Source organism: Streptomyces sp. NPDC059248 (assembly GCF_042753905.1).
Classification (GTDB): domain Bacteria; phylum Actinomycetota; class Actinomycetes; order Streptomycetales; family Streptomycetaceae; genus Streptomyces.
Window position 1 is genome coordinate 1 of record NZ_JBHYZV010000013.1, and the last position, 57671, is coordinate 57671.

The 57671-nt window shown below is 73.3% G+C and carries 47 protein-coding genes (1 of these 47 running past the window's edge); 22 read left to right on the forward strand and 25 right to left on the reverse strand.

What is annotated here, in order from left to right:
• Positions 1–42 precede the first annotated feature (42 nt).
• Positions 43–1251, reverse strand: coding sequence for an Ig-like domain-containing protein (locus ACFXG1_RS07760; RefSeq protein WP_384741581.1), 1209 nt, complete (start codon positions 1249–1251; stop codon positions 43–45).
• Between the two features lie 506 nt (positions 1252–1757).
• Here ACFXG1_RS07760 and murJ point away from each other — a divergent pair.
• Complete coding sequence (murJ, locus tag ACFXG1_RS07765; RefSeq protein ID WP_384741583.1) at positions 1758–3605, forward strand: murein biosynthesis integral membrane protein MurJ; 1848 nt, start codon at positions 1758–1760, stop codon at positions 3603–3605.
• Positions 3606–3708: 103 nt separating this feature from the next.
• Here murJ and ACFXG1_RS07770 read toward each other — a convergent pair whose 3' ends face one another.
• Entirely contained in the window at positions 3709–4926 is a 1218-nt protein-coding gene (locus ACFXG1_RS07770) for a S8 family peptidase (protein ID WP_384718850.1), read from the reverse strand.
• 187 nt (positions 4927–5113) lie between these two features.
• A complete protein-coding gene (locus ACFXG1_RS07775; RefSeq protein WP_384741585.1) occupies positions 5114–6712 on the reverse strand; it encodes an SDR family oxidoreductase in 1599 nt (532 codons plus the stop codon).
• 184 nt (positions 6713–6896) lie between these two features.
• Here ACFXG1_RS07775 and ACFXG1_RS07780 point away from each other — a divergent pair, with 184 nt between their 5' ends.
• From ACFXG1_RS07780 to ACFXG1_RS07790, 3 genes are all read left to right on the forward strand, one after another.
• Positions 6897–8084 (forward strand): helix-turn-helix domain-containing protein, encoded by a 1188-nt coding sequence (locus ACFXG1_RS07780; RefSeq protein ID WP_384718846.1) that lies wholly within the window; start codon positions 6897–6899, stop codon positions 8082–8084.
• Complete coding sequence (locus ACFXG1_RS07785) at positions 8081–8719, forward strand: transcriptional regulator (protein WP_384741588.1); 639 nt, start codon at positions 8081–8083, stop codon at positions 8717–8719. The genes ACFXG1_RS07780 and ACFXG1_RS07785 overlap by 4 nt, the downstream gene beginning before the upstream one ends.
• Before the next feature lie 64 nt (positions 8720–8783).
• Entirely contained in the window at positions 8784–10508 is a 1725-nt protein-coding gene (locus tag ACFXG1_RS07790) for a PEP/pyruvate-binding domain-containing protein (protein ID WP_384741590.1), read from the forward strand.
• 102 nt (positions 10509–10610) lie between these two features.
• On the opposite strand, the gene ACFXG1_RS07795 is transcribed toward ACFXG1_RS07790, so the two are convergent.
• Positions 10611–11783: a S8 family peptidase gene (locus tag ACFXG1_RS07795; protein WP_384716769.1), complete on the reverse strand. Its 1173-nt coding sequence runs from the start codon at positions 11781–11783 to the stop codon at positions 10611–10613.
• Between the two features lie 830 nt (positions 11784–12613).
• On the opposite strand from ACFXG1_RS07795, the gene ACFXG1_RS07800 reads away from it, so the two are divergent.
• The 4 genes from ACFXG1_RS07800 (at position 12614) to ACFXG1_RS07815 (ending at position 17073) form a co-directional block, all read left to right on the forward strand.
• Entirely contained in the window at positions 12614–12907 is a 294-nt protein-coding gene (locus tag ACFXG1_RS07800) for a hypothetical protein (RefSeq protein WP_384716772.1), read from the forward strand.
• Positions 12908–13069: 162 nt separating this feature from the next.
• Positions 13070–14137: a CdaR family transcriptional regulator gene (locus ACFXG1_RS07805; protein WP_384716775.1), complete on the forward strand. Its 1068-nt coding sequence runs from the start codon at positions 13070–13072 to the stop codon at positions 14135–14137.
• Between the two features lie 205 nt (positions 14138–14342).
• Complete coding sequence (locus tag ACFXG1_RS07810) at positions 14343–15461, forward strand: glycerate kinase (protein ID WP_384741593.1); 1119 nt, start codon at positions 14343–14345, stop codon at positions 15459–15461.
• Positions 15462–15645: 184 nt separating this feature from the next.
• Complete coding sequence (locus tag ACFXG1_RS07815) at positions 15646–17073, forward strand: GntP family permease (protein ID WP_384741595.1); 1428 nt, start codon at positions 15646–15648, stop codon at positions 17071–17073.
• A gap of 122 nt (positions 17074–17195) precedes the next feature.
• On the opposite strand, the gene ACFXG1_RS07820 is transcribed toward ACFXG1_RS07815, so the two are convergent.
• The 3 genes from ACFXG1_RS07820 to ACFXG1_RS07830 form a co-directional block, all read right to left on the reverse strand.
• A complete protein-coding gene (locus tag ACFXG1_RS07820) occupies positions 17196–18926 on the reverse strand; it encodes an FAD-dependent monooxygenase (protein WP_384722211.1) in 1731 nt (576 codons plus the stop codon).
• A gap of 117 nt (positions 18927–19043) precedes the next feature.
• Positions 19044–19352 (reverse strand): hypothetical protein, encoded by a 309-nt coding sequence (locus ACFXG1_RS07825; RefSeq protein WP_384741597.1) that lies wholly within the window; start codon positions 19350–19352, stop codon positions 19044–19046.
• Positions 19353–19878: 526 nt separating this feature from the next.
• A complete protein-coding gene (locus ACFXG1_RS07830; RefSeq protein WP_384741599.1) occupies positions 19879–21291 on the reverse strand; it encodes an aminopeptidase P family protein in 1413 nt (470 codons plus the stop codon).
• Between the two features lie 185 nt (positions 21292–21476).
• On the opposite strand from ACFXG1_RS07830, the gene ACFXG1_RS07835 reads away from it, so the two are divergent.
• The gene (locus ACFXG1_RS07835; protein WP_384741601.1) at positions 21477–22460 is read left to right on the forward strand and encodes a LuxR family transcriptional regulator; all 984 of its coding nucleotides are present in this window, start codon (positions 21477–21479) and stop codon (positions 22458–22460) included.
• 19 nt (positions 22461–22479) lie between these two features.
• On the opposite strand, the gene ACFXG1_RS07840 is transcribed toward ACFXG1_RS07835, so the two are convergent.
• Positions 22480–23412 (reverse strand): serine hydrolase, encoded by a 933-nt coding sequence (locus tag ACFXG1_RS07840; protein WP_384718948.1) that lies wholly within the window; start codon positions 23410–23412, stop codon positions 22480–22482.
• The gene (locus ACFXG1_RS07845; RefSeq protein WP_384718946.1) at positions 23409–24422 is read right to left on the reverse strand and encodes a LysR family transcriptional regulator; all 1014 of its coding nucleotides are present in this window, start codon (positions 24420–24422) and stop codon (positions 23409–23411) included. The genes ACFXG1_RS07840 and ACFXG1_RS07845 overlap by 4 nt, the downstream gene beginning before the upstream one ends.
• Positions 24423–24508: 86 nt before the next feature.
• On the opposite strand from ACFXG1_RS07845, the gene ACFXG1_RS07850 reads away from it, so the two are divergent.
• Together ACFXG1_RS07850 and ACFXG1_RS07855 are read left to right on the forward strand one after the other, a co-directional pair.
• A complete protein-coding gene (locus tag ACFXG1_RS07850) occupies positions 24509–26161 on the forward strand; it encodes a penicillin-binding transpeptidase domain-containing protein (RefSeq protein ID WP_384718944.1) in 1653 nt (550 codons plus the stop codon).
• Between the two features lie 42 nt (positions 26162–26203).
• Positions 26204–26884 (forward strand): hypothetical protein, encoded by a 681-nt coding sequence (locus tag ACFXG1_RS07855; protein WP_384741604.1) that lies wholly within the window; start codon positions 26204–26206, stop codon positions 26882–26884.
• Positions 26885–26887: 3 nt separating this feature from the next.
• Here ACFXG1_RS07855 and ACFXG1_RS07860 read toward each other — a convergent pair whose 3' ends face one another.
• Positions 26888–27469, reverse strand: a complete 582-nt coding sequence (locus ACFXG1_RS07860) for a TetR/AcrR family transcriptional regulator (RefSeq protein ID WP_384741606.1) — start codon at positions 27467–27469, stop codon at positions 26888–26890.
• Between the two features lie 341 nt (positions 27470–27810).
• On the opposite strand from ACFXG1_RS07860, the gene ACFXG1_RS07865 reads away from it, so the two are divergent.
• The 5 genes from ACFXG1_RS07865 (at position 27811) to ACFXG1_RS07885 (ending at position 32099) form a co-directional block, all read left to right on the forward strand.
• Positions 27811–28974, forward strand: a complete 1164-nt coding sequence (locus ACFXG1_RS07865) for an agmatine/peptidylarginine deiminase (protein ID WP_384741608.1) — start codon at positions 27811–27813, stop codon at positions 28972–28974.
• A 109-nt stretch (positions 28975–29083) separates the two neighbouring features.
• On the forward strand, positions 29084–30037 hold the full coding sequence (locus ACFXG1_RS07870) for a helix-turn-helix transcriptional regulator (protein WP_384741610.1): 954 nt from the start codon (positions 29084–29086) through the stop codon (positions 30035–30037).
• On the forward strand, positions 30034–30783 hold the full coding sequence (locus ACFXG1_RS07875; RefSeq protein ID WP_384719627.1) for an SDR family oxidoreductase: 750 nt from the start codon (positions 30034–30036) through the stop codon (positions 30781–30783). Before ACFXG1_RS07870 ends, ACFXG1_RS07875 begins: the two co-directional genes overlap by 4 nt.
• Positions 30776–31360 carry a hypothetical protein gene (locus ACFXG1_RS07880; RefSeq protein ID WP_384741612.1) on the forward strand — a complete coding sequence of 195 codons (585 nt, stop codon included), beginning with the start codon at positions 30776–30778 and terminating at the stop codon, positions 31358–31360. The genes ACFXG1_RS07875 and ACFXG1_RS07880 overlap by 8 nt, the downstream gene beginning before the upstream one ends.
• A 217-nt stretch (positions 31361–31577) precedes the next feature.
• Positions 31578–32099, forward strand: a complete 522-nt coding sequence (locus ACFXG1_RS07885; protein ID WP_384741614.1) for a hypothetical protein — start codon at positions 31578–31580, stop codon at positions 32097–32099.
• 61 nt (positions 32100–32160) lie between these two features.
• Here ACFXG1_RS07885 and ACFXG1_RS07890 read toward each other — a convergent pair whose 3' ends face one another.
• The 10 genes from ACFXG1_RS07890 to ACFXG1_RS07935 form a co-directional block, all read right to left on the reverse strand.
• On the reverse strand, positions 32161–33168 hold the full coding sequence (locus ACFXG1_RS07890; RefSeq protein ID WP_384720404.1) for an aldo/keto reductase: 1008 nt from the start codon (positions 33166–33168) through the stop codon (positions 32161–32163).
• A gap of 255 nt (positions 33169–33423) precedes the next feature.
• A complete protein-coding gene (locus tag ACFXG1_RS07895; protein WP_384741616.1) occupies positions 33424–34629 on the reverse strand; it encodes a glycosyltransferase family 4 protein in 1206 nt (401 codons plus the stop codon).
• Complete coding sequence (locus tag ACFXG1_RS07900) at positions 34626–35750, reverse strand: endonuclease/exonuclease/phosphatase family protein (protein WP_384741618.1); 1125 nt, start codon at positions 35748–35750, stop codon at positions 34626–34628. The genes ACFXG1_RS07895 and ACFXG1_RS07900 overlap by 4 nt, the downstream gene beginning before the upstream one ends.
• A gap of 113 nt (positions 35751–35863) precedes the next feature.
• Complete coding sequence (locus tag ACFXG1_RS07905) at positions 35864–36910, reverse strand: glycosyltransferase family 2 protein (protein ID WP_384718061.1); 1047 nt, start codon at positions 36908–36910, stop codon at positions 35864–35866.
• Positions 36911–37000: 90 nt separating this feature from the next.
• Entirely contained in the window at positions 37001–37981 is a 981-nt protein-coding gene (locus ACFXG1_RS07910) for a UbiA prenyltransferase family protein (protein WP_384718059.1), read from the reverse strand.
• A gap of 29 nt (positions 37982–38010) precedes the next feature.
• Positions 38011–39054, reverse strand: coding sequence for an NAD-dependent epimerase/dehydratase family protein (locus tag ACFXG1_RS07915; RefSeq protein ID WP_384741620.1), 1044 nt, complete (start codon positions 39052–39054; stop codon positions 38011–38013).
• Positions 39045–40496 (reverse strand): aspartate aminotransferase family protein, encoded by a 1452-nt coding sequence (locus ACFXG1_RS07920; protein ID WP_384718054.1) that lies wholly within the window; start codon positions 40494–40496, stop codon positions 39045–39047. The genes ACFXG1_RS07915 and ACFXG1_RS07920 overlap by 10 nt, the downstream gene beginning before the upstream one ends.
• Positions 40493–41686, reverse strand: coding sequence for a lysylphosphatidylglycerol synthase domain-containing protein (locus ACFXG1_RS07925; protein WP_384741622.1), 1194 nt, complete (start codon positions 41684–41686; stop codon positions 40493–40495). The genes ACFXG1_RS07920 and ACFXG1_RS07925 overlap by 4 nt, the downstream gene beginning before the upstream one ends.
• The gene (locus ACFXG1_RS07930) at positions 41679–42740 is read right to left on the reverse strand and encodes a glycosyltransferase family 2 protein (RefSeq protein WP_384741624.1); all 1062 of its coding nucleotides are present in this window, start codon (positions 42738–42740) and stop codon (positions 41679–41681) included. Before ACFXG1_RS07930 ends, ACFXG1_RS07925 begins: the two co-directional genes overlap by 8 nt.
• Positions 42710–43069 carry a hypothetical protein gene (locus ACFXG1_RS07935; protein WP_384720582.1) on the reverse strand — a complete coding sequence of 120 codons (360 nt, stop codon included), beginning with the start codon at positions 43067–43069 and terminating at the stop codon, positions 42710–42712. Before ACFXG1_RS07935 ends, ACFXG1_RS07930 begins: the two co-directional genes overlap by 31 nt.
• Positions 43070–43597: 528 nt before the next feature.
• Between ACFXG1_RS07935 and ACFXG1_RS07940 the strand changes: the two genes are divergently transcribed.
• Positions 43598–44587 carry a LuxR C-terminal-related transcriptional regulator gene (locus ACFXG1_RS07940; protein ID WP_384720579.1) on the forward strand — a complete coding sequence of 330 codons (990 nt, stop codon included), beginning with the start codon at positions 43598–43600 and terminating at the stop codon, positions 44585–44587.
• A 132-nt stretch (positions 44588–44719) separates the two neighbouring features.
• Here the strand turns inward: ACFXG1_RS07940 and ACFXG1_RS07945 are convergent, their stop codons facing one another.
• Positions 44720–45265 (reverse strand): hypothetical protein, encoded by a 546-nt coding sequence (locus ACFXG1_RS07945; RefSeq protein WP_384720575.1) that lies wholly within the window; start codon positions 45263–45265, stop codon positions 44720–44722.
• 397 nt (positions 45266–45662) lie between these two features.
• Here ACFXG1_RS07945 and ACFXG1_RS07950 point away from each other — a divergent pair, with 397 nt between their 5' ends.
• Positions 45663–48443, forward strand: a complete 2781-nt coding sequence (locus ACFXG1_RS07950) for a hypothetical protein (protein WP_384741627.1) — start codon at positions 45663–45665, stop codon at positions 48441–48443.
• A gap of 210 nt (positions 48444–48653) precedes the next feature.
• Here ACFXG1_RS07950 and ACFXG1_RS07955 read toward each other — a convergent pair whose 3' ends face one another.
• Positions 48654–49343 (reverse strand): response regulator, encoded by a 690-nt coding sequence (locus ACFXG1_RS07955; RefSeq protein WP_384741629.1) that lies wholly within the window; start codon positions 49341–49343, stop codon positions 48654–48656.
• The gene (locus ACFXG1_RS07960; protein WP_384741631.1) at positions 49340–50647 is read right to left on the reverse strand and encodes a sensor histidine kinase; all 1308 of its coding nucleotides are present in this window, start codon (positions 50645–50647) and stop codon (positions 49340–49342) included. Before ACFXG1_RS07960 ends, ACFXG1_RS07955 begins: the two co-directional genes overlap by 4 nt.
• A gap of 211 nt (positions 50648–50858) precedes the next feature.
• Here ACFXG1_RS07960 and ACFXG1_RS07965 point away from each other — a divergent pair, with 211 nt between their 5' ends.
• Positions 50859–51566: an ABC transporter ATP-binding protein gene (locus ACFXG1_RS07965; RefSeq protein WP_384741633.1), complete on the forward strand. Its 708-nt coding sequence runs from the start codon at positions 50859–50861 to the stop codon at positions 51564–51566.
• Positions 51563–53980 carry an ABC transporter permease gene (locus ACFXG1_RS07970; protein WP_384741635.1) on the forward strand — a complete coding sequence of 806 codons (2418 nt, stop codon included), beginning with the start codon at positions 51563–51565 and terminating at the stop codon, positions 53978–53980. Before ACFXG1_RS07965 ends, ACFXG1_RS07970 begins: the two co-directional genes overlap by 4 nt.
• Positions 53981–54058: 78 nt before the next feature.
• On the opposite strand, the gene ACFXG1_RS07975 is transcribed toward ACFXG1_RS07970, so the two are convergent.
• Positions 54059–54700: an isochorismatase family protein gene (locus ACFXG1_RS07975; RefSeq protein WP_384719772.1), complete on the reverse strand. Its 642-nt coding sequence runs from the start codon at positions 54698–54700 to the stop codon at positions 54059–54061.
• Between the two features lie 147 nt (positions 54701–54847).
• A complete protein-coding gene (locus tag ACFXG1_RS07980) occupies positions 54848–55300 on the reverse strand; it encodes a MarR family winged helix-turn-helix transcriptional regulator (protein ID WP_384719774.1) in 453 nt (150 codons plus the stop codon).
• Between the two features lie 601 nt (positions 55301–55901).
• Here ACFXG1_RS07980 and ACFXG1_RS07985 point away from each other — a divergent pair.
• Together ACFXG1_RS07985 and ACFXG1_RS07990 are read left to right on the forward strand one after the other, a co-directional pair.
• On the forward strand, positions 55902–57320 hold the full coding sequence (locus ACFXG1_RS07985; protein ID WP_384741637.1) for a beta-propeller fold lactonase family protein: 1419 nt from the start codon (positions 55902–55904) through the stop codon (positions 57318–57320).
• 153 nt (positions 57321–57473) lie between these two features.
• Positions 57474–57671: the 5' portion of a TetR/AcrR family transcriptional regulator gene (locus ACFXG1_RS07990; RefSeq protein ID WP_384741639.1), read on the forward strand. It continues 426 nt past the right edge of the window; only the first 198 of its 624 coding nucleotides appear in the window; it begins with the start codon at positions 57474–57476; its stop codon lies off the right edge, out of view.

Sequence of the window (57671 nt, forward strand, 5' to 3'; positions counted from 1 at the left end):
GGGTTCGTCGGCGCGGCCGGCGTCGTGGTGTGGTGGGGCCGCTCAGCGCAGGGCGCTGCGCTGCTGCCACTCCGCCCACGAGACGTTCCAGTTGCTGAAGCCGTTGCCCTGCGGCGGGACGCCCTTGTGGCCGTTGCCGGTGACGACGAACGGGTCGCCGACGCGGACCTGCTGGTAGAAGGAGGACGCCTCGCCGGTGCTCATACCGATACAGCCGGAGCTCTTGTTGGCGCGGCCGAAGTACGCGGCGTTCCAGGGCGCGGCGTGCGCGTACATCCCGGACCAGGTCAGCCGCATCGAGTAGTCGACCATCTTGTTGTACGCGTCACCGAGACCGACGGTCTCGGAGTTCATGTTGATGGTGCCCTCCTTGGACATCAGCACCGTGGTGCCGCCCCAGGAGCGCTTCTCCCCGCCGGGAGTGCCGGCCGAGACGGGGATCGTCCGGACCTTCTTCCCGTCCCGTTCCAGGGTGAGCTGCCGGTTGTCCAGGTCCACCTTCACGATCTGGGCGGAGCCGATGGTGAAGGAGAGGTCGTAGTCGCGGGTGAAGAACCCGGAGGGGCCGGAGTCGACTCCGTTGAGCCGGGCGTCGAGGGTGACCTTCGTACCGGGCTTCCAGTACTCCTTGGGCCGCCAGTCGACGCGGTCCTTGCCGTGCCAGTCCTTGACCCAGCCCCAGGAGCCCTCGGTGTTGTTGTCGGTGGTGACCTTGAGGGCCTTCTCCACCGCGGCCTTGTTCTTCACCGGGAAGTCGAAGGCGAGGGAGACCGGGTGGCCGACGCCGATCGTCTTGCCGATCGGCGCCAGGGTCACCTTGTTGACCTTGTCCGCCTTCGCGGTGGAGAACGTCCCCTTGCCGGTGCCGGTGGTCCCGCCCTCGGTCTTCGTCGCCGCGGTCACCTGGTAGCTGGTGCCCGGGGCGGCCATCCGCTCCGAGGTCCACACCGCGCCGTCACCGGAGAGCTTGCCCTCGAACTTCGTGCCCTTGCCGTCGGTCACGGTGACGGAGGTGATGCTGCCGCCCTTGGCGGTCACCCGGATCGGCTGACCGGCCTTCACCCCGGATCCGCTGGGCGACACCGACAGGGTCGCCGGCTTGTCCCCGGCCTTCGCCGAACCCGCCTTGCCGTCCGAGCCCGATCCGTCGGAGGAGGAGCAGGCGGTGAGGGCGAGCGGGGCGAGTACCGCGGCCGCCACGGCGAGACGCGTGGTGGGACGGCGCAGGGGAGGCACGGATATCGGGCGCAACGGAGACCTCCGTCAGGAGCGGGGATTCACGTCTCCGGCAGGTGCCGGAGACGGACGAATCCGATGTCGGTGAGTCGGTGTATCCCGCCCACGGCGGGTCGGCAGGCCGACGAGTTCGCGATCCCTGGATCGCGACACCTGTACGCCTGTGCACCGTTTCGGGGGACATCCATGACTCTAATGCCGAAAAACGGCAGGTGAAGGCCCCAACGCCGATGTAACGGTCACTGATGAGAAACGGTCATCGTCCTGTCACATTCCTCTCGCGGTACGGACATCGGGCGCTGCCGGCACCCGTTTTGTGCCCCCGGGCGGGGGCGCTCGGGGGACTCGCGGATCCGGGTGGAGCGCGTCCACCGGCGGGTGCCTCCGGACGCCGGGACATCCGGCGCGCGGGCGTACGGGTTGCGCGGGGTACCCTCCAACACTCGACCCCTCGGACCGCTCCTGGTGCTGTGACCGGGAAGGTTCTCGCCGAGGGGGCAGATCGTGGAGACGCCGGGGGAATGGGAGAGACCGTTGGGCGGGGACGCCGACCGGGCGCTGGGCCGGGTGCTGTGGATATGTCCGGCGCGCCGGTGAACCGGGCGGGCGGGCTCGTGCCCGGCTCGCGCGAGGGCGCACCGGGCGGGGGAACGAGACCGCCCCAAGACCCGGAACGGGCAGTGGACGCGGAACGGCCGGGTCCGCCCAAGGAGTCAGCGTCGGTCGCGCGCAGCGGTGCCGTGATGGCGGCCGGTTCCCTGGTCTCCCGGATCACCGGCTTCGCCCGCTCGGCGATGGTGGCGGCGGCCCTGGGCATCGGGCTGGTCGCCGACGGGTACGCGGTCGCCAACGCCGTCCCGACGATCGTCTACATGCTGCTGGTAGGTGGGGCGCTCAACGCGGTGTTCGTGCCCGAGCTGGTCCGGGCCGCGAAGGAGCACGCGGACGGCGGGGCCGCGTACACCCAGCGGCTGCTGACCGTCTGCGCCGTAGCCCTGCTGCTGATCACGGGAGTCGCGGTCGCCGCCGCGCCGCAGATCGTGGCGGCGTACACCGGTTACTCCGGGGCGCAGGCCGAGATGACGGTCGCGTTCGCCCGGTACTGCCTGCCGCAGATCTTCTTCCTCGGGCTGTTCACGGTACTCGGCCAGGTACTCAACGCCCGGGGCCGGTTCGGCGCGATGATGTGGACGCCCGTCCTCAACAATCTCGTCGTCGTCTCGGTGTTCGGGCTCTATCTGGCGACCAGTGACGGCGGGGCCCTGACCCCGGCCGAGACGGCGCTGCTCGGCTGGGGCACCACGGCGGGGATCGCCGTCCAGGCTCTGGCGCTGGTCCCGTCGCTGCGGCGGGCGGGCTTCTCCTGGCGGCCCCGATTCGACTGGCGGGGCAGCGGGCTGACCCGGCCGCTGCGGGCGGCGGGCTGGCTGGTCCTGCTGGTCCTCTCCAACCAGGCGGCCTACTGGGTCGTCACCCGGCTGGCGACGACGGCCGGACGGCGGGCGGCGGACGCGGGTATCGACGGCGGCGCCGGGTTCAGCGCGTACGCCAACGCGTACACGCTGTGGGCCGTTCCGCACGGCATCATCACGGTGTCGCTGGTGACGGCGCTGCTGCCGCGGATGAGCCGGGCCGCGGCCGACGACGACCCGGCGGCGGTACGGCGCGATGTCTCCTACGCCCTGCGGACCACCGGGTCGTTCATCGTGCCCGCCGCCTGCGCCCTGCTGGCCCTGGCCCAGCCGATCATGACGGTGGTGTACGGCCACGGGCGCACCGACCCGGGCGATGTGGCGCTGATGGCGGGCATCCTGATGGCCTTCGCGCCGGGCCTGATCGCGTTCTCCGGTCAGTACGTGCTCTCCCGCGCCTTCTACGCGCTCTCCGACACCCGGACCCCTTTCCTGCTCAATCTGGTGGTCGTGACGGTCAACGCGGGGCTCGCGGTGGTGGCGTATCTGCTGCTCCCGGCGCGCTGGGCGGTCACCGGGATGGCGGGGGCGTACTCGGTGGCCCTGCTGGCGGGCTGGGTGGTGACGGCGGTGGTGCTCCGCCGTAGACTGGCGGCGACCGCGGGCGGTTCCGGTCCCGGGCGGGCCGGCCGGTGGTGGCGTTCCGCGTCGGCCGGGACGCTCGCGCGGCTGCTGGTGGCCGCCGTGCCGGCGGCGGGACTCGGGCATCTGACCGCCCGCGCGGTCGGCGACCCGGCCGGTGCCGTGGTGGCCGGAGCGGCGGGTGCCGTGGTCGTCCTGGGGGTCTTCGCGGCGCTCGCCCGCCCGCTGCGGCTGACCGAGCTGGACGCCGCGGTGTCCGGTGCCGTACGACGGTTGCGCGGGCGATCCGGCGCGGAACGGAACGGCGCCCGGTGAGCACGACCGGGCGGCGGGCCGCCGCCCTGACGGCTGTCGGGGCGACGGCGAAAGCCCGTGGTACCCGCCGGGGTCGACCCGGCGCGCACCACGGGCGGGCGGTTCAGAGACCGCCGGTGTAGAGCAGCCGGTTCGGTGAGGTCTTGCTCACCGTCAGCGTGTCCTTGGTGGACTGCTCGGACAGCCAGTCGGCGATCTGCTCCGGGGTGGCCGACGGGTTCGCGGCCTTGTAGAGGAGCGCGACCCCGGCGACGTGCGGGCTGGCCATGGATGTGCCGTCGAGTGCCGTGCTGCCGCCGCCGAGCTTCGCCGAGATGATGGCGCGGCCGGGGGCGTAGATCCACAGGCACGGGCCGAAGTTGCTGAAGTCGGTCTCCAGGTCCTCGTGGTCGGTGGCTCCGACGGTCACCACCCGGCTTGCGCCGGCGGGTGAGACCTGGCAGGCGTCGCGTCCGTCGTTCCCGGCGGCGACGACGGGCAGGACGCCCCGGAGGGAGAGGTTGGTCGCCGCGTTGTTGACGGACTGGTTGCGGTCGCCGCCGAGTGACGCGTTGACGACGGCGGGCTGACGGGCGTTCTGGGCGACCCAGTCGAAGCCCGCGATAATGCCCGACCAGGAGCCCCGTGCGTCGCAGCCGAGAACCCTGACGCTGACCAGCCGGGCCTGCCGGGCGACACCGTAATTGGTCCCGCCGACCGTTCCGGCGACATGGGTGCCGTGGCCGTTGCAGTCGGCGCCGTTGCGGCCGTCGCCCATGGCGTCGAAGCCGCGGACGGCGCGCCCGCCGAACTCGGGGTGCGCGAAGTCGATCCCGGTGTCGATGATGTAGGCCGTGGCGCCGACGCCCGTCCCGCTGATGTTGAACTGCTGGTTCAGCGGGAGATAGGGCTGGTCGATCCGGTCGAGGCCCCAGCTGAACGCCTGGAAACGGTTGTCGCGGGGGGCGACGGGTCCGGCGGACGCCGTGCCGTCCTCCTCGACGGCTTCCACGGCGGGCAGCGCCCTTACGGCCTTGAGCTGGGCGGTACTGAGTTTGGCCGCGAAGCCGTTCAACGCCGTCGAGTAGGTGAAAAGGGGTTTGAGACCGGGCACGGCCTCCTTGACGGCGGCCTCCGGGCTCGTCCCCTTCTTGAGGGTGACGATGTACTGGCCGGGGATGGGCGCGGGGGCCTTCCGCAGCGGAGCGGGTTCGGCCCGCAGCGGACCGGACGGACCCGGTTCGGGCGCGGCGGACGCGCTGCCCGCCGCCGACAGGGTCGCGGCGGTCATCAGTGCGATGAACGACGCGGCGCAGGCACGGAGCCTCGTTTGCGTTGACATGGTCCGACCCTGACAAACCAAGATCAACAAGTCTATTACCGTACGTTTCATTCACTGCACTGCGTTACGCCACCGGGGTCCGATAGCCCGATCGGCGGGTACGGCTCCGGCCCGGGCCGCCGGGCCGCAACTCCGGGCCCGCCCGTAACTCCGGGGGTACGGTTCCGGGCCCGGGCCCGATGTGGTGTCAGGACGGCCCGCCGGCGCGGTCGCCGTCCGGGCGGCCAATCCCGGCGGAGCCTTCCGCCGCGCGCGTCCCGTCACCATCGGCGTCACCGTCACTGTCGGCGGCAAGCGCGGCCGCGGTGCGGGTGATGTTGCGGGCCATACCGCCGAACACCACCGCGTGGAACGGCGCGACACTCCACCAGTAGGCGTGCCCCAGCAGACCGTGCGGGTGGAACAGGGCCCGCTGCCGGTAGCGGGTCCGCCCCTCCCCCAACGGTTCGCACCGCATCTCCAGCCACGCCAGACCCGGCAGCCTCATCTCGGCCCGCAGCCGCAGCAGCCTGCCCGGCTCGATCGCCTCCACGCGCCAGAAGTCGAGGGAGTCCCCGGTCCGCAGCCGGGCCGCGTCCCGGCGGCCCCGGCGGAGCCCCACCCCGCCCGCCAGCCGGTCGAGATGGCCGCGGATCGCCCAGGCGAGCGGCAAGGAGTACCAGCCGTTCTCGCCGCCGATGCCCTCGACGACGCGCCACAGCGCGCCGGACGCCACGTCCACGACACGCTCGCGCTCGTCGCTGTAGAGGCTGCCGCCCGCCCAGTCGGGGTCGGTGGGCAGCGGGTCGCTGGGGGCGCCGGGCACCGAGGCGGAGGACCAGCGGGTGGAGACCTGCGCCTCCCGGACCCGGCGCAGCGCCAGTTCCACGGCGGTGTCGAAGCCGAGGGGATGGCCGGGCGAATCGGGTACGTAGCGGGTGATGTCGTGCTCCCGGCAGACGACCTCGTGCCGCAGCGACTCGGTGAGCGGCCGGGCGATGGAGCCGGGGACCGGGGTCACCAGGGAGACCCAGAGGCTGGAGAGCCGGGGGGTGAGCACCGGTACGGGCAGGATCAGCCGTCGCGGCAGCCCGGCGACGGCGGCGTATCGGAGCATCATCTCCCGGTACGTCAGCACGTCGGGTCCGCCGATGTCGAAGGTCCGGCAGACCTCGGCGGGCATGCTCGCGCTGCCGACGAGCAGCCGCAGTACGTCCCGTACGGCGATGGGCTGGATCCGGGTGCCGACCCAGCGGGGGGTGACCATCACGGGCAGCCGCTCGGTGAGATAGCGCAGCATCTCGAAGGAGGCGGAGCCCGAGCCGATGATGACGGCGGCCCGCAGCACGGTGGTGGGCACACCGGACTCCAGCAGGATCCGGCCGACCTCGGCGCGGGAGCGCAGATGCGGCGAGAGTTCCTCCTCCGGGACCCCGGCCGGGGTGAGCCCGCCGAGATAGACGATCCGGCGCACCCCCGCGGCCCGCGCCTGCTCGCCGAAGATCCGGGCGGCGCGGCGGTCGGTCTCCTCGAAGCCCTTGCCGGTGCCCAGGGCATGGACGAGGTAGTACGCCACGTCCACGCCCGTCATCGCGGCGGCGACGGACTCGGGGTCGGTGACGTCGCCCCGGACGATCTCGGCGCGGTCGGCCCAGGTGTGGTCGCGGAGCGCGGCGGGTGAGCGGGCCAGACAGCGGACACGGTGTCCGGTGGCGAGCAGTTCGGGGACGAGGCGGCCGCCGATATAGCCCGTGGCCCCGGTGACCAGGCAGTACGGGCCTTCGGCCGGCTTCGGGTCCGGGCTCATGATGCCTCCGTCGGGTCCGGTTCGTACCTCTGATCCCTATCACGCGCGGTCCTCATCGCATCGGACGAGCGGAGGTCGGCGGATTCGAATGTTCCCAACATCCGGATGTTGGGAGTATCTTGATACTCCGATGGGTAGATCCATCGACGAGGTGACGAAGAGGAACCGAGGAGAGGAGCCGCCGATGGTCCGGTTGACCCGGGCACAGCAGCAGGAGCGCACCCGCGCGGCCGTCCTGGCGGCGGCGCGCGCGGAGTTCGCCGAGCACGGTTACGCGGGGGCGAAGGTCGACCGGGTGGCCGAGCGGGCCGAGCTGACGCGGGGCGCGGTGTATTCGAACTTCCCCGGCAAGCGGGCGCTCTATCTGGCGGTGCTCATAGGACAACTCGACGGCTCGGACACCGGTGCGGAAGCCGACGGCGGTGGCGGTGAAGGTGGCGGTGGTGACGGGCCTCCGGCGGTGTCGCCCGCGGGGGTGGCGGAGGCGCTCGGGGCCTTCGCGAGGGCCCGGCTGGGGCGGCTGCCGCTGTCCGACGGCCGTCCGGACGCGGGTCACGCGCTCCGCGGCTCGATGGCCGGGGTCCTGGACGACGAGCGCTCCCGGGAGGTGTGGGCACGGCTGACACGGATGGAGGCGCTGCTGCTCGGGCTGACACTGGAGTCCCGGGCGCCGTCACCCTCGGGGGGCCCGAAGGAGCGGCAGGTCCGGCGGGCGGAGCTGGCGCTGCGGCTGCTCAACGGCGCCGCGGGGGCGGACGGTCCCGCGGGTGACCACGGCGACCACGGGGATCCGTTCGACACGGCACTCGCCTGCGCCCATCTCGCCGGTCTCGGGCTCCACGACAGCTGGCGGCCCCCGCATCTGCCGCATATCACCCCGGCGCGACCGGTCCGGGAGGTGTGGAGACCTCCGGCCGGAGCCGCGGATCTGCTGACGGGCCGTCCGGTGGATCTCGCCCGGGACGGAGTGGTCGCCGTCCTCGGGACGGAGCGGCTCGGCGCGGCGGAGGAGGCGGTACGGGTCGCGGGGCCCGGGGAGTCGGTCACTCTGGCCGTGGTCACGGACGATCCCGAGGGCATCGGCCGGCTGGTGCGGCTGCGGATCGGTGAACTGGCGCACGGGCTGCGGAGGGTCTTCGCGCCCGGTGATCTGCCGGGAGTGCGGATCGTGCTCGACGAGGGTGCCGGTCTCTCGTCGGCGGCGGGGGTGCCGGAGGCCGACGACGGCACCGAGGCGGCCGTCCGGGTCCGGGGCGCCGAGGTGGTCGCCCGCGCCCGGGGCAGAGGGGCCGCGCTCGCCCTGGCTGCGGTGGGTGGCGCCGAAGGGACGGACGGCGGTCCCGGGGCCGGTTTTCGGGAGGGCGCCCGGTGATCCCGCCGCCCGCGCCGTACCGCACCGACACCGGGCCACGGGTGCTCCACACCCTGCGGTGTGCGGGGTTCACCCCGCTCGCCGGAGTGGCGGTGGCGACCGGTCTTTCCGTGCCGGAGGCCGAGTCGGCGCTGATCGATCTGGCGGTCGCCGGCTGGGTCAGCCGGGCCCCCGGCGAGCTGGGCGGCGGCTGGGGGCTCACGGAGGACGGCCGGGCCGAGGATGCGCGGCTGGTCGCCGGTGAGCTGGCCGCGAGCGGCGCCCGGCCCGCCGTATCGGGGGCGTACGAGGACTTCCTGGTCCTCAATCCGGAGCTGCTCGACCTCTGTACGGCCTGGCAGCTGCGCCCCGGGGACGGTGCCCCGACGGTCAACGACCACAGCGATCCGGTGTACGACGCGCGGGTGCTCGGGCTCTTCGTGGAGCTGCACGAGCGGGCCCTGCCGGTCTGCGACCGGCTGGCGGCGGCGCTGGAGCGGTTCGGGAGATACCGCGTCCGGCTCGGCGACGCGCTGCGCCGGGCCCGGTCCGGCGAGCCGGACCAGCTGACGGACACCACGTCCTCGTACCACACCGTGTGGTTCCAGCTCCACGAGGACCTGCTGACGACGCTGGACCTGTCCCGCCACGGATGAGGGAGCACGACTCCGGCCCCGCGCCCCGGAAACCGGGCGCGGGGCCGGGAGAGACGAGGTAGGCATGGTCTGGATCCATCCGATCGCGGCCGGGGTCGATCGGCCTCCGGAGGTGATCGGCGGCAAGGCCCACGGGCTGATCGCCCTGCGGCGTCTCGGGCTGCCGGTGCCGCCCGGGTTCGTCGTCACGACGGCGGCGTGCCGGGCCTTTCTTCGCGACGGCCGGTTCCCGCCCGGGCTGCGGGCCGAGCTGGACGCGGCCGTCGCCCGGCTGGAGGCGGAGACCGGGCGGGCCCTCGGGGACGCGATACGGCCGCTCGTGGTCTCCGTGCGCTCCGGCGGCGCGGTGTCGATGCCCGGCATGATGACCACGGTCCTCGGCGTCGGCCTCACCGCGCGGGCCACGGCGGGGCTGCTGGCGGAGACGGGCGACGCCCGGTTCGCCGTCGACTCCAGGCTGCGGTTCCTGACCGGTTGGGCCACCGGGGTCGCCGGATTGAGCCGGGAGTCCGTGGACCGGGCCGCGTACGGCGGGCCGGTGGCCGGGGCCGCCGCCACCACCGACCGGGGCGACACGGTCGACGCGGACGACGGGGGCACGGTCGGCACGGTGCCCGGTATCGTCCGGGCGGTCGCCGCCGGGTGGGACGTCGACCGCCTGGTACGGGCCCGCACGGGCGGATCGGTCCCCGACGACGCGGGGGACCAACTCGACCGGGCCGTCGCCTCGGTGTTCTCCTCGTGGCGCACCCCCCGGGCACGGACCTACCGCGCGCTGCACGGCATCCCGGACGACCGGGGCACGGCGGTGGTCGTCCAGGCGATGGTGTTCGGCAACCGCGACGGACGCAGCGGTACGGGGGTGGCGTTCAGCCGCTCCCCCACCACGGGCGCGCCCGTCCCTTACGGCGATCTCCTCATAGGCCACCAGGGCGACGATGTGGTGTCCGGCCGTACTCCGACCCGGCCGCTGGGCGAACTCGCCGACCGGGAGCCGGGGGTGTGGGCGGGGCTGCTGGCCGCCCTGGACCGGCTGGAGGAGCACTATCGCGACGCCTGTTCCGTGGAGTTCACCTACGAGTCGGGGGTGCTGCGGCTGCTCCAGGCACGGCCCGGGGGGTTCGCCGGGCGGGCCGCCGTCGCCGTCGCCGTCGATCTCGCCGAAGCGGGGGTGATCGACCGGGCCGAGGCGGTCCTGCGGATATCCCCCGGCGCGCTGCGGGACGTCCGGACGCCCAGGATCGTCCTGCCCGCACCGGATGAAGTCCTCACCCGTGGTCTTGGCGCTTCGCCCGGGGTCGCGGTGGGACGGCTGGCGACCTCCGCCGAGAGCGCCGTACGGCTGGCGGCACAGGGGCCCGTCGTCCTTGTACGCCCCGAGACATCACCGGCGGATCTGTCCGGCCTCGCCGTCGCCGCGGGGGTCGTCACCGCCCGGGGCGGCACGGCCAGTCACGCGGCGGTGGTGGCCAGGTCCCTGGGGCGGGCCGCGGTCGTGGGTGCCGCACGGCTGACGGTGGACGCGTCGGGCGCGCGGGTGGTGACGGCCGGCCGGGTCCTGTCCGAGGGCACGCTGATCGCGCTGGACGGGACCGGCGGCGAGGTCGTCCTGGGCCGCCCTCGGGTCGAGACGGCCGCCGCGGATCCGCGTCTGGAACGGCTGCTGCGATGGGCCGACGGCTTCGCCGGCGGGGACGGAGAGGGGGACCGTACCGGGGATGGCGCCCGGGGCCGTACCGAAGCCGAACGGCTGTCCGCCGCCCGGGCCGTGCTGCGGGGCACCGGCTGACCGGCCGGGGGCCCGGCGCACGAGGCACCGGGCCCGGGCCCTCGGGGGACCGTCACCGCCGGGGCGGCCGGGTCACGCGAGGCGCGTGGTAGCGGAGGAGCGTCAGAGGGTCGACTTGAACAGCAGCCGGTTGGGGGTGCCGCTGACGTTGCCCCGGATCGCATTGGCGGTGCTGTTGTTGATGATCCAGTTGTTGACCGTGGGGCTGGACGCCTCGCCGTACGCGCCCTTGTAGAGCGCGGCGACACCCGCGACGTGCGGGGCGGCCATCGACGTACCGCTCATGCTGGTGGTGCCGCCGCCCATTCGGGTGGAGACGACGCCGACACCGGGACCGTAGAGGTCCGTGCAGTTGCCGAAGTTGCTGAAGCTCGCCTTGTTGTCGTTGGAGTCGGAGGCGGCGATGGACAGGGCGCCGGGGGCGCTGGCCGGGGAGTAGTTGCAGGCGTTCTGGTTGTTGTTGCCCGCCGCGACGGTGGTGTGGACGCCGGAGTTGGCGAGGGCCGTGGCGGCGTTGTTGAGGGCGGCCGAGTAGCCGCCGCCGAGGGACGCGTTGGCGACGGCGGGCTTGGCGGCGTTCTGCCGGACCCAGTCGAAACCGGCGATGATCGCGGAGAAGGAGCCCGAGCCCTGACAGTTGAGGACCTTCACACCGCGCAGCTGGACGCCCTTGGCGACACCGTAGGTGGCACCGCCGACGGTGCCCGCGACATGGGTGCCGTGGCCGTTGCAGTCCTGGCCGTTGCCGCCGAAGGCGTCGAAGACGTTGCGGGCCCGGTTCCCGAAGTCGGGGTGGGCGGTGTAGATGCCGGAGTCGATGATGTACGCGGTGACCCCGGCGCCGGTGCCGTTGTACGTGTAGGTGGTGTTGCGGCCGCTGCGCTGGTCTATTCGGTCGAGGCCCCAGGGCGCGTTGTTCTGGGTCGCGACGGAGACGACCTTCTGGTCCTCCTCGATGGAGGCGATCCGCGAGTCGGCGCGCAGGGCGGCCAGTTCGCCGGAGCTGAGGGACGCGGAGAAGCCGTTGATGACCTCGTCGTAGACGTAGTCGGTTCTGATGGACTTCGCGTCGGCGACGGCGGCGGCGTCCGCCCCGGCCTTGACGGTGACGATGTACTGGCCCTTGATCTCCGTGGCCGTGGGCGCCTGGGCGACCGAGACCAGAGGCGTGGGGTCCGGTGCGGGTGCGGCGGTGCCGGTGCCCGGCAGCAGGGCGATGGGGAGGGCGAGACCGAGGGTTCCGGCGGCAAGAACGCCGATGTGGGGAGAGCGCATGGAGGGCTGACACCTTTCGTCGTCCGGCCGCGGGGGTATCGAACGGCCGGTGTGTGGGGGAACGCGCCCGGGCCGCGGAGTACGGGATGGGGAATGCGGGGTACATCCCGGGACCGACGACGGACGGGGCGCGGAAGGTGGGGCAGCTCGCCGCACGGGGCGGCGGAGGGTGGTGGTGCGCGTGGGACACACAGCGGGGGGTGGGGAGCGGACGGCGACGAGGACCGTCCGGAAGTCCGGTCCGCCCCCTACCTCGTGAGGGGGCGTCGAACAGCTGTCGGCACGGTGGACCCCAGCGGGATCGCCGCTTTCCGGGACTCCGTGTCCGCTGTGCGTGCGACAACTTACCGGCTCGGCCCTGACTACACCATGGTTGAAATGAGCATGACCGTTGGGCATACTGGCGCCCCGCGCGGGCGCGGAAAGCAGGGCCGGAGAGCTCTGCTCATGGATTCGAATCCGCCATCATTCGGGACCTTTTGACGTTGCGTCAGTTCACGACGTCGACCTTCCGGTAGTCACACGGGGCGCGGTACGGCGCCGGCGCGACGACCGGCATGAGGACCGGCACGACGACAGGCACGACGCCTGCGGCGCCGACCTCCGGACGCAGTACGGGCGAGTAACACCGAGGCGGGCGGGGCTCCCGGGGCGGGCGGGTCAGGGGTGCCGTCCCACTCCCGCACAGACGGAATTTGCTGGTGTAGACCTCTTGTCCGCCCTCGGGGCCGTCGCTACGTTGCTGCTCGCCACCGTCGACCGGGTGGCATCCGTACCGAAGGTCCCGTTCGTCTCCGTCACCCCCCTCTCCTTTCCCAAGGGAGTCATCCGTGTTAAGACGCACCGGAATCGTTCTCGGCACCGCCCTGGCAGCGGCGGCGCTCTCCCTCGGCACCGTCCCTGCCGCCTCGGCCGCCCCCGCCGACGCCGGGACCCCCGCCACCACCGCGCCCACCGGGGCAGGCACGACCGCGGCGGTCCCCTGGCCGTGGCGGATCCACGGCACCTATCCGACCCTGGAGTCGTGCCAGGCCGCGGGCGTGGCCCGCGAGCCCATGTGGGGCAAGGTCTGGTGGTGCAGCCAGAACGGCTCGGGCTACTTCGACCTGTGGGGCCACGCCTGACGAACGGCACCGGAGCCCGCGGACCACCACCCACCCGTGCCGCACTCCCCCGGGCCCCCGCCCCGGGGGAGTCTTCGCCGGCGCCCCCCTGGGGCGGGGTCCCGGTACGGTGCTCGGAGGAACCCCCTCCACCACGGCGTCCGGAAGTTGTATATTCCGGAAATGTTCGTGCACTCCATCGCCCAGTCGATCGTCGACGACGTCGTGACCCGGCTCGGGGTCAGGGTGAACATCATGGACGAGCACGGGGCGATCATCGCCAGCAGCGACCGCTCGCGCGTGGGGACCGTACACGAGGGTGCCGTACGGGTGCTGCGCACCGGCGCGCCCCTGTCGCTGACCCGCGAGGCGGCGCGGAACCTCGGAGGGACCCAGGCGGGCGTCAATCTGCCGCTGCGGGTGGACGGCCGGATCACGGGAGTGGTCGGGGTCCGCGGCGAGCCGGACGAGGTCGGTGAGATCGCCCGGGCGGTCGCCCGGCTCGCCGAGCTGATGATGATGCGGGAGACCTTCGCGGGCGAGGTGGGCTGGCGCCACCAGGTACGGCGGCAGACGGTCGGCGATCTGCTGGCCGGACGGCTGACCGAGGAGGGCTGGCGGCAGGGACAGCAGCTCGGCGGCTGCCGGGTCCAGGCCCCGTTCGCACTCTTCGCCGTCCGCGGCGGCGGCCTGACGGCGCACGGCGAGCCGCGCGAGCCGTACCGGCTGCTGGAGGCCGACGAGCGTTCGGCCCTGATCGTCCCCGACGGGACGGGGACGGTATGGATCGTGAGCGGCGGCAGCGACGCGGTCGCCCTGCGCTACCGGCTGGCCCGGCTCTGCGAGTCGGATCCGGCCGCCGGGGTCCTCGACGCGGGCCGGACCGAGGACTTCGCCACCCTGCTGGAGCGTGCCGAACGCGCCCGCCTCGCCCTGCGGCGACCGCTCACCGGCGAGGTACAGCTGGCCGATCTCGAACTGGTGGTCCTGCTCGGCAGGCTCGACGAGGACGTCAGAACGGCCGCCGCCGGTCGCGTACTCGGCCCCCTCTCCGCCGAGCTCCGCCGCACCCTTCGGGTGTACTTCGACCACAACCGCGGTATCTCCGACTCCGCCGACCGGCTGCGGGTGCACCGCAACACGCTCGCGTACCGCCTGGGCAGGATCGCCGAGCTGACCGGCCGGGATCCCCGGGTCTTCCAGGACGCCGTCGTCCTCCAGGCGGCGCTGTATCTGGACGACCCCGCGTAGCCCGCCCGTCACCGGCGGCGCCGCGCTCCCCACCGGCTTCCGCGAACGTTTATGCACGGTGCATAAAAACACCCGGCGAACGGCGGGGAAAATCCGTTCACCGGGCCAGTACGCGGACGTACCCGCAGTGCCTAGAGTGCCGTCACGGCTCATCGAAGGGCCGGAATCTCCCCATTTTCTGCGGAAGGCTTCTTTTGTGCGTGTGGTGCTCGCTCCCGATTCCTTCAAAGGCAGTCTGACCGCGGCGGAGGTGTGCGCGGCGCTGGAGGCCGGGGTCCTGCGTGCCGTACCCGGTGCCGAAGTCGTACGGATACCCATGGCGGACGGCGGCGAGGGCACCCTGGACTGCGTCGGCGCCGCGACCGGCGGCAAGGAGGTCCTGCTCGACGTCGAGGACCCCCTCGGGGCGCCCACCACGGCCCGCTATCTGCTGGACACCGACCGTGCCGCCGCCGTGGTCGAACTCGCCGCCGCCTCCGGACTGCCCCTGGTCGACCCCGCGCGGCGCGATCCGCTGCGCGCCGACACCACCGGCACCGGGCGGCTGGTCGCCGACGCGATCCGGCGCGGCGCCCGCTCGGTCCTGGTCTGTGTCGGCGGCAGCGCCAGTACCGACGGCGGTACGGGGCTGCTCCGCGCCCTCGGATTCCGCTTCCTCAGCCGCTCGGGCGCCGAACTGCCCCCCGGCGGCGGCGCGCTCGCCGAACTCGACCGGATCGACACCGGTGGCGTCCCGGCGAATGTCCGTCGTACCCGGTTCCGGATCGCCTGCGATGTGACCAACCCGCTGATCGGCCCCCGCGGCGCGGCGGCGGTCTTCGGGCCGCAGAAGGGCGCCGGACCCGCCGAGGTCCGCACCCTCGAACACGGGCTGACCCGGCTGGCGGACGTACTCGCCGAACACACGGGGGTCGCCGTCCACGACGTACCGGGCGCCGGGGCCGCCGGCGGTACCTGCGGCGGCATGCTCGCGCTCCTGGGCGCCGAGGCCCTGCCCGGCTGCGAACTCGTGGCGGACGCCGTCGGGCTGCCCGCCGCACTCGACGGGGCCGATCTGGTCCTCACCGGCGAGGGCCGAATCGACGACCAGAGCGCCGGGGGCAAGGTCGTCTCCCTCGTCGCCCGGCTCGCCGCCGGTCGCGGTATCCCCGCCGTGGCCCTGGCCGGCCAGGTCGTACCGCCCCTGACCGATCTGCACGCCCTCGGTCTGACCGCGGCGTTCAGTATCGCCGACGGCCCCCGCGCGCTCGCCGACATGAGCGAGTCGGCATCCGGGCTGCTGGCCGCGGCCGCCGAGCAGGCGGTCCGGCTGCGTACGGCCTGACCCCGCACGGCGACCGCCCGGCCCGCGGGCCCGTACGACCCCGGAGTCGTCACCCCGCCGCGTGAGCGACGCCGTCCCACGGGAAAGCCGCCGTCCCGCAGGCAAACCCCGTCCCGCGTACGAACCGCCGTCCCGCGGCGACCGTCGCTCCGTCCTTTCCGCACCGTCCCCAGGTAGGAGTCCCATGAGCCACACCGGCCCCGCCCTGCTCGCCGCCCTGGCGGCCAGCATCGGGTTGATCATCGTCCTGTGCGGACGGTTCCGTCTGCATCCCTTCCTCGCCATCGTGCTGTCGACCTATGCGTTCGGGCTGCTGGCCATGGGCATCGGCGCCGTATCGGGCGCCGACCGGAAGTTCGTGGACAACCTCGCGGGAACGATCGCCGAGGGCTTCGGGTCCATCCTGGCGAGTATCGGCCTCGTCATCCTCTTCGGCACCGTCATCGGCAAGGTGCTGGAACGGACGGGAGCGGCCGTCACCCTCGCCGAGGGCGTCCTCAAAGTCGTCGGCAAACGCCATCCGGCCCTCGCCATGTCCCTGATGGGCTGGGTGGTCTCGGTACCGGTGTTCTGCGACTCGGGGTATGTGGTGCTCTCCCCGCTCCAGCGGTCCATCGCCCGCAAGACCGGGAAGAACCCCGTCGTCCTCGGTACGGCGCTGGCCACCGGGCTCTACGCGTCGCACACCTTCGTCCCGCCGACCCCCGGGCCGATCGCCGCCGCGGGCAATGTCGGGATCGGTTCGGACGGGCTGATCTGGGTCATCCTCTTCAGTATCCCCGTCTCCCTGGTCGCCGCGGGCGCCGGTCTCGTCTGGGCGCTGCGCCGCACCAACGATCTGGAGAGCAAGCTGCCCGACGCCCGGCAGACGTTCGAGGAGTACAAGTCGCAGTTCGAGCGGCTGCCGACCATGGGCCGGGCGCTGGCGCCGATCATCGTGCCCATCGTCCTGATGGCGATCGGTTCCGTGGCCGCCTTCCCGTCCGGCGGGGGCACCCTGGTCGACGGCGTGTTCGGCGCCTTCCTCACCGATCTGGGCAACCCGGTGAACGCGCTGCTCATCGGCGTGCTGCTGGCGCTGGGCCTGCTGCCGCCGCGCCGGGACGCCAAGGCCCTGACCACCTGGGTCGCCGAAGGGCTGGTGGACGCGGCGCCGATTCTGGTGATCACCGGTGCGGGCGGCGCCTTCGGCGCGGTCATCAAGGGGACCCCGATAGCCGACTACATCGCGTCCCTCATCGGCGACGGCTCCTCCGTCAGCGGGGTGACGGCGCTGCTGGTCCTGTTCGGGCTCGCCGCACTGCTGAAGACCGCACAGGGCAGCAGTACCGCCGCCCTGATCATCACCTCCACCCTCGCCCAGCCGCTGCTGCCCGCCCTCGGGCTGGACGGCATGATGGGGTCCGTGCCGATCGGCCAGGTGATGGCGGTTCTCGCCATCGGCGCCGGTGCCATGGTCGTCAGCCATGTCAACGACTCTTATTTCTGGGTGGTCTCGCAGTTCTCCGGGATGGATGTGAAGACGGCCTACCGTGCCCAGACGGCGGCAACCCTCGTCCAGGGGCTCACGGCCCTGGCGTTCGTCCTGGTCCTCGGCGCCGTATTCCTGTGACGGTACGTCAGTAACCACACGGGCGGCGGTCGGTGATCCCACCGGCCGCCGTCGGCCGTTCCCGGGGCCGGCGCGGCCCCGACCGGCGGACGGGGTGCGCGACGAGGTCCGGAGGGCACCGCTCAGGTGCCGAAGGTGCCGGAGGAACCGAAGGAGCCGAAGGAACCGAAGGAACCGGAGGAACCGAAGGAACCGGAGGAACCGAAGGAACCGGAGGAACCGAAGTAGCCGGACAGCCGGTCCAGCAGCTCGGGGGCGGACGGCGGGCTGATCCGGGCCGCCAGATAGCCGTCGGGGCGGATCAGGAACGCCGTCGGCTTCCGCGCGCCGTACTGCCGCGCGAACTCGCCCCGGGTGTCGCGGAGCACCGGCAGCCGGGTCCCGGGCGCCGGGTCGCCGTCGGCGAGCACCAGGCAGATGTGGAGCAGCCCCCGGGACGCCGCCCGGGCCGCCCCGGCGGGCTCGGCCAGCGGGTCGCCGTCCGCGCCGACGCCGCTTTCGGGGTTCCCGTACAGGACGAGTACGTGGTCGCGCTCGCGCAGCAGGTCGTACAGCCGTAGCGGATAGGCCGCGATGTCCCGGGTCAGTCCGGCGCAGTCGGGTGCCCGGTCGCCCGGCTGGGGTCCGTCGCCGTCCGGGTCGGGCGGCCCGACGAGGGGGCTCCCCCGGTAGGAGACGAGGAGTTGGGCCTCGCGCAGGAGTACGGTCCGGGGGTCGTCGGGGTCGGCTCCGACGCCCTCGGTCGCATGCCGCACCGTACGTCCGACGACCTCTTCGCCGACGGGCCGCCGCTCGGTGTCGTAGCCGTCCACCAGCCCGGCCGGGGCGGCGCCTTCGAGCGCCATGGCGATCTTCCAGGCCAGGTCGACGGCGTCCTGGATCCCGGTGTTCATGCCCTGCGCGCCGGTCGGCGGATGGATGTGCGCGGCGTCGCCCGCGACGAGGACCCGGCCGTCGCCGTAGCGGTCGACGATCCGGTGGCTGATGCGGAAGACGGAGGACCAGCGGGCGGCGGAGGCCGTCACGGGCCGTGGGGAGAGCCGGTCGAGGACCCGCTGGACGTCGTCGAGTCCGGGCCCTGTGCCGCCGTCGAGGCCGTGGGCCACTCCGTCGCCCCCCTCCGGCCCCCGGCGCCCGGCGAGTTCGGGCGGCGCCACCATGGACACCCGGTAGCGCCCGGGGCCGGGCAGTGGAACACACACCAGGAGGTCGTCGGTACCGTCCGCGCCCGCCCGGCTCGCGCGCACCGCGTAGCCGGGCGGCAGATCCCAGTCGAGGACCACATCGGCCAGCATGTACGCGGCCGGGAACGCCCCGCCATCGAATCCGAGTCCGAGCGCTTTGCGTACGGTGCTGTGCGCGCCGTCGCACCCCACCAGATAGCGGGTCCGCAGCTCTTCGTCCCGCCCGGACGGGCCGGTCAGCCGGCTGGTGACCCCCTGGCCGTCCTGGGTGAAGGAGACGAGTCCGACACCGCGTTCGACCCGGGTGCCGAAGCGGGCCAGATGGGCGGCGAGCACGCGCTCGGTCTCGTACTGCGGCAACGCGGCGAAGCCGTACGGCACCTCGGGCGGCAGCACCAGTTCGATCCTGGCCCGTTCGACGCCGTCGGCGTAGGTCAGCTGTCCGCGCAGCGGAACGGCCGCGTCCAGCATCTCCCGCACCATTCCCGCGCGGTCCCACATCTCCAGAGTGCGCGGCTGGATCCCGATCGCCTTGGCATAGGGCTGGGGTGTGGTGAGCCGGTCGACGATCCGGCAGGAGACACCGCGCCGCCGCAGCTCCCCGGCGGCGGTGAGCCCGACCGGACCCGCGCCGACGACGAGGACGTCCGGTCGATCGGCGCGTACCACGGGCGCCTCCAGATGACGGTCCCCCGCGGCCCCTCTCGTCCTTCCATGGTCGTCCTCCGGCCCGCTTCCGGCCACCGCTGTGGACACCGTCAAGGGACCCACGGGCGGGTCCCGGCGCTATGGCAGACTCACGCCCATGCGGCCGGATCTCGACCTTCTGCGGAACCTGATCGACACGACGCCGGATATCGTGCCCCGGCCCGGATCGGGGAAGTCGCCGTCCGCCGTGCGGGCGGCGGAGTCGGTCGTCGGCCCGCTGTCGCCGTCGTACCGCTGGTGGCTGACGGTGTACGGCGAGGGGAGCGTCGCCCGGCAGGAGATCGCCACCGTGGGCCCGCTCCACCACATCGCCGCCGAGGACGTCACCGACGGCTGGTCCGGCGGCGACCGGCTCCGCTTCCACCAGGACGGCGACTGCGGTGACACCTACGCCTTCGCGCTCGACGCCGCCGGACCGGACGGCGAGCATCCGGTGGTCCGCCGGGACCCCTTCACCGGGGACGAGGAGCCGTTCGCCGACTCCTTCGCCGGATTCCTGACGGTACGGACGGCTCTGCTCGGCGGGCTCCGGGAGGGGCCGAACCCGACCGTGGCCCGGTTGTGGCGGGCTACACCGGGCGTCGCTCTGCCCGGCGGCGCCACGGTCTACGGCCCGCGGGCGCTGCGCGCGCGGAACGACGCCCACGAGGTGGCGGCCCGCGCGCCGCACTGGGTGCTCGTCGGCGACGACGGGGCGGGCCGGGGGCTGTTCATGCGGCGGCACGGCCGGGACCGTACCGCCGTCCACCGGCTCGGGCTCGACGCCTTCCGTACCGTCGACGGGGACATCGGCGCCGTCGGCGAGCACCTCACCGACGATCTGCTCGGCTGGATCGCCGGCGCGCGGGCCGGGACGGACACCGCGCCGGCGGGCCGGGCGGGCGGACCGGCCGCCCCGCCGGGCCGGGGGTGCTCAGCCCGCGAACCGCGCCATCCACGCCTCCACATCGGCCGCGGACCGCGGCAGCCCCGCCGACAGATTCTCGTTGCCGTCCTCGGTGACCAGCAGATCGTCCTCGATCCGGACGCCGATGCCGCGCCACTCCCCGGGGACGGTGAGGTCGTCCGGCTGGAAGTACAGACCCGGTTCGACGGTGAGGACCATGCCGGGCTCCAGGACCGCGTCGACGTACTCCTCGTTCCTGGCCTGCGCGCAGTCGTGGACGTCGAGGCCGAGCATATGGCCGGTTCCGGCCATGGTGAAGCGGCGCTGGAGCCCGAGCGCGTACGCCCGGTCCGCCGGGCCCTCGATGAATCCCCACTCCACCAGCCGCTCCGCCAGGTACCGCTGGGACGCCTCGTGGAAGTCGCGGTAGGCCGCGCCCGGCTTCACGGCGGCCATTCCGGCTTCCTGCGCCTCGTACACCGCGTCGTACACCCGGCGCTGTACGGGGGTGAAGGTGCCGCTGATCGGGAAGGTCCGGGTCACATCGGCGGTGTAGAGGGTGTGCGTCTCCACTCCGGCGTCGAGGAGCAGCAGGTCACCGGGGCGTACCGGGCCGTCGTTGTCCGTCCAGTGCATGATCGTGGCGTGGTCGCCGGCGGCGCAGATCGAGCCGTAGCCGACGGAGTTGCCTTCGAGGCGCGCGCGGCGGAAGAAGGTGCCCTCGATCCACCGCTCGGAGGACGCGACCGCGCCGGACAGCTCGCCGATCGCGTCGGTGAAGCCGCGGACGGTGGAGTCCACGGCCTTGCGGAGTTCACCGATCTCCCACGCGTCCTTGACGGCGCGCAGACCGCTCAGCGCCTCCTCCAGCTCGGCGTCGCGCTCCTCGTCGGTGCTGACGGCGGCTTCCAGGGACGGGTCGACGCCGCGGACGATCCGGGTCGGCGCGCCGGATCCGGCGGCGAGGTCGTCGACGGCCGTACGGACGTCGCGGCAGGGCAGCCCGAGTACGGTCTCCGCCTCGGCGAGCGACCGGCGGCGGCCCATCCACAGCTCCGCCGTGGGGCCGGTCCAGAACTCGTCGTCGTTCCGGCTGTCGCGCGGCAGCTGATAGCAGTAGGCGTCGTGGCCGCCGTCCGCGCGGGGTTCGAGGACGAGGGCGCCGTCCCGGGCCCGGTCGCCGGTCATATGGACATAGCCCGAGTACGGCCGGAACGGGTAGGTGTCGTCGTTGGAGCGGACCTTCAGGCCCCCCGAGGGGACGATCAGGCGCTCGCCCGGGAAGCGCGCGGAGAGCGCGGCACGGCGGCGGGCGGCGTACGGCGCCTGCTCACCGGGCGCCAGATCGTGCCGCTCTGTGTCCGCCCAGCCCGTCCGCATCAGGGCGGACAGCTCGGGGGAGATCCCTGAGTAGAGACCGTTCTTCCGGCCTTTCGCCATGTCGTACACCCTTTCCTGGTGGATTTGTCACCGGAGGCGCCGGCCGCCGGTGCGGCTCTTCCGCCGACCGGGCGACCGCGGTCGCCGGCACGCGGACGGTATCCCGCGCCGCGCCGCCGGAGTGCCCGGGAGTGCCAATGGCACCGATCGGCCACCGGTCCGCCGCGACCACCGACAATGGGTCCATGACGAACGCGAGACTCGGCGACGCGCTGCGGCTGCTGGGGCTGGACCGCGCGGCGGCCGGGGTCTATCTGACGCTCCTCGAACTGGCTCCCGCCCCGCTGTCCGAGATCACGGCGGCGTCCGGGGTCGACCCGGCGGAGTTCCCCGCGGCGTACGGCACCCTGGTGGACGCCGGTCTGGCCGGCGCGCCGGGCGAGGGCGGCGGCGTGGTCGCGCCCGTACCGCCCGCCGCGGGTCTGGAGATCCTCGCCCGGCACCGGGCGGCCGAGGTCGAGGAGTCGCGGATCGCCGTATCGGGCGCGTTCGACTCGTTCCGGCGGCAGCGGCTCGCCGCGTACGACGACGATCTGGTGGAGGTCGTCACCGGCGACGCCATCGGCCCGAGGATCCGGCGGGCGTGGGCGAGCGCCCGCGAGCAGATCCGGCAGTTCGAGTCGCCGCCCTACTTCCCCCTCGCCGACGCCACCCACGACGCGCTCGCCACCCTCGCCCGCGGGGTGACCCAGCGGGTCGTGTACTCACGGGAGTCGCTGGAGCAGCCGGGCCGGCTGCGGGAGGTGATCGAGCCGTGTGTGAACGCGGGCGAGCAGGCCAGGGTGCTCCCGTCGGTCCCGGTGAAGCTGGTGATCATCGATGACGCGTACGCCCTGGTCTCGTTGTCGATCGAGGAGGCGGACGTCCACAACACCATGCTGGTCGTCCAGCCGTGCGGGTTGTTCTCGGCGCTCGTCGCCCTGTTCGAGCAGTCGTGGCGCAACGCCGTCCCGTTCCAGGGCCGCACCACCCTCCCGGGCGGCCTCCCGCCCGCCGACCGGCGGCTGCTGTGGCTGCTCGCGGGCGGCGCGAGCGACGAGGTCATCGCCCGGGAGCTGGGCGTCAGCCGCCGTACGCTCTTCCGGCGCCTCCAGACCCTGATGGCCCGGCTGGGCGCGGCGAACCGGTTCCAGATGGCGTTGCAGGCCCAGCGGCAGGGGTGGCTGTGAGATCGCCCCCGCCCCCGGGTCAGATCGCGCGCAGTGCCTCCACCGCGAGGCGGGCCGTTGTGCCGATGGCCGCGTCGGCGGCGGGCTGACGCGCGGCGCGGCGGGCGGCGCGGGTGAACACGGCCACCGCGTACCGGCCGCCGTCGGGGTACTCCACCACGCCGACCTCGTGCCGCAGGGTGGGCAGCGTTCCCGTCTTGCCGCAGACTCGGACGTCGTCGTACGGGAATCCGCTGGTGAGCCGGTGCGGCCAGACCTGGAGTCCGAGGATGTCGCGCAGTTCGCGGGCGCGGGCGGGCGAGCACGCCTCGTCGCGCCAGACGGCGGCGAGCAGCCGGGTCATCTCCCGGGGGGTGCTGCGGTTGGCGCGGGCCGGGTCGAGGACCCGCAGCCGGGCGAGGGTCGCCGGGTCGGAGGTCAGCCGGGCGGGGTCGCCGCCGGAGTCCTCGTCGATGGCGGCGATGAGGTCGCGCATGGTCAGTACGGCCACGGTACGGCGCAGTCCGAGGTCGTCCATGGCGGTGTTGATCCCGTCGAGTCCGACCCGGTCGATCAGCAGATCGGCGGCCGCGTTGTCGCTGACGGTGAGGGCCATGGCCAGCAGATCGCGGACGGACATCCGGACCGGGCCGCGCAGCATCGAAAGACCGGTGGGGCCGGGCGTCCGGTCGGCGGGGTCGGACTCCACCTGTGCGTCGGGGTCGAGACGCCCGTCGTCGGCGAACCGCTGGACGGTGACGGCGAGACAGAGTTTGTGGACGCTGGCGGTGCTCACCAGGGTGTCGGCGGCCACCGCGACCTCCGCGCCGGTCGTGAGGTCGAGGGCGTGCAGCCAGCCGGTGACCCCCGCGTCGGCGAAGACGGACCGGATCCGGGACCGTACGCCTCCCGGCCCGCCGGAACCCCGCCCCGTCGCACCTACCGCACCCGTCTCCCGCTCCCGCGCGCTCATACTGTGTATCCGTACGCCGGGCGGGCCACGGCGGTCCGCCGGGCCGCGGCCGTCTCCATCACCGGGGTCATTCCTCCTTCGTCGGTGAGCACGCGCTCCGTCACCTCGGCGAAGAGCCGTACCGCCGGGTCGTCACCGCGCCCGCGCGACCAGGCCGCGGATACCTGTTCAAGGAGCGGATCGCCCTCCAGAGGGTGCCACGCGGTGCCCGGCGGGCGTTTGCGGTCGCGGGTGGCGAAGGTCAGCGCCGTCCCGGACATCACCAGGCCGTCCACGAACTCGGGGTCCTGCCCGGCCAGGACCGAGCCGGGCTCGAAGCCGTGCCGGCGGCAGACCGAGAGGATCTCCTCGTGCAGGGCGGGCGCGACTGGGCGGGGGAAGAGGACGAGATCGAGCCCGCCGAGCGACGCCAGCCGGACCGGGGGGTTTTCTCCGTTACCACCGTCACCACCGTTACCGCCCTCGCCGGCGTCGCCTCCGCCGATCGCGTCGGCGCCCGGCAGCAGCACTCCGTACGGGCGGCACAGCACCTCACCGAGGCCGAGCCCGGCCACGTCCACGGGATGTCTCAGCACGCCCACGTCGAGGGTCCCGGCGCGCAGTTCGGCGAGCTGGACCGCCGGGCCCAGCTCACGCAGGGCGAGCCGGACACCCGGGGAGCCCGCACGGAAGCCGCCGACCAGGGCCGCGACGACGGCGCCGCCCAGTTCGGGGGGTACCGCGGCGCGCAGCACCCCGGCCGATCCGGCGCGTACCCGGGCGGCGACTCCGAGCAGGGCGTCCGCCTGCTCCACCAGCGGCCGGGCCTCGGCGAGCAGCAGCCGACCGCCCTCGGTGAGGTCGACCTGTCGTCCACTGCGGTCGAAAAGGCGCACACCGAGCTCCCGCTCCAGCCGCTGGATGCGCTGCGACAGCGACGGCTGGGCCATTCCGAGCCGGCCCGCCGCCCGTCCGAAGTGTCTTTCTTCTGTAACGACGATGAAGTACCGGACATGCTTGACCAGGTCCACGACCAGCAATCATAGTCATTCGATTATCGGGTCCGACCGGATAGGGCTCTTGGATCGCCGGGGCGTTCGCCTGCTGGTGTGGAGGCATGTCCGAGACTTTCGAACCCCACGGGAACACGCACCACGGGGATACGCAGCATGACCATCACGGCGCCCGGAGGGCATCACCCCGGCGTCGGCGCCGACTCCTGCCCGCCACCGTCGCGCTGGTCCTCCTCGGCGGCGGCGCAGCGGCCTGGGCCCTGTTCGGCCGGGACGAGGACCCGAAGCCCGACGAACGGGCCGCCGCCGTCGACGGTTTCCTCGACGCGTGGGCGAACGGCGACGCCGCGGCGGCCGGCCGGATGACCGACGCCCCGGCCGCGGCCACGGCCCGGCTGACGAGGCTCGCCGAGGATCTGCCGGCCCGGGACGTCTCCTTCGACCGGGGCGAGCGCACCGGTGAGGCCGTCCATCCGTTCCGCGCCACCTTCCGGCTGAAGGGCGGCAGCACCTGGACGTACGACTCGTCGGCGCCCGTGGTCCGGAAGGACGGCCGCTGGGTGGTCCGCTGGAGCCCGGCGGTGCTCCACCCCCGGCTCACCGACGGCAGCACCCTCGCCCTGCGCCCCGACACCGGCAACCGGGCGGATGTCCTGGCCGCCGACGGCACCCCGCTGAACGGCCTCGCCCCGGCGCTGGTGGGCAGCCCCGGCCGAAGCGGGCTCCAGTACCGCTACGACAAGCGGCTCGGCGGGAAGTCCGCGGACTCGGTGGCCGTCGTCGGCACCAGCAGCGGCCGTACGCTCGCCACGCTGCACACGGCCGACGGCGAGCGCGGCGACCCGGTCCGTACGACCCTCGATCCCGCCGTCCAGCGGTCCGCCGAGGCCGCGTTGCGCGGGCTGGCGAAGAACGCGGCGATCGTCGCCGTCCGGCCGAGCACCGGGGAGGTCCTCGCCGCCGCCGACAATCCGCCCACAGGTACGAACCGTTCCCTGCGCGGACGGTATCCGGCGGGCTCCGACTTCAAGGTGGTCACCGCCGCCGCGCTGATCGGGAAGGGGGTACGGTCCGGGACGCCGGTGCCCTGTCCCCGGTACGAGCACGTCGACGGCCAGCGGTTCGAGAACCAGGGCCTGTTCACCCTGCCCGCGGGTTCGACCTTCCGGGAGGGCTTCGCCCGCTCCTGCAATACCGGCATCATCGGCCTGCGCGACCGGCTGGCCGACGACGGTCTGGCCGAGGCCGCCGGATGGTTCGGCATCGGCCCGGAGTGGACCGTGGGCGCGACGACGTTCGACGGTTCGGTGCCCGCGAATACCAGCGACAACGACAAGGCCGCCGCGATGATCGGGCAGGGCCGGGTGGAGGCGAGTCCGCTGGTGATGGCCTCGGTCGCGGCGACTGTGAAGGACGGGACCTTCCGTCAGCCGGTCCTCGTGCCGGACGCGGTGAAGAACCGGGCGAAGGCCACGGCACCGCTGCCCCCGGGCACGGCGGCCGAATTGCGGTCCCTGATGCGGGCGGTGGTCACCGAGGGCTCCGGCGACGCGCTGCGCGGCCTGCCCGGCGAACCGGGCGCGAAGACCGGCACCGCCGAGTTCGGCACCGGGAAGCCGCCGCGTACCCATGCCTGGTTCATCGGATTCCAGGGTGATCTCGCTTTCGCGGTCCTGATCGAGGACGGCGGCTCGGGCGGCGCCGACGCGGGCCCGGTGGCCGCGTCGTTCCTCCGGGGGGTGGCGTCCGCCGGCTGAGGCGGGACCGCCGCTGTCAGTGGGCTCTGCGATGCTGCGCCCATGTCCTATCCAGGTTCCCGTACGACGACGACCACGGTATGGCTTCTCCCCGAAGACGAGGCCGTGGTGGGCGAGCGCATCGCCGAGGCGCTGCCGGAAGCGGCGTGGCTGTGCAGCCAGCCGGGTCCCGTGGGGCTGCACCAGGTGCATCTGCATCCGTCGGTGACCGAGGCGCTGATATGCGGCAGCGGGGTCCAGGCGCTGCTGCCGCTCCCGGCGGGGGCGGCGGCTCCGCCGGGTGTCGTGGCCGCGGACGGGGTTCCGACCGGTCACGGACCCGATCACGACCCCGATCACGGGTCCGGTCACGGGTCCGCCGCCGTCGTCCAGCTCCTGTGCGCGCGGCGCGTCCGGGAGGACGGCGAGGAGGTCTTCCGGGCGGGGCGGCTCGCGGTGCGATGGTCCGAGCCGGAGGCGGGACCCGCGACGCACCGGCTGCTGACCGAGCAGACCCGGCTGATCTGGCGGGCCTTGCGCTCGGCCACCCGCCCGGCCCATGTCGTCACCGCCGGCGGGCAACGCGTGTCAGGTCTGAGGATCGGCCCCGCCGCCCGTGATCTGGTGTCGGCCACGGGGATGGCGCTCGACCGGTGGGGCGGGCGTCTGCGGCTGGCCGACGGGGCCGGCGGCCGGAGCGTTCCGTCGCCCCCGGCACCCGGAACGTCTCCCGGGCTGACCTGATTCTCAGTCCCGCCGCAGCCCGGCCAGTTCGGTGTCGAGAGCCGTACGCACCAGCTCCCGCGCGTGCTCGACGCGGACTCCCCCGCTGAGCCAGCGCATGCTGAGGCCCTCGAGCAGGGCGGTGAGCCTTTCGGCCGCGGCGGCGAGGGACGCGGGGGACGCCAGCGGTTCGACCCGGCCCAGCAGGGCGGCGACCTCCTGGACCCAGACCAGGGTGGCCCGGGCGAGATCCTCGCGCAGCTCTTCCTCGAAGACGGCGCTGGCCCGCAGTTCGCCCCAGGCGGTGCTGTTCTCGCGCACCTCCACCTCGTCCTGGAGCTCCAGGAGCAGGGCCTCCTCCAGCTCTTCGCGGGGAGTGGGCGGCGGGGCGTCCGGGTCGCGCTCGGTGGTGTAGCGCTCGGCGCGGTCGTTGATGTACGCGAGGGTCCGGCGCAGCACCCCGGTGCGGTCCTTGAAGTGGTAGTAGATCAAGGCGGTGGAGACCCCCGCCTCCGCCGCCAGTTCCTCCACGCGCAGGCCCCGTACGCCGCGCCGGGCGATCACCCGGGCGGCCGCTTCGAGGATCTGAGTGCTGCGAGACGCCATGGCGGGCACTCTACCCGCGCACCGGCGCCGCGGTAACGCGGGAAGGTGGAAACACCATGGTCACCGGGGGTGCGGGCGGGGACGGCCGCCCGCACCGCGGCTCGGGCGCCGCGTTGTCAGGGTGACCGCTCGACTCCGTCCGGTCATCTTGTTTGACTGAAATTTCAGTCAGTGTCAGGCTGGGCGACACGAGGCGCGCCGTCGCGCCCGTACGCACCGGTCCCACGGCCCCGGTGCGCATCCTGGTCCCGGGCCCGTGCCGTCGGCCCGCCCCGACCGTCCCGCCCACCCCGGCACCCGGCCGGAGGCCGCTTTCCGGCCGCCCACGACAGGAGTCACCCGTGTCCATCCTCTCCCCCTCCCGGCGGACCGCCCTCCGCGTCATCGGCGGGCTCGGCACCCTGCTCGTGGGCTCGGCGGCCTGCGGTCCCGCACCGTCCGACGCCGCGTCCGCCACCTCCGCGGGCTCCGCCGCGCCCGCCTCGAAGACCGCGGGGCGCCGGCTGGGCGCCGAGTGGGAGAGCCACACCCGCACCTTTATGTCCTGGCCCGCCCTGACCTCGGTCTGGGCGGAGGACCTGCCCTATGTACGGGAGGACATCGCCCGGATCGCCCGGGAGATCGGGGAGTACGAGGCCGTCGTCATGATGGCCCGCCCCGACCAGGTGAAGGCGGCCCGGCGGGCCTGCGGCTCCCAGGTCGAGGTCATCCCGCTGGCCGTCGACGATCTGTGGGCCCGGGACACCGTCCCCGTCTTCGTCGAGGAGGGCGGCAAGGTCACCGGCGTCGACTTCAACTTCAACGGCTGGGGCGACAAGCAGGAGCACACCAACGACGCCCGTGTGGGCCGCGCCCTGCTCCCGAAGTACGGGATCCCCCGCGTCCAGGCACCGCTGATCTCGGAGGGCGGCTCCTTCGAGACCGACGGCGAGGGCACGCTCCTGATCACCGAGAGCTCGATCGTCAACGTCAACCGCAACCCCGGCAAGAGCCGCGACCGGATCGAGGCCGAACTCAAGAGCCTTCTCGGTATGGAGAAGGTGGTCTGGCTGGCCGGGGTGCGCGGCGAGGACATCACGGACGCCCATGTGGACAGTCTCGTACGCTTCACCGAGCCCGGTGTGGTGCTGCTGGACCGGGCCTTCCCCGGTACCCCGCCCGATTCCTGGTCCCGCTCCGCCGACCAGGCGGAGTCGGTGCTGTCGAAGGCGACCGACGCCCGCGGCCGGCGCTTCGAGATCGTCGAACTCCCCCAGCCCGATCTGCGGAAGATCTCGGGCGAAGGCGAGGACTTCCTGGCGTCGTACGCCAACTTCTACATCGCCAACGACTCCGTTTTCCTGCCGAAGTTCGGCGACCGGAAGGCCGACGACCGCGCCCGGGCCATCCTCCGGGAGCACTTCCCCGGCCGGGACGTCGTCCCGGTCAGGATCGACACGGTGGCCTCCGGCGGCGGTGGCATCCACTGCGCCACCCACGACCAGCCGGGCACCCCGGCACCGTAGCCCCCGAGGTTCCGCCCCCGAGGTCGCGCGGGGCGTTGGCGCGATCGTTCAAGACATCCCCCGCCCGCCGGACCTACCGTTCCCGTGAAGCGGAACGAAGGGGACGGACATGGAGGAGTACGCGAGCGCCAGACTGCTGGAACTCGTCCAGCGCGCGCTGGCCGCCGAGGGGGTCCGCGCCGTCGCGCCCGTGAGCGGCGGCGCGCTGCTGCCGCTCGCCGCGAAACGCCGGTTCATCGGCGAGATCGAACGCGAACACGGCCTGCTGCCCCTGCTGCGGGTCGGCTCGACGCTGTCGGCGGTCTCGTCCGATCCCGCCATCGCCGCCCTGCTGAAGGCCGTCGACCCGCACGACCTGTTCGAACGGTGGCGGCGGCTGGAGCGGTTCACCCACTCGCGCCACCGGGTGGTCGTCCGGGACCGGGGCCCGCGCCGTCTCGTCGCGGAACACACCGGACCGCCCGGGGCACCGCCGGGCACCGCCGAGGACGCCCTCGTCCTCGGGGTCCTGACGGCACTGCTGTCCCTGTGCGGGGCGCGGAACATCCGCGTCGCCGCGGGCGGCGCCGCTCCGGTCACCGTGTTCTCGGACGGCGCCTTCACGGCACCCCCGCCCGGGTCCGGCAGCGGGCTGTGGCGGTTCACCTGGTCGTCCGTCGCCCCGGCCCCCGGCACCGGCGCGGAGGACCGGAACCGGGGCGAAGCCGCCCGTACACGACGGCTCTTCGCCGCCGATCCCGCCCGGCGCTGGACCCTCGGCTGTCTCTCGGCCGAACTGGGGGTTCCGGCGCGGAGCCTCCAGCGACGGCTGGCGGGAGCGGGCGGCTTCAGCGGGCTGCTGGCGGCGGTCCGTTCCGAGGTCGCCGCCGAACTCCTCCTGAGCGGCGACCATCCGGTCGGCGTGATCGGCTTCGCCTGCGGCTACGCGGACCAGCCCCATTTCACCCGGCGGTTCGCCCAGCGGACCGCCATGACACCCGCGGTCTACCGCTCGGTGTTCCGGTCCCCGGCGCCCGGCGGGCGCGAGGGCCGCGCCGGCGGACCGGCGGAAAGGACACCATGATCCTCACCGGCAGAACGGTCCTCGTCACGGGCGCGACCCGGGGCATAGGCCGGGCCCTCACCCAACGGCTGACCGGGCTCGGCGCGTATGTCGTGGCCGTGGGCCGCGACCCCGGCGGGCTCGCGGACCTCACGGCCGAGTACGGCGACCGGGTGTCGGCCGAGGCCCTCGACCTGGCCGACCCCGACGCCGTCGACGCCTTCGCCGACGGGCTCCCCGACCGCCACCCCGGACTCTCCGTCGTGGTCAACAACGCCGGGGTACAGCACCTCGTCGACTTCCTGACCGCCGACCCGCGCGAGACCCGGCCGGTCCTCCGCCGCGAGCTGGCCGTCAATCTGGACGCGGTCATCACCCTCTCCACCGGACTCCTCCCCCACCTCAGGGAGCAGCCGTCGGCCGCCGTCGTCAACATCGGCAGCGGTCTGGCCTTCGCCCCCAAGCCCTCGGCACCCGTGTACTGCGCCGCCAAGGCGGCCGTCCATACCTTCACCCGGGCCCTGCGCTACCAGTGCGAGGACTCCGCGCCCCATATCCGGGTGGTGGATGTGATCCTGCCCCTGGTGGACACCGACATGACCGCGGCCCGCGGCCGGGGCAAGATCAGTCCCGCCGAGACCGCGCGGGCGGTGATCGACGGCATCCACCTCGACCGCACCGAGATCCGCGTCGGCAAGGCCAGAATGCTGCCCGCCCTGATGCGGATCGCGCCGTCCGTCGCGTACCGCGCACTGCGCCATGGCTGACGCCGCGCCCGCCGGGACCCGCGCGGGACGCGTCCTGACCCGGCTCGACCGCGCCGCCCACCGCCGCTGGTTCCTCCCGGCCCTCGCCGTCTTCCCGCTCGGCGACTACGCCGTACCGGTACTCCCCAACCAACTCCTGCTCATGGGGGTCTCGGCACTCCACCCCCGGCGGTGGCGGTCGGTCGCGCTGACCTTCGTCACCGCGTCCGCCGCGGGCGCGTTCCTGGTGGCGACGGCCGTGCAGGGGGCCGGACCCTGGCTGCTGGAGACGGTGGGCCCCCGGGTGGCCGACCCCGGTGAACTGCGCGAGGCGGGCGGGTTCGTGACCCGGTACGGCGCCGGAGCCGTCGCCGTACTCGCGCTGCTGCCGTGGACCCCCAGGGCGGCGGTCCTGGTCTGCGCCCTGGCGGGCATTCCGCCCTGGTCGATCGCCCTGGCCGTCCTCGCGGGGCGCCCCCTGCCGGTAGCGCTCCTCGCGGCCGCCGGCGCGACATCACCCCGGCTGCTGCGCCGGTCGCGCCGGCTCGACCGGGTACTCACGGAGGTTCGGGCCCGGCGGGCGGGTGCCGAGGCCTGACGCCTCATCAGGGGCCGCCGCCCAAGCGGCCCTCGCACGTCTGGAACCACCAACGGTCCGCGCCCTCCACCACCATGACGGAGCTGTATCACTCCCGTGGCGCCAAATTGGTTCGCCATGGCGCCATGCATGTGCCATGATGACACTGCAAGCGGCGCACCCCGGTCACACGGACCGGGGTCACGTGCGCCGGAGAGCGTCATCGGGGGGCCGGATCATGGGGACAGTACAGAGCCGACGAGAGGCCGGGCCGGGAACCCGCACCGCCTTCGCCCGCTTTGTGCTCTGCGGCGGCGGAGTGGGCCTGGCCTCCAGTTTCGCGGTGACCGCCGTCGCCGACTGGATCCCGTGGATCCTGGCGAACACCGTGATCTCCGTGGTCTCGACCCTGCTCGCCACCGAGCTGCACGCCCGTTTCACCTTCGGCGCCGGCGGGCGCGCGACCTGGCGCCAGCACACACAGTCGGCCGGTTCCGCGGTGGCGGCGTATCTGGCGACTTCCGCCGCCGTGCTCGCCCTCCACGAGATGGTGGCGACGCCCGGCGCCCTGCTCGAACAGATCGTCTACCTGTCCGCTTCGGCGGTCGCCGGGGTCGCCCGGTTCGCGGTACTGCGCCTCGTCGTCTTCGCCCGCGACCGCGCGCGGCCGGCCGCCGCCGTCCGTCCGGCGCCCGCCGCCGTGGCCGTGGCCCGTACGGCGGCACCGGTCGGCCCGGCCGCCCTCTGCCCCGCCGCCTGACCGTCCGGCGCCGCCGGACACCACGGCCCGCCCCCGAGCCCGGGGGCGGGCCGCCGACGGCTCAGCGCTGGGCCGGATCCGTGGCGATGACGCTGTACGGGTACGGAAGCGGCTGGTCGCCCGCCTCCGTGAGGAGGGCCGCGTCGGCCGGGTCGAGATCGACGTCGGCCGCGCCGAGGAGGTTCACCAGCTGGTCGACGGTGCGCGCGCCGATGATCGGAGCGGTGACCGTAGGCCGTCCGCCGAGCCAGGCCACGGCCACCTGCGCCGGGGTCAGACCGCTCCGCTCCGAGACCTCGAACAGGGCGTCCAGGACCCGCCAGGTCCGTTCGTCCTGGTACGCGCTCCACGACTCGCCCCAACCGAACTGCTCGGCGGTCTCGACCCGGCTGCCGGCCGGCGGCGCGGTGTCGCCGCGCCGGATCTTCCCACTGAGCCAGCCGCCCCGCAGCGGGCTCCACGGGATGACACCGAGCCCCTCGTGGCGCGCCACCTCGATCAGCTCCCACTCCGTGGAGCGGTCCAGCAGGTTGTACAGCGGCTGGAGGGTGGCGAACCGCTCCCAGCCGTGCAGCCGGCTGAGGTCGAGGGCCTTCTGGAGCTGCCAGCCGGTAAAGTTGCTGGCGCCCAGATAGCGGACCTTGCCCGACTTCACCAGGGTGTCCAGGGTGGCGAGGGTCTCCTCCAGCGGCGTCGCGGGGTCCCATGCGTGGACCTGGTACAGATCGATGTGGTCCGTGCCCAGCCTGCGCAGGCTGGCCTCCACTCCGGCGATCAGATGGTTGCGGCCCAGGCCCCGGTCGTTGGGGCTCTCACCGGTGCCGTACCGGACCTTGGTGGCGACCACCACGTCGTCGCGGCGGCGCTGCTTCAGCCATCGGCCGAGGATCTCCTCGGACGCGCCCGCCGAGTAGATGTCGGCGGTGTCGACGAAGTTGCCGCCCGCCTCGGCGAAGCGGTCGAGGACGGCGTGGGACTCCTGCTCGGTGCTCTCCCGCCCGAACGTCATGGCCCCCAGGCAGAGCTCACTGACCACCAGACCGGTTGATCCCAGGAAGCGTTGACGCATCGTCAGTCCTCTCGGCAGTACGGTTCGCGATACGGACCCGTGCGGTGGGGGCGGAGTGCGGCGAAACTGCCGACGGCGGCGTCCGGGACGACGGTCGCCACCCGGGCGCCGTGGCCCGACGGGCTCTCCCCCGGGGTCGCGAATCCGGTACGCGCACATCCGCGGGCGCATGCCGAAAGCGACCGGCACCCGGTCCTTCGGCCATCCTCACACGGAGGGGCGAGCCGCCCGAATGCTTTATTCACATCCGGATCGTCATGCTCCGTATGGTGGAGTCGACTTGGCAGCCCGACCGTCACGAGGCCACCCGGCCACCCGGCCGACCACGCCGAGCGCGTCCAGCAGTTCGTCGTAGCGGTCCAGGCAGCTCTCGGTGCCGTAGCGGTCCCGGGTCTCCCGGCCGCCCTCGGCCCGCCGCCCCGGCGGGAAGGCGGCCGCCTCCAGCAGGGCTCCGGCGAGGGCGGCGGCGTCCCCGGGCGGGAAGAGCCGCCCGAAGCCGGTACTGGTGACGGGTACCCGCATCCCGGGGGCGTCGCAGGCCACCGAAGGGACACCCGTCATCATCGCCTCCGTCTGCGAGATGCCGAACGACTCCTCGGCCACCGACGGCAGCGCGAACACGTCCAGCGACGCGTAGAACTCCGCCACCTGCGGATCGGCCAGAAAGCCGGTGAAGCGGATCCGCGGGTCCCCCGCCGAGCGTTCGCGCAGCGCGCCGACCACACTGCCGCCCGCGACCTTCGAGTAGTCGCCCGCGATCAGCAGCCTGGCCGTGGGGTCGCCGATGGCGCGGAAGGCGTCGACCAGGTGGTGCAGGCCCTTCTCGGGGGCGATCCGCCCGAGGAACCCGATATGCGGGCCCGGCCCGTCGCGGAAGGTCGCGGGCGCCGGTTCCCGGAAACGGCAGGGCGGGGCGATCACGGCCAGCCGGTCGCGCATCAGCGGCCAGTGGCGGGAGTGTTCGGCGTGGTCGGCGTTGTTGACGACGACGGCGGCGGACCGGCGCAGCGCGGTGGCCACGGAGGCGTCCACGACGGGGACCTGGAGTCCGGCGAGACGGCCGGGCGGCAGCCAGACGTCGTCGTGGTGGGTGGTGATCACGGGGGTACGGCCCGCCAGCAGGGCCAGCGGCCCCGCCTCCAGCATCGGCAGATGGATGTTGACGGCCCGGGAGGCGCGGGCGAGCCGGGCGGCCAGCGGCAGAAAGCCGGGGCTGAGCACGCCCCGGCCGATCCGGGCGGCGACCGGCGTACGGAATACGTCCACCCCGTTGACCCGCTCCCGTACCGGTGATGACGGGTCGTGCCGGGAGGCGACCACGGCGACCCGTCTGCCGCGTGCCGCGAGACCCTCCGCGACCGTCCGGGCGACCTCGGTCAGTCCGCTGGTGTAGGGGAGGTAGTAGGTGAGCGCGACGGTCAGATCGAAGCGGTACGGGCGTACGGCCCGGATGGTGGTCATGGCTGCGCCTTCGGGTCTTCCGGTCCCGGGCGGCCGTCGCCGGCCCCGGTGGGCGGCGGTGCCGGCAGGGAGAGCCGGAGCTGGATCAGACGGTGGGTGGAGAGCCCGGCGGGCGGGTCCTCCAGCGACTGGCGGTGGATGTCGACGTCCGGCGACGCGAAGGTCCAGTCGAGCCGCCACATCGCGGCGGGCCCGGCCGGGAAGGTCGCCGGATAGAGGTCGGTCCCCGATTCCGCGGTGTCGCGCAGCCCGCGGAACCAGCGCAGATCGGCGCTGCCCGGCAGGATGTTGAGATCGCCGCCGAGTACGACCGGATGCCGGTTGGCGTCCAGATCGGCGCGGAGCGCCCGCAGATGGAGCAGTCTGCGGTGGGCGTGCGAGCCGACCTCGCGGTAGTACGACGGGGTCAGCGGGTTGCGGTCGACGTTGAGCAGGTCGGGCAGATGGGTGTTGTAGAGCGACAGGGTGCGCCCGCCGACACTGATGTCGGTCCGCAGGGCCCGGACGTCCCAGTAGTCGGGCCAGTCGGTGGCGGGGGCGGGCAGTCCGGCCGGGCGCAGCGCGCGGTGCATGGTGACGGGGTGCCGGGAGAGGGTGAGGAACGCGCCCTCCGCGGCGATCCGGTAGCCGGGGAACGCGGCCCGGAGCCGGGCGAGGTCGTCGATCGGGACGGGCCGGTCCCCGCGGGCGTTCTGGTACTCCTGGAGCAGATAGACATCGGCGTCGTAACGGCGCAGATAGGTGTAGAAGCGTTCGGGGTCGCCGTCCTGGTGCCAGAAGAAGGTGTTCCAGCTGACCACGCGCAGGGCGCCGGCGGGCACCGGGCCCTGGTCGCGCAGCAGGGCGCCCGGATGGACGCCCGCCTGTCCGGCGCCCAGCAGCAGGGCGAGGGCGAGGGCCGCCAGGGTGGACCGGCGCAGCCGGGGCAGCAGGGCGGCGGGGAGCAGCAGGGCGAGCGGTACGGCGATATAGGCGATCGGCGGGGCGAGGTCGATACCGTTCCAGAGCCACCACCTGCCGCTGAAGGCGGTGCGCAGGACGGTGTTCAGCGCCCAGAGGACGGCGAGTGCGCACAGGACGGTGGCGGCGGCGCGGGCCGCGCGGGTCCGGCGGGCCGGCACGACGGGCGCCGGGCCGGACTCCGGTCCGGGGCCGGGTCCGGGTCGGGCCGGCGGCGCGGGCGGTGACTCGGGGGACGGCTCGGGCGGTGGCCGGCCGGTGTCGGCGGGGGCGCTCACGCCGTCGCCCCCGCGGTCCGCCCGGAGTCCCGCGCCTCCGGCGGGTCGTACAGGCGGCGGAAGCGACGGGATGTGAGCCACTGGAGCACGCCGACGCCCGCGCCGAGTCCGATGGCGGCGTTGACCACGAAGTGGGCCAGGGCGAAATAGCCGGTGAACCCGTATCCGCGCCGCTGTCGTACGAAGGAGTAGAGGGCCCTGTCGGAGAGCAGCGACACCAGGGCCAGCCCGGTCGGCAGCAGCAGCCAGAGGGCGCCGAACACTCCGGCGGGCAGGGTGGCCAGGGCCAGCAGGGCGGCGGCGCTGGCTCCGGCGCGCGGTCCGGTGGCGATGCCTCCGGGCAGGTCGCGCCGGCGTACGTAGAGGGGGATGTGCAGCCGGGTGCGGTGGAAGACCTTGCGCAGCACCACCCGCCAGGTGTCGTCGTGGTCGTGGCGCCCGCGCACGGTGGTGGAGCTGTGGACCTCGTAGCGGCGGCGGATCCGGGCGGCGTAGTCGCCGTCCTCGGTGTGGCGCAGCCCGGGGTTGAACGGGCCGATCTCGGCGAAGACCCGGGCCGGTATCGCGCAGATGGCGGTGTGCAGGGTGTCGATCGGTCCTTCGTGTTCGGCGAGCCAGTAGTACTGGTGGAGGCAGCGGTACTCCTCGACGAGGCTGTCGCGGATCAGTGGTTCCGCGTCGTAGGTGCCGCAGACCGCGCCGATCCGGGGGTCGGCCCCGAGCAGGGCGACGGCGTTGGTGACGGCGTCCGGTTCCATGGCCACGTCGGAGTCGACGAAGACCACGATCTCGCCGCGGGCGTGGGCGGCGCCGGTGTTGCGGGCGACGGCGACTCCGCTGTTGACCCCGGTACTGACGACCCGTACGCCGAGGGATTCGGCGACGGCCACCGAGTCGTCGGTACTGCAGTCGTCCACCAGCAGGATCTCCAGGGGCCGGTAGGTCTGCGCCAGGGCGGCCCGCAGACAGAGTTCCAGCGCGCGGCCGTAGTTGTAGTTCGGGACGACGACCGAGACCAGGGGGTTTCCGGGTGGGCGGGTCATGTCGGGCCGTGCCTTTCGGATCGTCGGGCGTGAGGGGCGGGCGTACGAGGTGAGACGGAGAAGGCGGGGCGTACGGCGGAGTGCCGGTGGTCAGACCGATGGAGCGGCCAGCAGCAGGGCGGTGCCGATGAGGACGGCCCACAGCGCCGAGTTCACGAGGGTGACGCGGTCGCGCAGCAGGATGCGTACCGGGTTGCCGCCGCCTTCCTCGACCAGCAGCACCTGGAGGTAGCGGGCCAGTCCGAAGAGGGCGCAGAGCGCGGAGAGCAGGGCCGTGGTGTGGGCCGCCCCGGCGAAGACCGGGTCCTCGTGGAGGAACAGGAGGTACGAGACGGCGGTGAGGCAGGCGATCAGGGCGATCAGATGGTCGACGAAGGCGATGGTGTAGCCGCGGAGCGCGGGGCGGTGGCCCCGTTCGGCCGCGGTGAGTTCGTGCCGCCGCTTGCCGAGCGACAGCAGCAGGCAGAACGAGAAGACGCAGACGGCGAGCCAGTAGGGCACCGGTCTGCCCAGGACGGCGCAGCCCAGGGCGAGACGCAGCACGAAGCCGGAGGCGACGATGAAGGCGTCGAGCAGGGGTACGTGTTTGAGGCCGCGGCTGTAGCCGACGCTGATCAGCAGATAGACGGTGACGGGCCACCACTCCGTGAACGGGCGTACCAGGACGGCCGCGGTCAGTACGGCGGCCAGCGCGGCGGCCAGGGCGAGCGCTCCCCGGGTGCCGATCCGGCCGGCCGCGAGCGGGCGGTGCCGTTTCGCGGGGTGCAGACGGTCGCGGTCGCGGTCGGCGAGGTCGTTGACGACGTACACGATCGCGGACGCGAGGGTGAAGACGGCCAGGGCCCACAGGATCCGGCCGGCGCCTGAGGGCGTCCAGTGCCGGGTGTCGAGCAGGGCGAGCGGTACGACGGCCAGGTTCTTCACCCACTGGCCGGGGCGGACCAGGGCCAGCAGATCCGCCCAGGGCCCGCGGCGCGGTCCGGCGGCCGGGGTCAGGGGTGCGGGCGGAGTGGCGAAGGCGGGCGGGGCCGCCACGCGCACGGGCGCGGCGGAGAACTTCGGGATGTCCACGGCGGGCTCTCCACTGCTGGGTTCCGGGGTCAGAAGAAGACCTTGGCCAGCCCGAGCGCGCCCTGTCTCCAGGGGTCACGGCTGGTCCGGCCGCCCGCGCCGGCGGCGGCGCGGGCGGGCGGCAGGGTGCGCCACCACGCGTAGGTGCGCAGGATGGCGTCGCGATTCGACTGCCGCGGCGCGAAGCCGAGCCGTTCACGGGCCCGGCTGATGTCCACGTAACTGTCGTCCAGCAGCTTGTAGAGCAGCCGGCCGTACACGGGTGAGAGCCCGCTGCGCTCCAGGCCCCGCAGGACGGCGATGGCAGGACGCGCGGGCAGCCCGACGACCCGCTTGCCGTGTCCCGCGGCGTCCAGGACGGCCTGGAAGTCCTCACGAATGGTGCCGAACTCGGCCGCGCCGACGTTGTACACGTCGTCGGCGATCTCCGGCGGCGCCTCGACGGCGAGCACCACGGCGTCCACCAGGTCGGCCATGCCGAACATCTGGATCCGGACGTCGCCGCGCCCCAGGACGGGGAAGTTCCGCCGTTCGTCGGCCCATTCGAAGAGCATCGAGAACAGGCCCATCCGGCCGGGTCCCACAAAGGTCTTGGGGCGCAGCACCGGCAGACACATGCCCCGGGCGCGGAACTCCTCGCAGACCGTCTCGGCCTCCGCTTTGGCGGCGCTGTACGGGTCGACGGGCTCGCGCGGGTGCTCCTCGGGGGTGGGCACTCGTTTGGGCAGCCCGTAGACGGCGGTCGACGAGATGTGGACCACGCGCGGGACGCGGGTCCGTTCGGCGGCGGTGAGGACGCTGCGGGTGCCGTCCACCGTGATGGAGCGGATCTGGTCGACGGGGTAGCTGGGCAGCGCGGCGGCGCAGTGCACCAGGGCGTCGGCGCCGGTGAAGGCGCGGGTCAGGGCGGTGGTGTCGCGGATGTCGGCGATCAGATGCCGGGCGCCGTCCGGGGTGGTCTCGGCGGGGCGCAGATCGACTCCGGTCACCTCGTGTCCGTCGGCGGCGAGCCGGGCGACCAGATGGGAGCCGAGCATTCCGGCGGCCCCGGTGACGGCGATGCTCAGGCCCATCGGGACACCGCCTTGTCCTTGACGAAGGAGGTGAGCAGCCGGGTGAGGCCCTTGGCGAGGGTCTTTTCGAAGGCGGTCAGGAAGATCTCCGCCTCGGCCGGTCCCGCGACCAGCGGCGGGGCGACGACCAGCGGGCTGCGGCCGTTGAGAGTGTAGTAGAGGAAGACGTCGTGCTGCTGGTACATGTGGTGGATCACCGCGCAGGTGATCAGTTTGGTACGCAGCAGGGGGTCGCGGGCGAGGCCGCCCGGGGCCAGTTTGGCGGCGAGGTCGAGAACGCGGGGGCCGCCGTCGAGGAACACCCCGTGGAGCGCTCCGGCGCCCCGGATGTCGGCGATGACGTCGGGGAACTGTTTGCGCAGCCGTTCCAGTCCGGGCACGAGGACGCGTTCGAGGTCGCGGGCGCGGGCCGGGTAGTCGTCGTCGACGGCGATGTTGACGGCCTCGATGGCGGTGGCGGTCTCCTCGCCGAAGCCGTAGTAGGTGGTGCTGGTGGACTGGAGCATGGCGTCGCCGAGGTTGTCGTACGCCTTCTTGAAGACGGGTTCGCGGGCGACGAAGGCGGAGATGGACGACTTGCCGCCGCCGAAGGACTTGGAGGTGGTGACCACGTCGGGGATCAGGCCCGGGTAGCGCATGAAGTGGAAGAGGCTGCCGGTCTTGCCCCAGCCGGTGTAGATCTCGTCGAAGATCAGCACGATGTCCTCGGCGGTGCACAGCTCCCGCAGACCGCGCAGAAACGTTTCGGAGCATGCGGTCATGGTGGAGGCGGAGAAGGGTTCGATCAGGATCGCGTATACGTCGCAGCCCCCGCCGTCGGCGTCGCGGGCCCCGTCCACGGCGGCACGGACGGAGTCGAGGTCGCCGTAGGTGAAGGAGGAGACACCGGGGATGCCGGGGAAGGTGAAGGCGGACGCCTGGGCGCTGCCGGTGAGGCTGCCGGAGCCGAGGAGTTTGCCGTGGAAGCTGATGTCGGCGTGGAGGATCCGGCCGCGGCGCCCGCCGTGGTACTTGTACGCGAGCTTCACCGCGCCCTCCACCGCCTCGGCGCCGGAGTTGGGGAAGAAGGACATCCCGAGGTCGCCGGGGAGCAGCCGGGCGAGGTTGTGGCCGAGGGCGGCGACGTACGGCGAGAAGTAGGTCTTGTGGACCTCCATGCGCCGCCGTTCCTGGAAGCGCCGGCGGGCGGCCAGGATGCGCGGGTGGTTGTGGCCGTGGTTCAGGACGCCGACGCCGCCGGTGAAGTCCAGGACGCGGCGGCCGTCGCGGGTGTGGATCCAGGCGCCTTCGGCGTGGTCGACGAGTTCCCGGCCGAAGCCGAAGGAGGTCATCAGCGCGACCTGGCTCCGGTTGACGTACGAGCGGTACAGATCGTGGACTTGGCGGACCGTCAGCTCCTCGGCCTCGTCGAGGCTGATCAGCGGTTGTGCGACGGCGGTCATCGGATTCCTTCCGGAACGGTGGTACGGGACGGGGCGGCCGGTGCGGGGCGGGCGAGCCGGGCCCAGAGCAGGGCGGCACCGGTCGCGGCGACCTCGCTCAGGACGCAGACGAGACGGCTCGCGATGACGGTGGCGGTCGCGGCGGCCGGCGGCATTACGGCGGCCAGCGGGGCCAGCAGCACCAGTTCCCGCGCGCCGATGCCGTCGGGCAGGACGAAGGCCAGGCTGCCCGCGACGGTGGCCAGCGCGAACCCGCCGACGGCCACCGGGAGCGCGGCTCCCGCCGGGGCGCCGAACAGGACGGCGAGCGCCCACAGATGGAGTCCCGACACCCCCCAGGAGGCCAGGGCGAACAGGAGGGAGCGGCGGAGGGACCGCGGCGAGCCGGGTTCCACGGGCGGTCGCCTCGCCGCCTTCAGGGCCCGCGCCACCAGGTGGTTCACCCAGCCGGGCCGGGCGTAGGCGGCGGCCGCCGCCAGGACGAGCGGCGCGAGCGTCCAGGCGTACGCGCCCAGGACGGCCGGCGCCACCAGCAGTCCGGCCCAGGCCCCGGTGACGACGCCGATCACCAGGCCGAGTCCGAACCCGGAGAGCATCCGCTCGGGCGCCACCCCCGCGTCCCGGCCGAGCCGCAGATGCGCGAGCACACCCCAGATCCGGCCGGGGACGAACTTGCTGATGAACCCGATGAAGAAGATCCGGGCGGCGACGGGCATCGGCAGCCGGGTCGCGCCGTCGGCGACCAGGACCCGCCAGGAGAGCATCGACAGCGTCAGGCCGACCGCGTTGGCCAGCACGGCGAGGACCAGCAGAACGATCCCGCCGGGGTGGTCGGCGGCGGCAGAGAGTTCCGTACCGGCGCCGTCCAGCGATCCGCCGACCGCCAGGGCCGTCGCGCCCAGCAGGACGACGGCGGCGAGCGCGCGCAGGATCCGGGAGCGCGTCGAACGGGGCGCGGGCGCCTGCGCGTCGGGCTCCGCCGGACCGGACGCGGCGGACGGACCGGGCACAGCGGACGGACCGGGCGCGGCGGAGGCGCCGGGCGCGGCGGGCGCCGGCGCGTCGGGCTCCGCCGGACCGGACGCGGCGGACGGACCGGGCACAGCGGACGGACCGGGCGCGGCGGAGGTGCCGGGCACGGCGGACGGGCCCATGTCGGCGCGGGGCGGCGCCGGTACGGGATCACTCACCGGCCAACCGCCGCCGGGGTCTCGTGGCGCCCGCCGCCGTCCCCGCCGCGCCCCGGTCCGCGCGGCGCCGGACCGAGGGCCCGAAGCCCGGGTCGACCAGCCAGCGCACCGCCCCGACCAAGGCGCCGGAGACCAGCGCCAGATGGACCAGGAAGTGCGCCAGCAGGAACCAGGCCAGGAAGCCCGCGCCCCGGCGCCGGGCAACGAACCGGGCAAGACCGGGATCGGCCAGCGCGAACCCGATCAGACCGGCGGCGGGCACCGCGAGCAACCAGGGGGCGATCAGTGCGAGCGGCAGCGTGGCGGGCACCAGGGCGGCGGCGAGCGCACCGGCGGGCCGGTTGGCCTTCAGACCGCCGCCCCGCCGCTCCACCGCCGCGACCGGCACCAGGAGTTGCGAGCGGCGGAACTGCTCGGCGAGCATCGGAACCATCCGGTCCACGTCGTCGTGCCGCCCCACCACGGTCTCGGTCATCCTGATCCGGTACGCCGCGCCGAGCCGGTCGCTGTACTCCACGTCCTCCGAGTCGCGCAGATTCTCGTCGAACGGGCCGACCTCGTCGAACACGGCGCGCGGGATCGCCGCCAGGGCGAAGATCGCGGTCCCCACGACGCCCACGCTGCGCCGCCGCCAGAAGTGCGCGTGCAGCGCCCGGTAGCGCTCCACCGGCCCGTCGTCGACGAGCGGTTCCAGGTCGTAGATACCGTGCACACAGCCCGTACCGGGATCGCTCAGCAGCAGGTCGACGGCGTTGGCGACGGCGTCGGGGGCGAGCGCGACATCCGAGTCCAGATAGAACAGGATCTCGCCGCGGCTGTTCCTCGCCCCGAGGTTCCTGGCCGCCGACACCCCCCGGTTGACCGGCGACGACACCAGGACGCAGGGGAACCGCCCGGCCACCGCCGGGGAGCCGTCGGTACTGCGGTCGTCCACGACCACGACCTCCAGCGGGGCGAGGGTCTGGGCGTACACCGACTCCAGGACGGCGCCCAGGGTCTTCTCGGAGTTGTAACTCGGGATGATCACGGAGACGGTGGGTCTTTCCCCTGGCATGTCACTCCCTGACTTCTCGGTTCGGCGGTTCGGGGTGGCTCCACCCGCCCGATGGACGCCAGCGCCCAGCCGGCGGGGGCCGGGCAGCCGGCGAGCACTCCGGCGAGGAAGCCGAAGGCGGCGCCTTCGGCGTCGGCCGGGTCGACCGCCTCCATGAAGAGGGCGGCATGGACCCGGTCGGGGCCCGCGACGGCGTGCAGATGCGCGGGGACGGCCGCGTCCCCGGCGGCTCGGGGCCGCCGGAACGAACGCAGGATCTCGGCCAATTCACCGGGACCGGGGGTACGTTTCGCCCCGCCGGCTTCGACGAGGATCAGCAGCGCGGTCACGAGGTACATGAGGCAGCGCGCTCGGGGCTCAGCCCCGTCCGTCCCCGCCCGGGGCGCTTCCCGGGCCCGCGGCGGACGTCCCGGGGGACGCGGTAGCCACGGCCCGAGGCGGCCTCCGGACGGGGGTGGTACAGACCGCGGGACCGCGCGGTGGGTTCGGCATGGCGACTGCTCCCCTCGGCAGTGGGACCGGACCTGCTCCGGTCCGGCGCCGATTCTCTTCGCGCCGCCGACGGCCCGGCCACCCTCTTCGGATGGCAGCCGGTTCCGCCGTCACCCGCTGCCACCGGCCACGGCCCCGCGGATCGCCGCCGAACTGGCGCGACCCTCCCGCTGGCAGGGAGATGCCCGGCAGCTTTCGGCCACCTCGTTCGACTGGTCCATACCATTGGCAGGTCGGAGGATGTCCCACGGCGCCACCCCGCCCGGTCCGGCCGCGCATTACCCGGCCGAATCCAGCACTCGCGCCCACCCCTGCGCTGCTGAGCGGAATGATGTGCGTAAAACCCGGAGATTTGGGGGGAAGGATTGTTCGACGCAATCGGCCTCGACGCGACGACGGAAGCCGTCTACCGGCTCTTCCTGGAGGAACCGGAACTCAGACTCGATCAGATCGTCACCAGATCCGGCTGGAGCGAGGAGGAGGTACGCTCCGCGCTCGACCGTCTCGCCGACCTCTGCTTACTGGACCAGGCCGATATCCACGCGGCCGGCGAACAGCTCTTCCGCGCCACCGACCCGGATGTCGGCCTCTCCTATCTGCTCTCCCGGCGGGAGGCCGAACTCGCCAAGCAGCAGCGCGGCCTGGAGGAGGCGCGAGCCGCCGTCTCCACCCTCACGGCCCGTCGCACCGCCCGGCTGCCCCGCGGCTACGACGTCGTCAAACGACTGGAGGGCCGGGACGAGATGCGGGTACGCCTCGCCGAACTCGCCGAACTCGTCCGCTTCGAATATCTCTCCCTGCTCCCCGGCGGCGCCCAGCCCCCCGACGCCATCGCCGACAGCCGGCCGCTCGACCAGCGGGCCCTCGCCCGCGGCGTCCGGATCCGCAGCATCTACCAGGACAGCTTCCGCAACGCCCCGGAAACCGTGCGCTACGTCAACTGGCTCGGCGGCCTCGGCGGCGAGGCCCGTACCCTGCCGTCCCTGGCCATCCCCATGGTGGTCTTCGACCGCGAGGTGGCCCTCGTCCCGCTCGACCCGGGCGACGGCCGGGCCGGCGCGCTCGAACTGCGCAGCACCGGCGCGGTCACGGTCGCCCGGCTGCTCTTCGAGGAGTACTGGTCCCGCGCCAATCCGGTCGGCCCCACCCCGCCCCACGACCGCAACGGCCTCAGTCCGCAGGAGAAGGAGCTGCTGCGCCTGCTCGCCCGGGGCCACACCGACGAGACCATCGCCCGCCGCCTCGGGGTGTCCCTGCGGACGGTACGCCGGATGAACGCCGACCTGACCGGCAGACTGGCGGCCCGCAGCCGCTTCCAGGCCGGCGCGGAGGCGGTACGCCGGGGCTGGATCTGACGACACCCGGGAGGGCTCCCCCGCCCATCACCGCGCCAGGACCCGCGCCCCCGTCCCCCGTGAGGCCGCCGCGTTCCGATCGGTCGACGGCACCGGCGGCCGGCCGCGACGGCGCGGCGGGCACGCCCCCGTCTACGGTTCCCAACCCCAGGCTTCGCGGCCGAACGCGTACCACATGTCCGTGAGTTCCCGGTCGCCCGCCTTCTCGGCGGCGACGGCGACCTCGCGGACCACGTCGATCAGCCGGACCCGGCGCGGTGGTACGGCGTCGGGGCCGCGGAGCTCACCGGCGGCGGTCATCCGTCGCCACAGGGCGCTGCCCGCGTCGCAGTAGAGGAACGGCGGATCGACGTAGCCGTCCTCCAGCCAGGAGTCGTAGCCCGCGAATTCGGGGGCTTCCTCGTCGAACGTCCGCAGACCGGTGAACCCGGTCAGGGCGTCGAAGTAGCCGGTCCGCTCGGCGTAGTCGGGGTGCCGGTCGACCGGAAAGCGATATGTGTATCCGCGGCGCAGCAGGGTGTCCATCACGCGGAAGTGGGTGAACGAGCAGTCGTATCCGTTCTGGAAGCCGTACAGCGCCGCGAACCAGTCGCGGACACGGGGGTCGTCCGGCGCGGTGTGACGGTCCAGGACGCGGACCGAGTCCGCGACCAGGTCCTCGACCTCGTGCAGGGACATCGGGTTTCCCCCTCGGACGGACGACGGCATGAAGACTCCCGGGTACGCGGAGCCCGCCGTACGGGCCCCGCGTATCCAGGAGTTACGTATTCCATCAGACGCCACTGACACCGCCCCGGACCCGGGAGGCGTCACGGCCGCGCGGGTCCGCCCCCGGGCCGGACGGGCGGAAGGGACCGGACGGGCCGGACGCGACCGGAAGGGACGGACGCGACCGGAAGGGACGACGCCGCGCCCCGTCCGGCTCCTGTGTGATTCCTGTTCGGTTCCTGTGTGGCTCTCGTCGGATCCCCGCGCCGGGACAACGGATGACACTTCGTCACCCTCTTCCCGGCGCGAGGGTGCCCCTGGGGATTCCAGGGGCGCTGAGCAGGACCGACGACGAGGAGATATCAACGTGGGACAGGTCTCACGCGCGCTGACGGCCGCCTTGGCGGTCGCGGCGCTGGCGGCGGGTGTGCCGGGGCCGGCGCACGCCCGGCCGGCCGCCGAGTCCATACCCGGCGCGCCATCGGGCGCTCCGGGCGAGCGGCGGCTGCCGGAGGGATGGCGGTTCGCGGGCGGTGAGCTGGTCTGGAGCTCGCCCGAGCCGGTGGGCACGGGCGGCGCGCTGGTCGAGTTCCGCTCGGGGACGCGGACCCTCGGTATCCCGACGCCTTCAGCCGACCAGCGCACCTTCCGGCTCCCCGTCGACGCGGAGCGGGTCGGACCGGTCGGCGAACTCCGGGTGTTCGCCGGTTCGCGGCGGCTGGACACGGCGGGGGCCGCCGACCGGGCACCAGGACCGCGGCGCTCGTCGGCCGTACCGCCGCCCGCGGCCCCGCTGCCCGCCAACCCGGTCGACCCCGGCACGCCCGGCAAGTACCGCACCACCAGCGGTGAGTACACCCTGGAGTCGGTGAGGCTGCCGGGCTACCAGGAGCCCGTCGAGATGCGCGCCACCGTCGTCGGCCCGACCGACGCGCCGGGGAAGAGGCCGCTGGCGCTCTTCCTCCACGGCCGCCACTCCACCTGCTACGAGCCCGGCGGGAACAGCTCCGGCATGTGGTGGCCGTGCAAGCCGGGGATGAAGGAGATCCCGAGCTACCGCGGCTATCTGCACGACCAGAAACTCCTGGCGTCGCAGGGCTATGTGACGGTCTCCGTCTCCGCGAACGGCGTCAACGCCCAGGACGGCCGGCAGGCCGACCATGGGGCGCAGGCCCGTTCGTCCCTGGTGCGCCACCATCTGGCCCGCTGGGCGGAGTGGGGCGAGAACCCCGCGAAAGCCCCCGCAGCGGTACGCGCGACGAAGCCCGCCGACCTCTCGAAGGTGCTTCTGGTCGGCCACTCCCGGGGCGGCGAGGGCGTCAACCGGGCGGCTCTCGACAGCGCCACCCCGCCGCCGCCCGCCGGGGACGGCTACCGGGGGCGGGTGAACTGGCGGATCCGCGGCACCGTCCTCATCGGCCCCACCCTCTTCGGCCAGAACCCCGCGCCCGACGTACCGTCCATGACCGTCCTGCCGGGCTGCGACGGCGATGTGAGCGACCTCCAGGGCCAGCTCCAGCTCGACGCCGCCCGGGGGACCGGCCGGGGCACGGCGCTGCACAGCGCCGTGTACATGGTCGGCGCCAACCACAACTACTTCAACACCGAGTGGACGCCCGGCCAGGCGGAGGCCCCGGCCTCCGACGACGTCTGGGACGACGAGAGCCCGGTCTGCTCGGAACGGGCCGAGCACCGGCTGACCGCCCGGCAGCAGCAGACGGCGGGCTCCACCTATATCGCCGCCGCCGCCCGGCTCTTCGTCGCGGGCGACGACCGGGTCCGCCCACTGCTCGACGGCTCGGGCTGGCGCGCGCCGTCGGCCGATCCCGCCCGGGTGTCGACCCACGCGGTCGGCGGCAACCGCACCCCGGCGATCCTGCCCGACGCCCCGCTCTCGGTGACGAACGGCCGCGTATGCCGACAGGTCTCGACGGACGACGCCCTGGCTTGTGGGGTGGGATCCGGCTCAGGACCCGGGCAGTCACCGCACTTCGCGGCCTGGACGGCCGCCTCCGACGAGCCGGGCCGCAACGCGGTCACGGCCCGCTGGACCGAGCCGGGCACCCCGGTCCGGCTGACGCCGAAGCGTTCCTTCTCCCTGGCGGGCTCCGACGCGCTCGCCCTGCGGGTGATCGTGCCGCCGAACAGCTCGGGCACCCGGCTCGACGTCACCCTCACCGACACCTCCGGCAAGCGGGTGAGGCTCGGTCGGGTCACCGTCGACGGTCTTCCCGGCTCCGACACCACGACCGCGCACTGGGCGCGTGAGGTCCGCGTCCCGTTGAAGGCCGCCGCCGACGCGGGTGTCGACACCCGGCGGATCCGGTCCCTGGAGCTGACCCCGCGCGGCGGTCCCGGCGAGCTCTGGCTGATGGACGCCTGGGGCTGGCGTCCCGGCACCCCGGCGGTACGCCCCGCCCCGCTGCCCCGTATCGACGTCAACAGGGTGTCGGTCGACGAGGGCGGCTCCGGCACCCGTACCCACCGTGTCACCGTCCGGGCCACCGGCGAGGGCACCGGCACGATCAAGCTCGCCACCCTCGATCCGAAGACCTGGAAGTCCACGGTCCGCACCGTGTCCGTGAGCGCCGGACGCCCCGCGGACGTATCGATCACGGTCGAGGGCAACCCCCGCTACGACATCGACCGCGACCATATGATCGCGGCCAAGGCCGTGCACGGCACGGCCGTCGGCAGCGCCCTGGGCGGTGTGCTCGTCCGGAACGACGACCCCATACCCGTGATCACCGTGACCCCGGTCGCCGACGCGGTCACCGAGGGCCGAAAGCTCACCTGGAAGGTGAGCCTCTCCGAGCCCGCCGACACCGGTATCGAGACACCGTTCGCCTTCCAGCCGGTGGACGGGGGCACCGAGCTGTCCACGAAGGACGTCGACAAGGAGTGGCTCGCCGACCAACTCGGCCTGCCCGCCGACCCGGAGCAGCCGCTGTCCACGAACCATCCCTTCCTCTGGGCGACCGTCCCCGAGGGCGGGACGAGCCTGGAGGTCTCCGTACCCACGACCACCGACACGCTGACCGAGCCGGAGGAGACCCTGCGGGCGCAGGTGTTCGTCCTCGACGAGGAAGGCAATCTGGTGGGAGGCCCCGTCCTCACGGGCAGGGTCACGGACCCGCACCTGCGCTGACCACGGAACCCGCACCGGCGATACGGAACACGGCACCGGCCCCGCCACGGGGCCGGTGCCGGTGTCGGTGCCGTGTCGGTGTCGGTGTTGTCGGGGTGGCCCGCTCCGTACGGCCTGCGGCCGCGGGACCCGGCCCCGGCTCGGTCGCGGTCTTCGCGGTGGCGGAGACGGCGCTTCCGATGAATCCGATGAATCGAGACCGCTCCGGGATCAACCGGTGGGAGGCGCGGCCTCGTCCGTGCCGACGCTCACCAGCCCGGTCTCGTACGCGACGATCACGGCCTGCACCCGGTCACGGAGTCCGAGCTTGGCGAGGATGCGGGCGACATGGGTCTTGACGGTCGCCTCGGCCAGGTGGAGGCGGGTGGCGAGTTCGGCGTTGCTCAGGCCCTGGGCCAGCAGGGTGAGGACTTCCCGTTCGCGCGGGGTGAGTGTGGCGAGGTCGCGGTGGAGGGCGGTGGTGTCGCCGCCGCGCCGGGTGAACCGCTGGACGAGTCGGCGGGTGATGGCGGGTGCGAGGAGCGCGTCGCCGGTACGGACCGTGCGGACGGCGGCGGTCAGATGCTCGGGGGTGACGTCCTTGAGGAGGAAGCCGCTGGCCCCGGCGGACAGTGCCGCGTAGACGTACCGGTCGAGGTCGAAGGTGGTCAGGATGATGACGCGGGGGTTGTCGGGGGCGCCGGTGAGAATCCGGCGGGTGGCCTCCAGACCGTCCATCTCGGGCATCCGGACGTCCATCAGGACCACGTCGGGACGGGTGCGGCGGACCCCTTCGACGGCTTCGGCCCCGTTGGTCGCCTCGGCGACGACGTCGATGCCGTCGACGCCGAGGATCAACCGGAATCCGGTCCGGACCAGGGTCTGGTCGTCGGCGAGGAGTACCCGCAGGGGCTCGGTCACGGTGTCTCCAAGGGGATCAGGGCCTCCACGCGGTAGCCGCCGGTGAGGCGCCGGCCGGTGTTCAGGGTTCCGTCGTGGACGGCGAGGCGCTCGCGCAGGCCGATCAGGCCCCGGCCGCTTCCGGTGGCTCCGCCCGGCCGGCCACCGGTGTCGGTGACTTCCACCCGGAGCCGTTCCGGGCCGTATTCGACGGTCACGGCGGCGGTGGCGCCGGACGCGTGCTTCACCGTGTTGGTCAGGGCTTCCTGCACCACGCGGTAGGCGGCGAGTTCCAGGCCGGGCGGGAGGGGGCGGGGCGGCCCCGTCACCGTCAGGGCGACGGCGAGGCCGGTGTCCCGGACCCGTCCGACGAGCGTTTCCAGCTGGTCCAGGCCGGGTTGCGGGGCCAGTTCGGCCGCCGGGTCGGCCGGGTCCCGGTCGCCGTCCGGCTCCTCCCCGTCGGCGGCCATCGTGAGCAGTCCCATCACATGGCGCAGCTCGGTCATGGCCGCCCGTCCGCAGGCCTCGACGGCGAGCAGTGCCTCGCCCGCCTGCTCGGGAGAGGTCTTCATGATCTTGCGGGCGGCGCCCGCCTGAATGATCATCACACTGACGTTGTGCGTGACGACGTCGTGGAGTTCGCGGGCGATCCTGGCCCGTTCGTGTTCGACGGCCCGGCGCAGCGCCTCGGTCTGTTCGCGTTCCAGAGCCGAGAGCCGGCTGCGGCCCTCGGCGGTCCGGAGTTTCCAGGTGCGTACGCCGACGGCGGCCATCGCCATCGGGACCAGGATCAGTAAGGCGACGTAGTCGTGGGGGACGATCGGTGTCATCGAACTCCCCGAGGTGCTGACCAGGGCGACCGCCACCGGCAGCGCGATCAGGGTCGCCACCCGGTACGGGCTGTACACGGCGGCGCCGTAGACGGCGATGACGAACGCGTAGAAGGTCAGCCGGAGGACGCTCGGCGGGGTCGCCAGTGTCGCGGCGGTGACGACGCACAGCACGGCGAGCGGATAGCGGCGGCGCAGTGCCAGGGCGCCCGACGCGACGACCGCGAGGGTCACCATGAGGGCCATCCCGCCGGGGCCGGTCGGCCGCGGCACGGCGTACCGCACTCCGGGGGCGATCTCACGCACCACGACGACATCGGTGCTCTCGATGCCGTAGTGGACGGTGGAGATGCCGATGACCAGGGCCACGAGCGCGTCGAACTGCCGGGCGCGCCGGGTGGGTCGCAGCGGTGGGCCGCTGGACAGCCCGGCCTCGCGGACGGTCCGGCGGACGGCTTCCCGCAGCCGCTCCGGCGTCGTACGTACGTGCGTCACCGGTTCATTGTCGCCGCCGCCCGGACCCGTGGAGTCCGTCCCCGAGGCCGTTCCCGCCGCGCCGCGTACATCATCCGCCTACATCGCAGGGATGACGTCCGCGCGGCTCGTCCCCGCGCGGTACGGCAAGGGGTCCGGGTGGGCGACGCGTGCGGGCCGGGTCCGCTCCTAGCGTTCACCCAGCCGAATTCCCGTACCCGAGGAGCCCTTCATGACCATGCCGGTGATCGAACTGCGTGAGGTGAGCCGCCGTTACGACGACGGCCCGCCGGCTCTGCGCGAGGTGTCGCTGACCGTGCTGCCCGGCGAGGCCGTCGCGATCCTCGGCCCGTCCGGCAGCGGCAAGTCCACCCTGCTCCATCTGATCGCGGGCCTGGACCGGCCCGATACGGGGACCGTCACCGTGGACGGGGTGCGGGTGGACCGGCTGGGCGAAGCGGGGGCGGCGCTCTACCGGCGGTCGAAGATCGGCATGGTCTTCCAGTTCTTCCATCTGCTCGACGATCTGACCGTCACCGACAATGTCGTCCTGCCCGCGCGCCTCGCGGGTACGGCACGCGGCGAGGCCGGCCGCCGGGCGGCGGAACTGCTGGAGTTGCTGGGCATCGCCCGGCACGCCCGCGCCTACCCGGGGCGGTTGTCCGGCGGCGAGCGGCAGCGGGTCGCGGTGGCCCGGGCCTTGATGAACCGTCCGGCGCTGCTGCTGGCCGACGAGCCGACCGGGGCCCTGGACACCGCCGCGGGACAGGACGTCAGCAGGCTGCTCAACGACCTCAACGCCGAGGGGCAGACCGTCGTCGTGGTCACCCACGATCTGGCGCTGGCCCGGTCCTGCACCAGCCGTACGGTCCGGATCGCCGACGGCCGGATCACCGAGGACGTCCCGTCGCGGGCCGTCGCCGGCGAGGGCGTCCGATGAGCGCGCTCGGCCGGGTGGTGCGCTCGGGGGTGGGACGACGGCGGGTGCAGACGCCGGTGATCGGGCTCGCCACGATGATGGCGGTGGCCGCGTCCGTGCTCGGCGGGTCACTGCTCGTGGTCTCCGGCGCGCCTTTCGAGGACGCCTTCGCCGAGCGGCACGGGGCGCATCTGTCCGTACGGTTCGACGCGGCCCGGGTGAGTGCCGGGCAGCTGTCGGAGTCCGGGGACGCCGAAGGGGTGAGCGGCGCGGCCGGACCGTTCCGTACGGCGACGGTGACCCCGCGGGCGGGCGGGGCCGGTCCCGGGGGGCCGATGACGGTGGTCGGCCGGGACGATCCCGGCGGGGGCGTGGACGAGGTGGCGCTGCTGGACGGGCGGTGGCCCGCGCGCTCCGGCGAGATCGCGCGCTCCGCCGACTCGTCGCTCGTGCCGACCATGGGGATGGAGGTCGCCTTCCCCGGTCTGCCCGGGGGGCCGACGCTGACGGTGGTCGGTGTGGCCCGCTCGGTCACCCGGACCGCCGACGCCTGGGTGGTCCCGTCGCAGCTGCCGGCGCTCACCGGGCCCGGCAGCGGCGGCTATCAGATGCTCTACCGCTTCACCGCCGCGGACACGGCCGCCCGGGTCACCGCGGGCCGCGAGTCCGTGACGGAGTCCCTGCCGCCGGGAGCGGCCGTCGGCGACCAGTCCTGGCTCACCGTCAAGGAGGCCGCCGAGCGGGACACCGCCCTCTACGTCCCGTTCCTCATCGCGTTCGGCGCGCTGGGCCTGGTGATGTCGGTACTCGTGGTCGGCAATGTCGTCGCGTCCGCCGTCGGCACGGGAACCCGCCGTATCGGCATCCTCAAGGCCGTCGGATTCACCCCGCCCCAGGTCGTGCGGGCGTACATCGGGCAGGCGCTGGTCCCGGCCGCCGTCGGCACGGGTTTCGGTGTCGTGGCCGGCCACGTGCTCGCCGTCCCCGTACTGGCCGAGACCGAGGAGGTCTACCGGACCTCGTCCCTGGCCATCTCCCCCTGGGTCGATCTGACGGTGGTCGCCGGGGTGCTCGGTCTGGTGGCGGCGACCGCCTGGGCGGGTGCCCGGCGGGCCGGCCGGCTGCGTACGGTCGACGCGCTCGCCGTGGGGCGCAACGCCGCGACTGTACGGGGCCGGTGGGCGGCCCGGCTGGCCGGACGGCTGCCGTTGCCCCGGGCGCTCGCCCTGGGCCTGGCCCGGCCCTTCGCACGGCCCGCCCGCGCGCTGGCCATGGGCACGGCGGTCCTGTTCGGCACGATCGCCGTCACCTTCACCGTGGGGATGGCCGCGTCGCTCGGCGAGGTGGTGGAGTCCAGGGCCCCCGAGGCCGCCGATGTCACCGTGCCGGCGGCCCCGCCGGCCTTCGGACCCAAAGGCTCCGACGCGGGCACGGACACGGGTCCCGGCACCGGCACCGAGACCGGGACCGGCACCGGCACCGGAACCGGGAAGCGGCCCGGTGCCCCCCGTGCGGATCCCGCCGCGGTCGCCGCGGCCGTCACGTCGACCGCCGGAACCGGGAAGCACTACAGCGCCGCTACCGTACGGGCGACCGTCACCGGTGTGACCGGCACCGTCGACGTGACGGCCTTCACCGGCGACACCTCCTGGGCCGGCTACACGATGGTCTCGGGCCGCTGGATCGACAAGCCGGGCGAGGCCGTGGTCCCGACGCCCCTCCTGGCCGCCACCGGTACCCGTATCGGCGGCACCATCACCCTGAACGGCCTGGCCGAGCCGGTGACGGTCCGGATCGTCGGCGAGGTCCTCTACCCCCGGAACGACGGTATGCAGGTCTTCACCGACGCCTCGACCCTCACGGCCGCCCGACCCGACCTGTCCGAAACGAGCCATCACATCGCGGTCGCGCCGGGCACCTCCGTCCCCGGCTACGTCGACGCCCTCAACAAGGTCCTGACACCGCTCGGGGTCACCGCCCGCTCGGGTGAGCTCGGCTCCGGCAGCGATATGGTCGTCACGCTCAACGCGCTCTCCGCGACCCTCACCCTGATGCTCGTCGCCGTCGCCGCGCTCGGCGTGCTCAACGGCGTACTGCTCGACACCCGGGAGCGCGTCCGGGAGATCGGGATCCACAAGGCGCTCGGTATGACCCCCCGGCAGACCATCACGATGATCATCACATCGGTCGTCGTGACCGGGCTGGTCGCGGGCGCCGCCGGCGTACCGCTCGGCATGGCCCTGCACGGCTGGGTCGTCCCCGCGATGGGCGACGGTGTGGGGCTCCGGCTCCCCGATTCCGTCATGGCCGTCTACGACTGGACCGAGGTCGTCCCGCTCGTACTCGGCGGCCTGCTCATCGCCGCCCTGGGCGCGCTGCTGCCGGCGGGCTGGGCCGCCGGGTCCCGAACCGCCACGGCCCTGCGCACCGAATAGGAGCCGGACAGAACCCAGGGGCTCGCGCCCCCGCCGCGGGGAGCGGTGGGGGCGCGAGCCGTCCGGCCGGGTGTCCGGTCAGTTGCCGGCGGCGGAGAGATGGCTCGCGGTGACGGCACCGTAGAACGGCATCGCGAGGTTGCCGAAGATATCGGCGGTGCCGGGGCCACCGGGGTTCTTCCAGTCGCGCAGCAGCTCGGAGATGACTCCGACGGTGCTGTTGAGCGTGGCGCCGGCGGCCTGGAGCCGGAGCAGGGACGTCTCGCGGGCGAGCGTGTTGGTGGTACCGGAGGCGTCCAGGACGGAGTGGACCTTGTAGCCGCGGCCGAGGGCGGAGAGGGACGCGAACATCAGGCAGACGTCGGTGATGACACCCACGACGACCAGGTTGGGGCGGTCCATGGCACGGACGGCCTCGTCGAAGCGCGGGTCGTCGAAGGCGTCGACCTCACCGCTGCGGTGGATGACCGGGGCGCCGTCGGGCAGCTCGGCGACCAGCTCCGGCAGCAGGGGGCCGTTGGGGCCCTGGGGCGCGGAGGTGGTGGCCACGATCGGGAGGCCGAAGACCTTGGCGGTACGGGCCAGGGCCTGGGCGTTACGGCGGACCTGGTTCTGGTCGTGGTCCTGGACGCCGAGGATCAGTCCGGCCTGGTGGTCGACCAGCAGGATTCCGGTGTTCTCGGGGGTGAGGCGGTCGGTGAGGTAGCTGTTGCCGCTCATGTCTTCCTGACTCCTTGGGGTGCGGCCGTGGTCACGGCCTGGGCGGATGCCTCGCGCGCCGGCAGATTTTGTTGCTTGCGCATTCATCTTAACTTCGAAGGGCGGGCACCCATTCCCGCCCGGCCGGACGGGCTGGGGTGGTCTGCGTCACTCGGCGGTGTCGCCCTCCGCCGGGCTCTCCCCCGATGCCAGGCGCCCCAGCAGTCCGCGGAGCGCGACCAGTTCCTCCCTCGAGAGGCGGTCGGCGAACAGGCGCTCCACCACTTCGGCGTTGGTCCGCACGGCCGCCCGCAGCAGCTTCCGGCCCTCGTCGGTGAGCTGGATCATCGCGCCGCGCTGGTCCTCCTCGATCGGCGTACGGACCACCAGACCGCGCGCCTGGAGCCGGTCGGCCATCCGGCTCACCGCGCTCTGGGTCAGCACGGTCCGCTCCCGCAGATCCTTCAGCCGGATCCCCGCGAGGGGGATGTTCACCAGAGTGTCGAACTCGCTCACGGACAACCGGTGCCGCGCGGCCAGCTCCCGTTCGATCTCCCCCAGCACGGCCTGGTGGATCTCCATGAACGACCGCCACACCCCGACCTTGTACAACCGGGACATCACCGGCTCCTTGCCCGACACTTCCGCCTCCTCGTTGCATGCGCGTGCATCAGTTTCGCACGCCTGCGGACAAGTGCCCCGGAAGCACCTGCTCAGAGACCCAGATCGGCCAGCCGCTCCTCGTACGCGATCGCGACGTCCTCCAGGTCGTCCGCCGGGGCCTCCCACAGGGCTTCCGGCTCCGCCTTCACGCTCGCGGGCAGGGCCTCCCGCCTCGACGGTCGGGGCAGCTCTTCCCCGCGAGGCCGAACGCACGGCGTGCCGGGCGGACGCGACCGCCCGGCACGGGGCACGAGGGCCACGGCGCGAAGGCGGGTGCTGATGTTGACGATTCCACCCCGGCGCGCGGCATGACGGTGCCATGCTGAACGCGCCGATGCGGGGCCTTGTGCCGCGGTGCCGCGTCGGCTGTCGGGCATGTTCGGACCGTCGCGGACCCGCCCCGGGGCGGTTGATCGGATCGGGGCCGGACGGCCCACACCCTGATCGCCGGCCCCGGCGGTCCGGCCCGCGGCTGTCGGCCGCCCCGCCACGGTTTCCCGAGGGGCCGGCCGGTCCCCGCCGTCGCGGCGCGGATCGGGGAAAGGGGAACACCATCATCATGTCTTCACGCTCCGCCTTACGTCCGGTGCCACGTGCCGGGTCGCGTCGGCGGCTGACCGCGTTGCTGGCCGCGGGCGCCCTGCTCTGCTCAGGGTTCGTCGCGGTGGCCGCTCCGGCCGCGACCGCCGCCCCGGCGCGTGCGGCCGCCCCGGTGGCGTACATCGCCAACAGCGAGTCGGACCAGGTGTCGGTCGTGGATACGGCCACCGACACGGTGACCGCGACCGTCCCCGTCGGCGACAGGCCCTCCGGAGTGGCGGTGACACCGGACGGCGGCAGGGCGTACGTCACCAACCGCGGCTCCGGTTCGGTATCGGTGATCGACACCGCCACCAACGCCGTCACCGCCACCATCCCCGTGGGCAACGGCCCGTTCGGCGTGGCCGTGACCCCCGGCGGCCGGGGTGTCTACGTCACCAACTTCCTGTCGGACTCGGTGTCGGTGATCGACACCGCCACCAACACCGTCACCACCACCATCCCCGTCGGCGGACTGCCGAACAACGCCACGGCCGCTCCGGGCGGGGGCCGTGTCTATGTCAGCGGTGGCGCGGCGGTCTCGGTGATCGACACCGCGACCAACGCCGTCGTCGCCACCGTCCCCGTCGCCAGGCCCAACGGCCTCGCGGTGACTCCCGACGGCACCCGGCTCTACGTCAGCTCGCAGAACGCGGGCGTCGTCACCGTGATCGACACGGCCACCAACACCGTCACCACCACCGTCCCCGTCGGGAACACTCCCTTCGGCGCCGCGGTGTCCCCCGACGGATCCCGCGTCTATGTGACCAACATCGGCGGCAACAGCACCTCCGTGATCGACACCGCCACCAACACGGTCACCGCCACCGTCGGTGTCGGCTCCACCCCGATCGGCGTCGCGGTGACCCCCGACGGCGGCGAGCTCTACGTCGCCAACAGCCAGAGCGGCACCGCGTCGGTGATCGACGCGGCCACCAACACCGTCACCGCCACGGTCCCCGTCGGCAGTGGACCGTACGCCGTCGCGTTCACCCCGGCCGCCGCGACCGCCGCGGACATCGACGTCGATGTCACCGCCCGGCCGAACCTGGGCATCCTGGTCCCCTACCTCACATACACCTTGACCGCCCGCGACCTGGGCCCGAACGCCGTCACCTCGGCGACGGTCACCGCGACCCTGCCACCCGGCGCCACCGCAACCGGCCTGTCACCCGGCTGCACCACCACGACCGGCACCGTCACCTGCGCCTACGGCGCCATCGCGACGGGGACCGCGGCGAGCAAGACGTTCCGTGTACCCCTGCATCTGCTGTCCCTCGGCTCCGTGAAGGTCACCGGCGTCCGGACCGCCTCCTCACCCACCGACCCGAATCCGGCCAACGACAGCACCTCCGCCACCTGCACCGTCATCTCGATCCTCCTGGCCGCCTGCGCATAACCGTCTCGTCCCCGGCGGGTTCCGACCCCGCCGGGGACACCGGCGTTCCGTCACACCTCCCCCTTAACGAAAACGCCATTTTCGAAAATTTGATTTTCGATAAGCGGCTGGCTAGAGTGGCGCTTCCAGCAACGATCGTCGAACGGAGCGGCCATGGCCGAGGCAGCCGAGGCACCCGCGGTGTCACGCCGCCGCAGGCTCACCCCCGAGCGGGAGCTCGAACTGCTGCGGGTGACGGCCGAGCTGATCGGCGAGGTCGGCTACGACGGGGTGACCATGGCGGCGGTCGCCGAGCGCGCCAAGTGCAGCACGGCCACGCTCTACCGGCAGTGGGAGAGCAAGCCACGACTG

Excerpts from the sequence above, each read along its gene's own strand:
- murJ (WP_384741583.1), top strand. The coding sequence starts at position 1,758 with ATGGGAGAGACCGTTGGGCGGGGACGCCGACCGGGCGCTGGGCCGGGT.
- ACFXG1_RS07770 (WP_384718850.1), bottom strand. The coding sequence starts at position 4,926 with ATGTCAACGCAAACGAGGCTCCGTGCCTGCGCCGCGTCGTTCATCGCA.
- ACFXG1_RS07775 (WP_384741585.1), bottom strand. The coding sequence starts at position 6,712 with ATGAGCCCGGACCCGAAGCCGGCCGAAGGCCCGTACTGCCTGGTCACC.
- ACFXG1_RS07780 (WP_384718846.1), top strand. The coding sequence starts at position 6,897 with ATGGTCCGGTTGACCCGGGCACAGCAGCAGGAGCGCACCCGCGCGGCC.
- ACFXG1_RS07790 (WP_384741590.1), top strand. The coding sequence starts at position 8,784 with ATGGTCTGGATCCATCCGATCGCGGCCGGGGTCGATCGGCCTCCGGAG.
- ACFXG1_RS07795 (WP_384716769.1), bottom strand. The coding sequence starts at position 11,783 with ATGCGCTCTCCCCACATCGGCGTTCTTGCCGCCGGAACCCTCGGTCTC.
- ACFXG1_RS07805 (WP_384716775.1), top strand. The coding sequence starts at position 13,070 with ATGTTCGTGCACTCCATCGCCCAGTCGATCGTCGACGACGTCGTGACC.
- ACFXG1_RS07815 (WP_384741595.1), top strand. The coding sequence starts at position 15,646 with ATGAGCCACACCGGCCCCGCCCTGCTCGCCGCCCTGGCGGCCAGCATC.
- ACFXG1_RS07830 (WP_384741599.1), bottom strand. The coding sequence starts at position 21,291 with ATGGCGAAAGGCCGGAAGAACGGTCTCTACTCAGGGATCTCCCCCGAG.
- ACFXG1_RS07835 (WP_384741601.1), top strand. The coding sequence starts at position 21,477 with ATGACGAACGCGAGACTCGGCGACGCGCTGCGGCTGCTGGGGCTGGAC.
- ACFXG1_RS07840 (WP_384718948.1), bottom strand. The coding sequence starts at position 23,412 with ATGAGCGCGCGGGAGCGGGAGACGGGTGCGGTAGGTGCGACGGGGCGG.
- ACFXG1_RS07850 (WP_384718944.1), top strand. The coding sequence starts at position 24,509 with ATGTCCGAGACTTTCGAACCCCACGGGAACACGCACCACGGGGATACG.
- ACFXG1_RS07855 (WP_384741604.1), top strand. The coding sequence starts at position 26,204 with ATGTCCTATCCAGGTTCCCGTACGACGACGACCACGGTATGGCTTCTC.
- ACFXG1_RS07860 (WP_384741606.1), bottom strand. The coding sequence starts at position 27,469 with ATGGCGTCTCGCAGCACTCAGATCCTCGAAGCGGCCGCCCGGGTGATC.
- ACFXG1_RS07870 (WP_384741610.1), top strand. The coding sequence starts at position 29,084 with ATGGAGGAGTACGCGAGCGCCAGACTGCTGGAACTCGTCCAGCGCGCG.
- ACFXG1_RS07875 (WP_384719627.1), top strand. The coding sequence starts at position 30,034 with ATGATCCTCACCGGCAGAACGGTCCTCGTCACGGGCGCGACCCGGGGC.
- ACFXG1_RS07880 (WP_384741612.1), top strand. The coding sequence starts at position 30,776 with ATGGCTGACGCCGCGCCCGCCGGGACCCGCGCGGGACGCGTCCTGACC.
- ACFXG1_RS07885 (WP_384741614.1), top strand. The coding sequence starts at position 31,578 with ATGGGGACAGTACAGAGCCGACGAGAGGCCGGGCCGGGAACCCGCACC.
- ACFXG1_RS07890 (WP_384720404.1), bottom strand. The coding sequence starts at position 33,168 with ATGCGTCAACGCTTCCTGGGATCAACCGGTCTGGTGGTCAGTGAGCTC.
- ACFXG1_RS07895 (WP_384741616.1), bottom strand. The coding sequence starts at position 34,629 with ATGACCACCATCCGGGCCGTACGCCCGTACCGCTTCGATCTGACCGTC.
- ACFXG1_RS07905 (WP_384718061.1), bottom strand. The coding sequence starts at position 36,910 with ATGACCCGCCCACCCGGAAACCCCCTGGTCTCGGTCGTCGTCCCGAAC.
- ACFXG1_RS07915 (WP_384741620.1), bottom strand. The coding sequence starts at position 39,054 with ATGGGCCTGAGCATCGCCGTCACCGGGGCCGCCGGAATGCTCGGCTCC.
- ACFXG1_RS07920 (WP_384718054.1), bottom strand. The coding sequence starts at position 40,496 with ATGACCGCCGTCGCACAACCGCTGATCAGCCTCGACGAGGCCGAGGAG.
- ACFXG1_RS07930 (WP_384741624.1), bottom strand. The coding sequence starts at position 42,740 with ATGCCAGGGGAAAGACCCACCGTCTCCGTGATCATCCCGAGTTACAAC.
- ACFXG1_RS07945 (WP_384720575.1), bottom strand. The coding sequence starts at position 45,265 with ATGTCCCTGCACGAGGTCGAGGACCTGGTCGCGGACTCGGTCCGCGTC.
- ACFXG1_RS07965 (WP_384741633.1), top strand. The coding sequence starts at position 50,859 with ATGACCATGCCGGTGATCGAACTGCGTGAGGTGAGCCGCCGTTACGAC.
- ACFXG1_RS07970 (WP_384741635.1), top strand. The coding sequence starts at position 51,563 with ATGAGCGCGCTCGGCCGGGTGGTGCGCTCGGGGGTGGGACGACGGCGG.
- ACFXG1_RS07975 (WP_384719772.1), bottom strand. The coding sequence starts at position 54,700 with ATGAGCGGCAACAGCTACCTCACCGACCGCCTCACCCCCGAGAACACC.
- ACFXG1_RS07980 (WP_384719774.1), bottom strand. The coding sequence starts at position 55,300 with ATGTCCCGGTTGTACAAGGTCGGGGTGTGGCGGTCGTTCATGGAGATC.
- ACFXG1_RS07985 (WP_384741637.1), top strand. The coding sequence starts at position 55,902 with ATGTCTTCACGCTCCGCCTTACGTCCGGTGCCACGTGCCGGGTCGCGT.